At 63.4% G+C, this 57,671-nt stretch carries 42 protein-coding genes, 3 tRNA genes and 3 rRNA genes (2 of these 48 running past the window's edge); 30 read left to right on the forward strand and 18 right to left on the reverse strand.

The window, feature by feature from the left end; all coding sequences use genetic code 11:
* On the forward strand, window positions 1-316 hold the final stretch of the coding sequence (locus HTUR_RS02405; protein WP_012941703.1) for an NAD(+)/NADH kinase. The gene continues 536 nt to the left of window position 1, outside the view; 316 of the gene's 852 nt are visible here — the last part of the coding sequence; its start codon lies off the left edge, out of view; its stop codon occupies window positions 314-316.
* Between the two features lie 24 nt (window positions 317-340).
* Here the strand turns inward: HTUR_RS02405 and HTUR_RS02410 are convergent, their stop codons facing one another.
* The 3 genes from HTUR_RS02410 to HTUR_RS02420 all read right to left on the reverse strand — a co-directional run bounded on the left by HTUR_RS02410 (window position 341) and on the right by HTUR_RS02420 (window position 3,775).
* Complete coding sequence (locus HTUR_RS02410; RefSeq protein ID WP_012941704.1) at window positions 341-991, reverse strand: DsbA family oxidoreductase; 651 nt, start codon at window positions 989-991, stop codon at window positions 341-343.
* 112 nt (window positions 992-1,103) lie between these two features.
* Window positions 1,104-1,883 (reverse strand): hypothetical protein, encoded by a 780-nt coding sequence (locus HTUR_RS02415; protein ID WP_012941705.1) that lies wholly within the window; start codon window positions 1,881-1,883, stop codon window positions 1,104-1,106.
* Between the two features lie 926 nt (window positions 1,884-2,809).
* The gene (locus tag HTUR_RS02420; protein WP_012941706.1) at window positions 2,810-3,775 is read right to left on the reverse strand and encodes a nucleotidyltransferase domain-containing protein; all 966 of its coding nucleotides are present in this window, start codon (window positions 3,773-3,775) and stop codon (window positions 2,810-2,812) included.
* Window positions 3,776-3,969: 194 nt separating this feature from the next.
* Between HTUR_RS02420 and mptA the strand changes: the two genes are divergently transcribed.
* Complete coding sequence (mptA, locus tag HTUR_RS02425; protein ID WP_012941707.1) at window positions 3,970-4,902, forward strand: GTP cyclohydrolase MptA; 933 nt, start codon at window positions 3,970-3,972, stop codon at window positions 4,900-4,902.
* A 118-nt stretch (window positions 4,903-5,020) separates the two neighbouring features.
* On the forward strand, window positions 5,021-5,767 hold the full coding sequence (locus HTUR_RS02430; protein WP_012941708.1) for an MBL fold metallo-hydrolase: 747 nt from the start codon (window positions 5,021-5,023) through the stop codon (window positions 5,765-5,767).
* Between the two features lie 8 nt (window positions 5,768-5,775).
* On the opposite strand, the gene HTUR_RS02435 is transcribed toward HTUR_RS02430, so the two are convergent.
* Both HTUR_RS02435 and HTUR_RS02440 read right to left on the reverse strand, forming a co-directional pair.
* Window positions 5,776-6,579 carry a TrmB family transcriptional regulator gene (locus HTUR_RS02435; RefSeq protein ID WP_012941709.1) on the reverse strand — a complete coding sequence of 268 codons (804 nt, stop codon included), beginning with the start codon at window positions 6,577-6,579 and terminating at the stop codon, window positions 5,776-5,778.
* A gap of 86 nt (window positions 6,580-6,665) precedes the next feature.
* Window positions 6,666-8,315 carry a DUF255 domain-containing protein gene (locus HTUR_RS02440; protein ID WP_012941710.1) on the reverse strand — a complete coding sequence of 550 codons (1,650 nt, stop codon included), beginning with the start codon at window positions 8,313-8,315 and terminating at the stop codon, window positions 6,666-6,668.
* Window positions 8,316-8,483: 168 nt separating this feature from the next.
* Here HTUR_RS02440 and HTUR_RS02445 point away from each other — a divergent pair, with 168 nt between their 5' ends.
* The 6 genes from HTUR_RS02445 to rrf all read left to right on the forward strand — a co-directional run bounded on the left by HTUR_RS02445 (window position 8,484) and on the right by rrf (window position 15,522).
* Window positions 8,484-9,092: an FxsA family protein gene (locus HTUR_RS02445; RefSeq protein ID WP_012941711.1), complete on the forward strand. Its 609-nt coding sequence runs from the start codon at window positions 8,484-8,486 to the stop codon at window positions 9,090-9,092.
* Between the two features lie 69 nt (window positions 9,093-9,161).
* Window positions 9,162-9,235: transfer RNA gene (locus HTUR_RS02450), tRNA-Ile, on the forward strand.
* A gap of 1,195 nt (window positions 9,236-10,430) precedes the next feature.
* A 16S ribosomal RNA gene (locus HTUR_RS02455) occupies window positions 10,431-11,905 on the forward strand.
* A gap of 154 nt (window positions 11,906-12,059) precedes the next feature.
* A tRNA-Ala gene (locus HTUR_RS02460) sits at window positions 12,060-12,131 on the forward strand.
* 222 nt (window positions 12,132-12,353) lie between these two features.
* Window positions 12,354-15,274: ribosomal RNA gene (locus HTUR_RS02465) — 23S ribosomal RNA — on the forward strand.
* Between the two features lie 126 nt (window positions 15,275-15,400).
* Window positions 15,401-15,522: ribosomal RNA gene (gene rrf, locus HTUR_RS02470) — 5S ribosomal RNA — on the forward strand.
* Together the 16S, 23S and 5S rRNA genes with 1 tRNA gene alongside form the textbook arrangement of a ribosomal RNA operon.
* Window positions 15,523-16,398: 876 nt before the next feature.
* Here the strand turns inward: rrf and HTUR_RS02475 are convergent.
* The 5 genes from HTUR_RS02475 to HTUR_RS02490 all read right to left on the reverse strand — a co-directional run bounded on the left by HTUR_RS02475 (window position 16,399) and on the right by HTUR_RS02490 (window position 20,546).
* Entirely contained in the window at window positions 16,399-16,911 is a 513-nt protein-coding gene (locus HTUR_RS02475) for a hypothetical protein (RefSeq protein WP_012941712.1), read from the reverse strand.
* The gene (locus tag HTUR_RS02480; RefSeq protein ID WP_012941713.1) at window positions 16,912-18,600 is read right to left on the reverse strand and encodes a sodium/proline symporter; all 1,689 of its coding nucleotides are present in this window, start codon (window positions 18,598-18,600) and stop codon (window positions 16,912-16,914) included.
* On the reverse strand, window positions 18,590-18,736 hold the full coding sequence (locus tag HTUR_RS27190; RefSeq protein ID WP_012941714.1) for a hypothetical protein: 147 nt from the start codon (window positions 18,734-18,736) through the stop codon (window positions 18,590-18,592). The genes HTUR_RS02480 and HTUR_RS27190 overlap by 11 nt, the downstream gene beginning before the upstream one ends.
* Window positions 18,737-18,886: 150 nt before the next feature.
* Complete coding sequence (locus tag HTUR_RS02485) at window positions 18,887-19,726, reverse strand: proline dehydrogenase family protein (protein WP_012941715.1); 840 nt, start codon at window positions 19,724-19,726, stop codon at window positions 18,887-18,889.
* 88 nt (window positions 19,727-19,814) lie between these two features.
* Window positions 19,815-20,546 carry a helix-turn-helix domain-containing protein gene (locus tag HTUR_RS02490; protein ID WP_012941716.1) on the reverse strand — a complete coding sequence of 244 codons (732 nt, stop codon included), beginning with the start codon at window positions 20,544-20,546 and terminating at the stop codon, window positions 19,815-19,817.
* A gap of 213 nt (window positions 20,547-20,759) precedes the next feature.
* On the opposite strand from HTUR_RS02490, the gene HTUR_RS02495 reads away from it, so the two are divergent.
* Together HTUR_RS02495 and HTUR_RS02500 are read left to right on the forward strand one after the other, a co-directional pair.
* On the forward strand, window positions 20,760-22,295 hold the full coding sequence (locus HTUR_RS02495; protein WP_012941717.1) for an aldehyde dehydrogenase family protein: 1,536 nt from the start codon (window positions 20,760-20,762) through the stop codon (window positions 22,293-22,295).
* Between the two features lie 524 nt (window positions 22,296-22,819).
* Entirely contained in the window at window positions 22,820-23,596 is a 777-nt protein-coding gene (locus HTUR_RS02500) for an IclR family transcriptional regulator (RefSeq protein ID WP_012941718.1), read from the forward strand.
* A gap of 170 nt (window positions 23,597-23,766) precedes the next feature.
* Here the strand turns inward: HTUR_RS02500 and HTUR_RS02505 are convergent, their stop codons facing one another.
* The 3 genes from HTUR_RS02505 to HTUR_RS02515 all read right to left on the reverse strand — a co-directional run bounded on the left by HTUR_RS02505 (window position 23,767) and on the right by HTUR_RS02515 (window position 26,535).
* Complete coding sequence (locus tag HTUR_RS02505) at window positions 23,767-24,225, reverse strand: hypothetical protein (protein ID WP_012941719.1); 459 nt, start codon at window positions 24,223-24,225, stop codon at window positions 23,767-23,769.
* A 129-nt stretch (window positions 24,226-24,354) separates the two neighbouring features.
* Window positions 24,355-25,119: an IclR family transcriptional regulator gene (locus HTUR_RS02510; RefSeq protein WP_012941720.1), complete on the reverse strand. Its 765-nt coding sequence runs from the start codon at window positions 25,117-25,119 to the stop codon at window positions 24,355-24,357.
* A 252-nt stretch (window positions 25,120-25,371) separates the two neighbouring features.
* Complete coding sequence (locus HTUR_RS02515) at window positions 25,372-26,535, reverse strand: acyl-CoA dehydrogenase family protein (RefSeq protein ID WP_012941721.1); 1,164 nt, start codon at window positions 26,533-26,535, stop codon at window positions 25,372-25,374.
* A 301-nt stretch (window positions 26,536-26,836) separates the two neighbouring features.
* Between HTUR_RS02515 and HTUR_RS02520 the strand changes: the two genes are divergently transcribed.
* The 4 genes from HTUR_RS02520 (at window position 26,837) to HTUR_RS02540 (ending at window position 32,011) form a co-directional block, all read left to right on the forward strand.
* On the forward strand, window positions 26,837-27,976 hold the full coding sequence (locus HTUR_RS02520; RefSeq protein ID WP_012941722.1) for an acyl-CoA dehydrogenase family protein: 1,140 nt from the start codon (window positions 26,837-26,839) through the stop codon (window positions 27,974-27,976).
* 146 nt (window positions 27,977-28,122) lie between these two features.
* Entirely contained in the window at window positions 28,123-29,010 is an 888-nt protein-coding gene (locus HTUR_RS02525) for a 3-hydroxyacyl-CoA dehydrogenase family protein (protein WP_012941723.1), read from the forward strand.
* Between the two features lie 389 nt (window positions 29,011-29,399).
* Entirely contained in the window at window positions 29,400-29,525 is a 126-nt protein-coding gene (locus HTUR_RS28400) for a hypothetical protein (RefSeq protein WP_012941724.1), read from the forward strand.
* A gap of 734 nt (window positions 29,526-30,259) precedes the next feature.
* On the forward strand, window positions 30,260-32,011 hold the full coding sequence (locus tag HTUR_RS02540; RefSeq protein WP_012941725.1) for a lipopolysaccharide biosynthesis protein: 1,752 nt from the start codon (window positions 30,260-30,262) through the stop codon (window positions 32,009-32,011).
* A 68-nt stretch (window positions 32,012-32,079) separates the two neighbouring features.
* On the opposite strand, the gene HTUR_RS02545 is transcribed toward HTUR_RS02540, so the two are convergent.
* Complete coding sequence (locus tag HTUR_RS02545) at window positions 32,080-33,177, reverse strand: GNAT family N-acetyltransferase (RefSeq protein ID WP_012941726.1); 1,098 nt, start codon at window positions 33,175-33,177, stop codon at window positions 32,080-32,082.
* Between the two features lie 9 nt (window positions 33,178-33,186).
* Window positions 33,187-34,134, reverse strand: a complete 948-nt coding sequence (locus HTUR_RS28625; RefSeq protein WP_012941727.1) for a polysaccharide deacetylase family protein — start codon at window positions 34,132-34,134, stop codon at window positions 33,187-33,189.
* Between the two features lie 541 nt (window positions 34,135-34,675).
* Between HTUR_RS28625 and HTUR_RS02555 the strand changes: the two genes are divergently transcribed.
* Window positions 34,676-37,750, forward strand: a complete 3,075-nt coding sequence (locus HTUR_RS02555; RefSeq protein WP_012941728.1) for an FAD-binding and (Fe-S)-binding domain-containing protein — start codon at window positions 34,676-34,678, stop codon at window positions 37,748-37,750.
* A gap of 717 nt (window positions 37,751-38,467) precedes the next feature.
* On the forward strand, window positions 38,468-39,721 hold the full coding sequence (locus HTUR_RS02560; protein ID WP_012941729.1) for a Cdc6/Cdc18 family protein: 1,254 nt from the start codon (window positions 38,468-38,470) through the stop codon (window positions 39,719-39,721).
* A 933-nt stretch (window positions 39,722-40,654) separates the two neighbouring features.
* Here HTUR_RS02560 and ahbB read toward each other — a convergent pair.
* A complete protein-coding gene (gene ahbB / locus HTUR_RS02565) occupies window positions 40,655-41,695 on the reverse strand; it encodes a siroheme decarboxylase subunit beta (RefSeq protein ID WP_012941730.1) in 1,041 nt (346 codons plus the stop codon).
* Between the two features lie 142 nt (window positions 41,696-41,837).
* Between ahbB and HTUR_RS02570 the strand changes: the two genes are divergently transcribed.
* The 4 genes from HTUR_RS02570 (at window position 41,838) to HTUR_RS02585 (ending at window position 45,415) form a co-directional block, all read left to right on the forward strand.
* A complete protein-coding gene (locus HTUR_RS02570) occupies window positions 41,838-42,599 on the forward strand; it encodes a GNAT family N-acetyltransferase (protein WP_012941731.1) in 762 nt (253 codons plus the stop codon).
* Window positions 42,600-42,738: 139 nt separating this feature from the next.
* Window positions 42,739-43,806, forward strand: coding sequence for an anthranilate phosphoribosyltransferase (locus HTUR_RS02575; RefSeq protein ID WP_012941732.1), 1,068 nt, complete (start codon window positions 42,739-42,741; stop codon window positions 43,804-43,806).
* Between the two features lie 249 nt (window positions 43,807-44,055).
* Complete coding sequence (locus HTUR_RS02580) at window positions 44,056-44,814, forward strand: SDR family NAD(P)-dependent oxidoreductase (protein WP_012941733.1); 759 nt, start codon at window positions 44,056-44,058, stop codon at window positions 44,812-44,814.
* Between the two features lie 100 nt (window positions 44,815-44,914).
* A complete protein-coding gene (locus HTUR_RS02585) occupies window positions 44,915-45,415 on the forward strand; it encodes a small multi-drug export protein (RefSeq protein WP_012941734.1) in 501 nt (166 codons plus the stop codon).
* 21 nt (window positions 45,416-45,436) lie between these two features.
* Here the strand turns inward: HTUR_RS02585 and HTUR_RS02590 are convergent, their stop codons facing one another.
* On the reverse strand, window positions 45,437-46,420 hold the full coding sequence (locus tag HTUR_RS02590) for a succinylglutamate desuccinylase/aspartoacylase family protein (protein WP_012941735.1): 984 nt from the start codon (window positions 46,418-46,420) through the stop codon (window positions 45,437-45,439).
* Window positions 46,421-46,629: 209 nt separating this feature from the next.
* Between HTUR_RS02590 and HTUR_RS02595 the strand changes: the two genes are divergently transcribed.
* The 9 genes from HTUR_RS02595 (at window position 46,630) to HTUR_RS02635 (ending at window position 56,209) form a co-directional block, all read left to right on the forward strand.
* Complete coding sequence (locus tag HTUR_RS02595) at window positions 46,630-47,097, forward strand: response regulator (RefSeq protein ID WP_012941736.1); 468 nt, start codon at window positions 46,630-46,632, stop codon at window positions 47,095-47,097.
* A 194-nt stretch (window positions 47,098-47,291) separates the two neighbouring features.
* Window positions 47,292-47,810, forward strand: coding sequence for a peptidylprolyl isomerase (locus tag HTUR_RS02600; protein ID WP_012941737.1), 519 nt, complete (start codon window positions 47,292-47,294; stop codon window positions 47,808-47,810).
* A gap of 130 nt (window positions 47,811-47,940) precedes the next feature.
* Window positions 47,941-52,539, forward strand: a complete 4,599-nt coding sequence (locus HTUR_RS02605; protein ID WP_012941738.1) for a PAS domain S-box protein — start codon at window positions 47,941-47,943, stop codon at window positions 52,537-52,539.
* A gap of 71 nt (window positions 52,540-52,610) precedes the next feature.
* Window positions 52,611-53,564, forward strand: a complete 954-nt coding sequence (locus HTUR_RS02610) for an oxidoreductase (RefSeq protein WP_012941739.1) — start codon at window positions 52,611-52,613, stop codon at window positions 53,562-53,564.
* A 134-nt stretch (window positions 53,565-53,698) separates the two neighbouring features.
* Window positions 53,699-54,283, forward strand: coding sequence for a hypothetical protein (locus HTUR_RS02615; protein ID WP_012941740.1), 585 nt, complete (start codon window positions 53,699-53,701; stop codon window positions 54,281-54,283).
* A gap of 105 nt (window positions 54,284-54,388) precedes the next feature.
* A complete protein-coding gene (locus tag HTUR_RS02620; protein ID WP_012941741.1) occupies window positions 54,389-54,727 on the forward strand; it encodes a ferredoxin in 339 nt (112 codons plus the stop codon).
* A 104-nt stretch (window positions 54,728-54,831) separates the two neighbouring features.
* A tRNA-Leu gene (locus tag HTUR_RS02625) sits at window positions 54,832-54,915 on the forward strand.
* A 382-nt stretch (window positions 54,916-55,297) separates the two neighbouring features.
* Complete coding sequence (locus HTUR_RS02630; protein WP_012941742.1) at window positions 55,298-55,657, forward strand: DUF7344 domain-containing protein; 360 nt, start codon at window positions 55,298-55,300, stop codon at window positions 55,655-55,657.
* An 84-nt stretch (window positions 55,658-55,741) separates the two neighbouring features.
* The gene (locus HTUR_RS02635) at window positions 55,742-56,209 is read left to right on the forward strand and encodes a response regulator (RefSeq protein ID WP_012941743.1); all 468 of its coding nucleotides are present in this window, start codon (window positions 55,742-55,744) and stop codon (window positions 56,207-56,209) included.
* Between the two features lie 14 nt (window positions 56,210-56,223).
* Here HTUR_RS02635 and HTUR_RS02640 read toward each other — a convergent pair whose 3' ends face one another.
* On the reverse strand, window positions 56,224-57,671 hold the 3' portion of the coding sequence (locus tag HTUR_RS02640) for an aldehyde dehydrogenase family protein (RefSeq protein WP_012941744.1). 25 nt of this gene lie beyond the right edge of the window; the window shows 1,448 of its 1,473 coding nt (coding positions 26-1,473); its start codon lies off the right edge, out of view; the stop codon is at window positions 56,224-56,226.

The raw sequence follows: 57,671 nt of genomic DNA on the forward strand, positions 1-57,671 counted from the left end.
CGTCCTCGTGGCGACGCCGACGGGCTCGACCGCGTACAACCTGAGCGAGGGCGGGCCGCTGGTTCACCCGGCCGCCGACGCGTTGGTCGTCACGCAGATGGCCGCCGCCGATTCGATGCCGCCGCTGGTCGTCGATCCGGACACCGAGCTCTCGATTACGATCTCGGGGCCCGACATCGCCTACGCGATCAGCGACGGCCGGAACCGACAGCGACTCGAGCCCCCGGCGACGATCACCGTCTCGGTCGCGGACGAGCCGATCAGACTCGTCGGGCCTCGCGGGGACTTCGTCTCCAGCCTCGACAAACTCGACTGACGCCGAGACGGCGTCTCGCGAGCGTTATCGTTGGGCCTGCTCTGCACCCTCGACGAGTCGCTCGAGTTGGGCCGGTGGGACGGCGCCGCGGGCGGCGTGGTCCTCGTACACGAACGTCGGAACGCCGGTTATGCCCCGCCGCTGGGCCGCTTGAAACCGGTCCTCGAGTTCCGTTCGGAGCCCGTCGTCCTCGACCGCCGAGCGAATCTCGTCGATCGGGAGCCCGACGGACTCGGCGAGGTCCGCGAGGACGTCGGCGTCGCCGATGTCGCGGCCGTCCTGCCAGAGCGCCTGGTAGATCGCCTCGTCGAAGGCCGCCCACTGTTCGGGGTACTCCTGCTTGACGTACCACGAGGCCTGCTGGGCCGGCAGCGAGTCGACCTCGGTGGCCATGATCTGGTTCATCTCGACGCCGTACTCCTCCTGCAGCCGGCGGACGTTCTGTTTGGCCTGTTCGTAGTACTGGTCGTCCTTGCCGTCGTCGACCTCGTGATCGATGGAGCCATCGGGGTTCCGCTTGCCGCTGCGGAGGTCGAACGGTTGCCAGTCGATCTCGAGGGGCGCCTCGCGCTCTTCTCGGTACTGCTCGAGCGAGCGCGTCCCCAGATAACAGAAGGGGCAGACGTAGTCGGCGTAGAGTTCGAGTCGGTCGGTCGAATCGGCTGTCCCGGACATACCCGCGGTAGGGAGCGACGACGGAAAAGTCGCCGGCAACCGGAAGATCGTCTGCGAGGGTGCGTCGCCATCGACTCTCGCTCGTTGTCGGCCCCGCTCGCCGGTGGCGAACTCAGGCCCCGTTCGCGCCGTCGCCGGCGGCGACGCCTTCCTCGCTCCCGGCGTTGGCCTCGGTGACGTCCGGGAGGTTGGGATCGCGGTAGGGGTTCCGACCGTACGCCGGCAGCTCGTCCTCGAGTTGTTCCTTGAGGACCCGCCGGAGTCGGTTCAGGCTGGTCGTGTCCAACCCGTAGTCGGCCGCGAGACGCTTGAACGTCTCATCCTCGGTGATGTCGTGGGCGCGGTACTGGGCGAACAGGTCGTCCATCCGGTCGGCCGACAGCGCCTGCGCGTCGATGTCGTCGAGTCCGAAGTACTGCTGGCGGTCGACATCGACGACGTGGCGGATGACCACCAGCGCGACTTTCTCGATGGCGCGCTGGCTCCCGAACTCGGTGAGATCGATCTCGTCCATGACTCCCAGCGCGAGGTCCCGCTGCCACGGCGTCACCTCGAGGGCGTTACACAGCGCCTGGGTCGTCCGCAGCCGGTCGAGCCGATGGGCGCGCTCGCTGTAGCCCGGCGTGGCCGCGTGCTGTTCGTCGTGCAGTCGGCGGACGCTCTCCGAGAGGTCCCCGTCCGACGACTCCGCGCGGCCGATCACGGTCGCGCTCGGCGTGACGACCCCCCACTGGCGGACCGTCGAATCGCGCTGGACGTCCGCCCGCGAGAGCGACCCGGAACCGGGCCGGTTTTCGAGTCGGCGTTCGTCCTCGTACTCGAGTTGCGGGCTGTCGCCGACGGCCGCGGGTTCGTCGGGGCCTGGACCGGGTTCAGCACCGTCGTCTCTCATTACCGCTTGCTCGGACCGGCAGACGGAAAAAGGCACCTCCTAGTGAAACCGTCGCTCGAGGTAACTGAGCGTCTCAGTGATACGAACTCGGGAGAGATCGCCCGACGGCGCGACCGCTCTCGAGGTTGGGGACAGTGTTCGACGCCGCGAAAAGCTCTTCGTAGCTTCACCTTGTAACCAGAGGCACTTAAAGAGACACTGGGGCGTCGGTCCCCAGTCACCGCTCGAAGAGTACTCTCGCCACTCGCGAATTGGGACTCGAGGAGGACCGTCTCTCCCGCGTATCCCCACCTTGTGACCAGAAGCACTTAAAGAATCCTCGGCCCGCCGTCGGGTAACTACGGATACTGAATGCTCCGTCGTGGGTAACTGCTCGAGAAGGACCGCCTCTCCCGTCGTATCTCCACCTTATGACCAGAGGCACTTAAACCAGATCGGAGATCGTCTTCCCCGGTCGTTCGAGACGAACGTGTAAATTTGTAGTACAGCGGTAGAAACAAGCGAATCGATCAGTGCGACGGCTGGCTACGGGCGACACTCCGGGTGAAAGACGCCGAGGTACCTCTTGCTTCTCTGGCCCGTTTTGTACAATCTAACCCCCTCTATCTCCCGGCCACACACATCACAGGTCATTAGCGAATGCAGACGCTCACCCGAGTAAACCCTGTTGTGACCACGCGAATAGCAACAGCCGTGGTCTACTCGATGCAACAGTCTCCAGTTACGGAATGAAGCTGCCGCCGGGGCCTGTGGTCAGTCCAATACCCACGGAACGGCTGTCGGGGATCGAAACGATAGCGGCGCTGCTCTCGACAGCAGCGGCTGGTCGGTAGAACGCCACTCGAGAAGACCGGTCTCCCGTCGTATCTTCACCTTGTGACCAGAAGCACTTAAAGACCGAGCGCCGTCCGCTGGTCGGACTCGCCCTACCGAACCGCAGCGATCAGTTCGTCGACGAACTCGTCGAGTCGCTTCGGATCGGGACCGCTGTGCGCGTGACGCCCGGGATCGATTTCGTGGGGCGGATGGGCGAACTCCCGGCCGACGGCGTCGCCGATCGGCTCCGAACCGTCGCCGGCCCACTTTCGCTCGAGCAATGCGCGGGCGCGTTCGATCCGTTCGTCGTCGAAAACGGACGGCGCCTGCTCGTCCAGGAAGCGGTCGAACTCGATTACGGGCAGTTCGTGGCCGTCCCGCTCCCCGGTCGCTTTCAGGTAGCGAGCCGACATCGCCGCCCGGTAGATCGTCAGGTTTCGCTTCACCGTGGGTTTCGTCTGCGTCTCGGTGAACCGCTCGTCGTCGATTGGGATCGTCCGCGTTCCGTCGTCGACGTCGAGCTCGTCCGCCTCTTCCTCGCCCCGCGTCTCGACGACGTACTCGTCCTCGCGCGCCTCGAGGATCGGAAAGATCGCGTCGTCGGTGCGGACCAGATGGTGCGAGATGTACTTCCGGTAGTTGCTCGTCGCGATCCCCCGCCACGCGTGGTAGAGATCCATCGGATTGTACGTCCGCTCGACGTAAGCGGCGAGTTTCATGGGCTCGTAGGCGACCCGGTAGCGGATCGGGCTCCGGAGCAGATCGATCGCGCCGTCGTTGGAGTCGGCGAGCAGTCGCGCGAACGTTCGGACGTCCCAGCCCTGCAGTTCGACGTCGCCGTCGTCCGTGTCGACGGCCTCGTGGATCGTCTCCGGCGGGCCCGCGAGGTGGGCGTACCGCCGCAGATCGTCCGGAACGAAGACGAAGCCGACGTCGTAGTCGCTCTCGGGGCTCGCCGCGCCCCAGGCATGGCTCCCGCGAGCGACCGCCAGCGCGACGCGAATTCCGCGGTCGCGCTCGAGGTCGGTCAGCAGGTCGTCGACGCGCTCGAAAACGGACTCGGGGACGGCGGACATGGCTGTAGCTCGTCTCTCGAGTGGGAACGGTCCGCGAAAAGTTCTTCGTAGCTTCACCTTGTGACCAGAAGCACTTAAAGGACCGTCGAGGCTGCTGGCGATTCGAGACTCCGTTCCAGTCGGGATTTGCCGACTGTACACCGACGACTTCCCGTTCCGAAAGCTTGAATCGCTGCCTGCCCTGAATACAGACAATGAGTCATCAGCTTCCGGACGTGCAGGCAACGTCACCCGACGTCACCGTCGGTCTGAGTCAGGTCGGCGTCACCGGCGTCGACAAACTCGTCAAGATCGCCCGCGAAGGGAAACGACCGATCGTCCTCACCGCCGAGTTCGAGGTCTTCGTCGATCTCCCCGCCTGGCGCAAGGGCGCGGACATGAGCCGCAACATGGAGGTCATCGACGAGATCCTCGAAGAAGCCACCCGCGAGGAGGCCTACCGCGTCGAGGACGTCTGTGGCGACGCCGCCGAACGACTCCTCGAGAAACACGACTACACCTCCACGGCCAAGGTCTCGATGGAAGCGGAGTTCATGCGCCGCGAGCAGACGCCCGCGAGCGACCGCGAGACCCAACACACCGTCGACATCATCGCCTCCGCGACGGCCACCGAAGAGGGCACTCGCGAAGAGATCGGCGCCGAAGTCACCGGGATGACCGTCTGTCCGTGCTCACAGGGGATGTCGGCCGCGCGCGCGAAACAGACGCTCGAGGACTTGGGCGTCGAGGAGGAGACGATCACCGAGTTCCTCGAGGAAGTGCCACAGCCGGGCCACTCCCAGCGGGGCCACGCGACGCTGACGGTCGAATCGAACGGTGACCCGGCGGTCGACCTGAACGACGTCATCGACATCGCCCGGGACGCGATGAGCGCGCGGATCTACAACCTCGCGAAGCGGCCCGACGAGGACCACATGACCTACGCGGCCCACGCCGACGCGAAGTTCGTCGAGGACTGCGTGCGCGCGCTCGCTGAGGGCGTCGTCGACGAGTTCGACCACCTCGCGGACGACGCCGTGATCACGATGAAACAGTCTAACGACGAGTCGATCCACCAGCACAACGCCCACGCCGAGCGAAAGGTCGAGATGGGGACGTTGCGCGAGGAAGTCGCCGGCGACGACTGAGTTCCGCGTTTCTCCTCGAAGGGGAACTGGGTGATCGAATCGCGGACCGACCACGGCCGCGGTGCTCTCGCGACGGATCACGCTAACCGTTATCAGCGCCGCCCGATAACGATCTGCAGTGACAGTACGACACGACAACGTGACGGTCTCGTGGCTCGGCTACGCGACCGTTCGAATCGAGTCGGCCGACGGAACCGTCGTCTACGTCGATCCCGGACGATACGGGACCCTTACCGGCGAGTGGGACCGGGACGTCCCCCATCCGCCGGGCCGAGCGTACGACGAACGCGACGGTGACCTCGTGCTGGTGACCCACGACCACCACTACGACTCCGACGGCGTCCGACGGGTCGCGAGCGAGGACGCGACGGTCATCGCCTACGAGGCCGTCGACGCCGAATCGATCCGCGCGGGCGGTCGCGACGTCGAGGACCTCGAGGCCTTGCCTTACGACGTCCAGCGCGTCGAGTACGGTGAAGAGGCGACCGTCGAGGGCGTCGACCTCGAGGTTCTCCCCGCCTTCAATCATCCTGACGGCCCCAACGCTCCCGACGGCGACCCCATCCATCCGGAGGGCTTCGGCTGCGGGTACCGGTTCGCAGTCGGCGGGACGAGCGTCTGCTGGACCGGTGACTCGGACGTGCTCGACGACCACACGGACCTCGAGGTCTCGCTGTTCCTGCCGCCGATCGGGAAGAATTTCACCATGAACCGGACCGAAGCCGCGGAACTAGCGGCGGCGATCGATCCCGACCTCGTCTGTCCGATCCACTACAACACGTTTCCGGATCTCGATGCCGACTCCCGTGCCTTCGCCGCCGACGTCGCGGCCGCCGGGGTTCCGGTCGTTCTCGACGAGGAATAAGTACCGGATCAGAACTCGAGCGGTTCCGCCTCCTCCCACCGGGGGACGAACTCCTCGTGGACGTTCGCGGCGAACTCCGGGTCCTTTAGGTCGATCATGCCGAAGGCGTCGCCCGACGACAGCGGGTTCGGCACCTGAATGCAGATCTCGACGCCGTCGATGATGTTGAACGAGCCCGAGATATCGTCGTTCGTCCGGACGTCGAAGTCGTCGCGCTGCTGGAGGGTCGTTCGGTACCGTCGGCCCACGTCCGCCGAGAGCGAGGCAACCATCTCGCGGGTCATCAGGAGATCTATCGAGACGCCCCGGTCGAGCGCGTCCTCGAGTTGAGCGTTGACCGCCTCGCTGACGGTCTGGAGGTCCCACTGAGGGGCCGGATCGGCCGACACCATCACGATGTGATCGTCGGCGGCCGCGAGCCGTTCGAGCATGAGATCGACGGTCTCCTCGGGGCCGACGGCGGCGGTCCAGAACTGGTCTTCGACCGGCTCGGCCGCGTCGAGTTCGTCGGCCAGATCGTCGACGATCGACTCGTACTGGTCGGCCTTCTCCTCGAGTTCGCGTTTCTTGTCCTCGAGAAGCCGGTCTAACGCCGTCGAGGGTTCGACGGCGACGTACTTCTTGGGCCGACTCGCGGTCTGGCTCCGGACGAGATTGTACTGTTCGATGCTGTTGAGGACGTCGTAGATCCGTCCCATCGGCACGTCGCTGGCACGAGACAACTCCTTGGCCGTTGTGGGACCGGTATTGAGCAGCGACCGGTAGGCTCGAGCCTCGTACTCCGAGAGCCCGAGATCCCTGAGACTGGACATATTCTGAAAAAACTAACCGGGGAAATATAAACGCTGTGGTCGTTTGACAGACGGGTGACTGACCCGTAGGCGGCCGTCCGTCCGCGTTACTCGAGGACCGACTGGACGCGCTCGCTCAACTCGGCGGGGGTTTCGGCGGTGTCCGAGCGCTGGTCGCCGCGTTCGACCCGCGCCAGTCCCGCCTCGAGATCGGCGGCGGCGGGAACGACGACCTTCTCGTGGTCCGCCATTCGCAGGGCAGCCCGGTGGAGGTCCGTTCCGGGGTCGGCCGCGACGCGGATCACCAGCGGTCCCTCGAGCAGCCGCGAAACAGTGGTCGCGTAGCGAGCCATCTGGACGCCAAAGCGATCGCTCGCGCCCGCGAAGGCCTCGAGCGTCTCTCGAGCGACCTCGCGGTAGCGCTCCTCGTCGGCCAAGACCGCGAGCTCCAGTAGCGCGTCCGCGAGCGCGACATTCGAATCCAACGGGCGAAGCGGACGGTCGAGGAGCCCGGCCCCCGACGCCGGTCCGTCGAGGAACGACTCCTCGTCGCGGAGCCGATCGATCGTCGCGTCCGCGACCCCGGTCGCGTCCGCTAGCGCGTCCGTCTCGAGGACGCTCGCGGTCGTCGTCAGCGCCGACAGGACGCGGGCCTGGTTCGCGAGCAGCGGTATCGGCTCGCCGTCCGCGTCGCGTTCGGCGTCGCCCTCGAGCGCGTGGACGGCCACGCCGTCCTCGAGCAGGTCTTCCCGGAGGGTCTCGAGGGCGCGTTCGGCGTACCGGCGGGCGCGCTCGTCGTCGGTGTATGCGTGGTAGGTGAGCAGCCCCTCGATCGCCAGCCCGTTCGGGCCGGCGAAGACGCCATCGTCGACCGGCGGCTCGTCTGCCATCGACCGATCGGTCGCGTCGATCACGTGAGCGTCGTCTTCACCGGGTGCCTGACTGTTCGCGAAGGCGTCGGCCTCGTCGTTCCACAGCGTCGTCGTGAGGTAGTCGACGGTTCGGTCTGCGGGGTCGCGGTACTCGTCTTTGCCCGTCAGCAGGTAGGCGTTGGCGAACGCGCGCACGAGCGCGCCGTTGGAATCCAAGAGTTTCTCGTGTTGAAGTCCCGCCCAGTCGCGTTCGGCCGCGAACCGGTAGAAGCCGCCGTCGTACTCGTCCAATAGGTTCGCGCTGACCGCGTCGAACGACCGCAGAGCCATCTCCCGGTCGCGCTTGAGCGCGAACTCGAGGGCGTCGGGCAGCGGGAACTTCGGACTTCCGCCCCAGCCGCCGGCGACCTCGTCGTAGGCCTCGGTCAGCTGGCCGAGCATCGCCGACTCGACGTCGCTCGTGAGCCGACCCGCGGGCGGGTTGTTTTCGCGAAGCGGGCGCGGGACGCGACCGGCGCCGCTACCTTTCGTCTGCCACATGGTCCGGACGCTGTCCAGTACCTGTCGCATGCCGTCGGGTCCGAGATAGCCCGCGCCGGTCAGCACCGTCCCGTCGGGGGCCAGAAAGACCGTCGACGGGAACCCGCCCATGTTGTACCGATCGCGAACGCGCGGGTGGCGATCGACGTCTACCCGAACGGGAACGAAACTGTCGTTGATGTTCGCCGCGATGCGGGGCTCCGCGTAGGTCTTCGCGTCCATCTCGTGGCAGTGATCACACCACGTCGCGGTGAGCGAGAGCAAGACCGGGGCGTCCGCCTCCGCCGCCTCGTCGAAGGCATCTTCTCCCCAGTCGCGCCACTCGACGCGCGTCTGGTCGTCCATACCGGAGCCTCGGTTGTCGCGGGCGTAAGCCCTTCGACTGCGGAAACGCCGATGTGACCGACGGGATCGCGGGGCCGACGAGATTGCCCCGCTGGCGAGCGAAACGGTCGTTCCGCGGACGTGTAGTGAGAGTAAAGCGTTTTCACCTTCCGCCGGCTATGTCGACGCATGCTCCGGTGGATCTTGGCGCTGTTGCTCATCCCGTTCCTCGATGCGGTGTTGCTCGGGGTCCTCGTCACCCAGTTCGGCGCGTTTACCTGGGTCGGGATGGTGCTGCTCGTCGTCTTGACCGGACTCGTCGGCATGTTACTCGTCCGTGCCGAGGGTCGCCGAACTATCGGGAAGATGCAGCGAACGCTGGCGGAGGGGAAGCCGCCGACCAACGAACTGCTCGACGGCGGCCTCCTGATCGCCGCCGGGGCTTTCCTGCTGACCCCTGGCCTCGTCACGGACGCCATCGGCTTCCTGCTGGCCGTCCCGCTCACACGGATCCCGATCCGGGCCGCACTCAAGCGGTTCGTGATCATCCCCTACGCGGATAAGAAGACCGGCGGCTTCGCCAGCGGGAACGTCTGGACCTTCGGCTTCCCCGATGAAGGCCCGGCCCGAAGCGGGGACAGTGGTAGCGGTTCGACGGACGGCGGAACGTACGACCTCGGCGCTGGCGACTACACGGTCGATGACAGCGACGACGGGGACTCGTACACTATCGACTTCGGGGACGAACGGACATCGGACTCCGGAGACGACCTGGACGACGACCCCTCCGCCCGGTAGCGGTTCGCACGGGGCCCGAAGAAAGAAACGCTTAAACGTTCCACCCCGCAACTATTGAGTGCGAAGCGCGGGCCAATAGCTCAATTAGGTTGAGCGCCACTCTGATAAGGTGGAGGCTCTCGGTTCAAATCCGAGTTGGCCCATTTCTGCTGCGAACAACGTGAACATAGTGAGCGGTGAGCAACGGAAATACACCTGACTCGGATTTGAACTAGAGAAGCCGCAGCCCGCGTAGCCGAGCGGAGCGAGGCGAGCAGGACCGTCTTCACGTGGTTCAAATCCGAGTTGGCCCATACGTTTCCGGTGGACCTCGTTCTGACTCGCAGGAACGTGCGGCGAGGATCTGAGTTCTGAACGGCGCATTCGCGACCGAAGCGAGTGTAACTGACTCGAGACGGTTCTGATTCGACTTCTTCTCTTCTGTTGTGAACCACGCGAACGGAGTCTCCGTTAGCAACAGCAAGACAACCGATTCGGGTCGGACCAACACGAGCCGCGGTTCACGAGTGAGCAATGCGAACGAACGGGACCATCTCGAGCCGGGGCAAACACGAGTTGCCACCTGTTCTCGGCAGATCACGTCGTGAGCCGAGGAACCGTTTAGCCGTGATCTGAAGAGCGGGAGCCGATACCCACGCGGCTCGCATCACGAGCCGAGAACAGGATCGTCTTCGTGCCGTCGCCAAAGAGGTGATCTGTAACTGATCGCGGTGGCCGACTCCATATCAGATCGTTACTCTCGATATCCGGGATCGCAAGCTTCGCGCTCGAGCTGACTCGAGGCTGTACGGCTCGTCAATTTTCGGGTTCGACTCGACACTAAATGGGAACGCCGAACGCGTACGCGTGAAACGCACACCAAAGATCAGCTGGTGTGAGCGTTGTTCTATCGTCGATGAGTCGCCGCCGACCGCGGTCGTCAAGATCGTCTCGAAAACGGTCCGTTGTCGCACTCAAGGGCCGAACTAGCTCCGTGAACGAGCACCTTCGCCGAGCGACGTTCTGAACGGGATTTGTCTGAGACTGAGGTCTCGAGTTATCGGATTAGATCGGATAGGAATACAGTCATTATAAATTGAAACTTGCATGGTACTGCCTACCTTTGGAGTTCCGATTCAGAGGCCTTAAGTAGTAACCAGCGATTGTGGTATAATACGCAGAAGATGAGGACCCTTCCCCTGCGGTCCGCCGTACAGAAGGGGTCTGATGTTAGCCTTGGTAGTTCGGTGACGCCCGATCGGTCGGCGATCTGTGGTCACCGAACGTGGACCCATGTGTGAGTGTGTATCTTAACATTCACCGCCAACAAACCCTCCCCAACTGGGGAGATCATATAGCATTCCGGTTGATCCTGCCGGAGGTCATTGCTATTGGAGTCCGATTTAGCCATGCTAGTTGCACGAGTTCAGACTCGTAGCAGATAGCTCAGTAACACGTGGCCAAACTACCCTATGGATCCGAATAACCTCGGGAAACTGAGGCTAATTCGGAATACGAATCCCAGGCTGGAACTGCCGGGATTCCGAAACGTTACGGCGCCATAGGATGTGGCTGCGGCCGATTAGGTAGACGGTGGGGTAACGGCCCACCGTGCCGATAATCGGTACGGGTTGTGAGAGCAAGAGCCCGGAGACGGTATCTGAGACAAGATACCGGGCCCTACGGGGCGCAGCAGGCGCGAAACCTTTACACTGCACGCGAGTGCGATAAGGGGACTCCAAGTGCGAGGGCATATCGTCCTCGCTTTTCGCGACCGTAAGGTGGTCGCAGAATAAGTGCTGGGCAAGACCGGTGCCAGCCGCCGCGGTAATACCGGCAGCACGAGTGATGACCGCTATTATTGGGCCTAAAGCGTCCGTAGCTGGCCAACCAAGTCCATCGGGAAATCCGCGCGCTTAACGCGCGGGCGTCCGGTGGAAACTGGATGGCTTGGGACCGGAAGACCAGAGGGGTACGTCCGGGGTAGGAGTGAAATCCCGTAATCCTGGACGGACCACCGGTGGCGAAAGCGCCTCTGGAAGACGGATCCGACGGTGAGGGACGAAAGCTCGGGTCACGAACCGGATTAGATACCCGGGTAGTCCGAGCTGTAAACGATGTCTGCTAGGTGTGACACAGGCTACGAGCCTGTGTTGTGCCGTAGGGAAGCCGTGAAGCAGACCGCCTGGGAAGTACGTCCGCAAGGATGAAACTTAAAGGAATTGGCGGGGGAGCACTACAACCGGAGGAGCCTGCGGTTTAATTGGACTCAACGCCGGACATCTCACCAGCATCGACAACGTGCCGTGAAGGTCAGTGTGATGAGCTTACTGGAGCCGTTGAGAGGAGGTGCATGGCCGCCGTCAGCTCGTACCGTGAGGCGTCCTGTTAAGTCAGGCAACGAGCGAGACCCGCACTCCTAATTGCCAGCAACACCCTTGTGGTGGTTGGGTACATTAGGAGGACTGCCAGTGCCAAACTGGAGGAAGGAACGGGCAACGGTAGGTCAGTATGCCCCGAATGTGCTGGGCGACACGCGGGCTACAATGGCCAAGACAGTGGGATGCAACCCCGAAAGGGGGCGCTAATCTCCGAAACTTGGTCGTAGTTCGGATTGAGGGCTGAAACTCGCCCTCATGAAGCTGGATTCGGTAGTAATCGCGCCTCAGAAGGGCGCGGTGAATACGTCCCTGCTCCTTGCACACACCGCCCGTCAAAGCACCCGAGTGGGGTCCGGATGAGGCCTCTGTAACAGAGGTCGAATCTGGGCTCCGCAAGGGGGCTTAAGTCGTAACAAGGTAGCCGTAGGGGAATCTGCGGCTGGATCACCTCCACAGACCGAGACCAGGCCGTCGTGCCTGGCTCACCACGCGTGGCGCATTGCGCCACGCACTCCACGTTCGATCGACCATCCGTTTGGCCGATCGGGCACCTTAGAACTACCAAGGCTAACACTTTCGCGCTCTGTCCACCCTCCGGGGTGGACGTGGGCCCATAGCTCAGTGGTAGAGTGCCTCCTTTGCAAGGAGGATGCCCAGGGTTCGAATCCCTGTGGGTCCATGACTCGGAGCGGATCGAGACCGTGCCCCTTAAGTGGGACAGGCGTCTTCGATCTAATCCGAACGAAAACCGATGCACCAGCCCGTGTAAACGTGGCTGGGAAGGGTTAATGCATGCCGCGTCTACGGCGTGCAGATGAGACCGTGTGTACGTGTAGTCCAGGCGTCCACTGGACCCGTTCCCGGGTCACATACGTGGTTGCATCCGCAACCGCCGATCCGATGAACGTGGCTACTGTGCCAGCTGGTGGATCGCTCGGCTTGAGAGCTGAAGAAGGACGTGCCAAGCTGCGATAAGCCTGAGGGAGCCGCACGGAGGCGAAGAACTCAGGATCTCCGAATGGGAATCCCCACCGCAATTGCTTCGCGCAATGGGGAACGTCGAGAATTGAAACATCTTAGTATCGACAGGAAAAGAAAGCAAACGCGATGTCGTTAGTAATGGCGAATGAACGCGACACAGTCCAAACCGAAGCCTTCACGGGCAATGTGGTGTTCGGACTGACGATCACTTCCCGAAACATGACACGAAGTCTCCTGGAACGGAGCACGAAACAGGGTGACAGTCCCGTATTGTCCTGAAGTACGGAACGAGTCAGCTCCAGAGTATCGGGGGTTGGATATCCCTCGTGAAGATCGCGGGCATCGACCGCGAAGACTAAACACTCCTCAAGACCGATAGCGAACAAGTAGCGTGAGCGAACGCTGAAAAGCACCCCACGAAGGGAGGTGCAATAGGGCGTGAAATCAGTTGGCGATGGAGCGACAGAGCATACAAGGTCCCGGACACAATGAATCAGGTGCAAACCTGTAGTAAGCTGTTTGGGAAGCCGGTGTTCTGTCGTACGTTTTGAAAAACGAACCAGGGAGTGTGCCTGTTTGACGAGTCTAACTCGATTATCGAGGAAGGCGTAGGGAAACCGACATGGCCGCAGTGCTTTGCACGAGGGCCGCCGTGTTCAAGCGCGGGGAGTCAAACGGGCACGACCCGAAACCGGATGATCTAGGCGTGGGCAGGGTGAAGCGTGCCGAAAGGCACGTGGAGGCCCGATAGCGTTGGTGTCCTACAATACCCTCGCGTGACCTACGTCTAGGGGTGAAAGGCCCATCGAATCCGGAAACAGCTGGTTCCAACCGAAACATGTCGAAGCATGACCTCTGCCGAGGTAGTTCATGGGGTAGAGCGACGGATTGGGGGACCGCACTCCGAGAGGAGTGCGCCCCCCTGTCCAACTCCGAACCTATGAACGCCGTTTGACGCAGGGAGTCCGGTGCACGGGGTAAGCCTGTGTACCGTGAGGGAGACAACCCAGAGCTGGGTTAAGGTCCCCAAGTGTAGACTAAGTGCGATCGAAGGTGGTCGCAAGCCCTAGACAGCCGGGAGGTGAGCTTAGAAGCAGCTACCCTCTAAGAAAAGCGTAACAGCTTACCGGCCGAGGTTTGCGGCGCCCAAAATGATCGGGGCTCAAGTCTACCACCGAGACCTAGCGGCACTCTTGATCGAGTGATCCCGTAGGTTGGCGTTCTGTTCGGGTGGAAGCACGGCTGAGAAGTCGTGTGGACCGTTCAGTAACGAAAATCCTGGTCATAGTAGCAGCGTTAGTCGGGTGAGAACCCCGACGGCCGAACGAGTAAGGGTTCCTCAGCAATGCTAATCAGCTGAGGGTTAGCCGGTCCTAAGTCAGCCCGTAAGTCGAAGCTGACAACAGGGAAATAGGTTAATATTCCTATGCCAGTGTGCACTCAAAGCCGACGCTTTGGGGCCGCCTCTCCCGAGCTTTCGCTCGGGCGAACAGTCGAAATTCGTGGAAGCCGTAATGGCACGAAGCGAACGAATGGCTGAATAGCGCAAGAGAGGTCAACCTAGAGCCCGTGAAAAGGCAAGCACACTGTCCGTACCGAGATCCGACACAGGTACTCGTGGCGGCGAAAGCCAAGGTCTGTCGGGATCAACCGACGTTAGGGAATTCGGCAAGTTAGTCCCGTACGTTCGCAATAAGGGATGCCTGCCTCGCAACGAGGCAGGTCGCAGTGACTCGGGCGCTCCAACTGTCTAGTAACAACATAGGTGACCGCAAATCCGCAAGGACTCGTACGGTCACTGAATCCTGCCCAGTGCAGGTATCTGAACACCCCGTACAAGGGGACGAAGGACCTGTTAACGGCGGGGGTAACTATGACCCTCTTAAGGTAGCGTAGTACCTTGCCGCTTCAGTAGCGGCTTGCATGAATGGATCAATGAGAGCGCCACTGTCCCAACGTTGGGCCCGGTGAACTGTACGTTCCAGTGCGGAGTCTGGAGACCCCCAAGGGGAAGCGAAGACCCTATAGAGCTTTACTGCAGGCTGTCACTGAGACGTGGTCGCCATTGTGCAGCATAGGTAGGAGGCGCTACACAGGTACCCGCGCTAGCGGGCCACCGAGCCAGCATTGAAATACTACCCGATGGTGACTGCGACTCTCACTCCTGGCGGAGGACACTGGTAGCCGGGCAGTTTGACTGGGGCGGTACGCGCTTGAAAAGATATCGAGCGCGCCCCAAGATTTCCTCACCCGCGTCGGAGACGCGGGAAAGAGCGCAAGAGCATAAGGAAGTCTGACAGTGTCCGGCACAACGACGGACGCTGACGCGAAAGCGTGGTCTAGCGAACCAATGCGGCTGCTTGATGCGGCCCATTGCTGACAGAAAAGCTACCTTAGGGATAACAGAGTCGTCACCCGCAAGAGCACATATCGACCGGGTGGCTTGCTACCTCGATGTCGGTTCCCTCCATCCTGCCTGTGCAGAAGCAGGCAAGGGTGAGGTTGTTCGCCTATTAAAGGAGGTCGTGAGCTGGGTTTAGACCGTCGTGAGACAGGTCGGCTGCTATCTATTGGGGGTGTTACGGTATCTGACAAGAACGTTCGTATAGTACGAGAGGAACTACGAATGGGTGCCACTCGTGTACCGGCTGTCCGAGAGGGCACGTGCCGGGCAGCGACGCACCACGGGGTAAGAGCTGAACGCATCTAAGCTCGAAACCCACTTGGAAAAGAGATACCATCGAGATCACTCGTAGAAGACGAGTTCGATAGACTCGGGATGTACGCACCAAGGCAACGAGGTGTTGAGTCCGCGAGCACTAACCGATCGAGCCACACACTCATAACTACAATCGCATTGGATCCGTGACGCGGTGAACGGGTCCGGACGCAAACTGGACTACACGTATACTACGGTCAACCGCCACCGATATTGGCATGGTCACGGTTCGATTCCGTGAATCGGCGTTCGGCGGCCACAGCGGCGGGGAACCACCCGTACCCATCCCGAACACGGACGTTAAGCCCGCCTGCGTTTCGGCGAGTACTGGAGTGCGCGAGCCTCTGGGAGAGCTGATTCGCCGCCACCACTCATACTTCATCATCAGGCCCCACACAGCACCGGCTGTGTGGGGCTACTCGTATTTACCCCAGTAGCCCTCGGAAAACCGATAATAGTTAACGGCGGTTCGATCCCGCCGATTGGTGTTACAGCGGCTCGTATAACAGGACCACCCAGAGTATCCTGAATCCGAGAGCGATCTCGCGTCCGTTTTGGGAGTGTTTAGGAGGGCTAGAGGGGAGCCTCCACGAGCACAATGGATGTCCATAGTCTCCATCACGAAGCTACCAGTCCATCTTCCCCTCACTTTCAAACACTACTCACAGAGGTGAGAATTGGCATCAATCGATGATCGTCTCCGGTTCGTGAACCTGGTTCGACTCGAGTAAGTAGTCCAACCAATCGTCAGTCAGGACAGAAGCCGTAATCGGACTGCTGAGACGTCGTCTTAACTGGGCAACGCTGTTCACGAGTGCAGTGGTCGCTTCAGCTACCGATCATGGCAAGCGGGCACTACACGCACGTTCTTACAAGAGTGCAACCGGACACAGAGCGGTAACTGTGCTTCTCGAGCGGGAATACGATCGAATGGTACCTGTCCCAGCACAGTCGGTCCGAAATCGACTGCTGTGGAAGCTGCCACGCTGATAAATATATAACCAGTCCGGTACAATGGGGAACATACTGTTTCCCAAATCACTATCGCGATACGTGAGGACGAATTCCATCCGCGAGCCCTTCTCGAGTACACACGGCTGTTGATCGGAGCCCGTGATGGGAGCGGTAGCTTTGCGTCTCTGCTACGTTGACTCAGCTCACGATGTGAGTACGCGATTTGAGACGAACGAGAACAAGGATTGGAGTCCTGAATCGGCGATTCGGAAGCGCCGCGGTGCGAGGAGCTTCAGTCCGTTAGCGGCGACTCTGTTCCGCGGACACTATCGACGATGACGTCGCCGTCGGGTCGGGACGCGATCCAGAACAGTTTGTGGGCGTCGACCGACTGCTCGAACGAGATCTCCGGCGCGGAGCCGACGGCAACTTTCCGGAGCGTCCACGTGAACACCGCGTCTTCAGCCTTCTCGCGAACCAGCGCGTCGGGGAGTTCGGACGGAACGACGAGGACGTCGTCGACCGTTTTTCCGATGGTGTCCGGAAACACGTCGGCCCGAACAGCGAGTCGACGGGAGCGGTCGACGCTGACGACGTATTCGACGTCGCGGTTCGAAAGCAGCGGCCGTTCGATCGTCGCGACTGCGTCGTAGACTCGAAACGGGTATGCGACAGCGCCGACGCGTCCGGTAGAGTCGACGTTCTCGCGGGTCACCGTCGGTTCGATGACGGTGAGGTCCGCGCGCTCGCGTGGCTCGCCGGTGATCACGGCGGGCTCGGCCGACTGTCGACGCGCGTCGCTCATTTACTCGTCACCCGTTTCCCAGTAGTCGCTGGCCGTGACGTGTGCACGGATGTTGTCGGTTTCCGTGACGGCCTTCGGATCGACGTCCTGACCGCCGTCGGTCACGTAGTCAGGGGTCCCCGTCGGATCATCGCTGCTCGAGAGGGCCGACAGCGGTTTGTTGAAGGACTCAAAGTGGTCGTCGACGCCCTCCGGGGGCTCCGTGACGAGCGAGACGACGATGAGCGTGAGCGTCGAAAGGATGAACGCGGGGACGAGACCGTAGACGCCGATGAGTCCCGTGAGGAACGCCGACCCCTCGACGACACCCATGAGTCCGAGGGCTTCGAGGAGGCTCGAAAGCTGGATCCAGACGATCATCGTCAGGGTCCCGACGATCATACTCGCAACCGAGCCTTTGGCGGTGATGCGCTTCCACCAGAGCGACGCGATGAGCGTCGGGCCGATGGCCGCGCCGAGGCCGCCCCAGGCGTAGTCGAGGACGAGCGTGTAGATCGGCGTGTTCTGTGCGAGGAAGGCGAAGGCGACGCTCGCTGCTCCGAGTCCGAGCGTGACGTACTGGGAGTAGCGAACGAGCGTCTCCTGGCTCGCGTCCGGGTTGATGTAGCCGTGGTAGACGTCTTCGACGATCGCGCTCGTCGCGACGAGGAGCTGCGAGTCCGCACTGGACATCATCGCGGCGAGTGCGGCCGCCAGGATGATACCCGCGATCGCGCCGGGGAAGAACTCGAGCGTGAGCAGCGGCATGACGTTGTTCGGGTCTTCGATGCCGCCCTGGCCGAAGACGACCAGCGCGTACAGTCCGACGAAGCCGGCGCCGATGTAGGCGACGAACATGAACAGCTGGGCGACCAGCGCCGCCAGACGGATGTTCTCGACCTCGTCGATCCCCATGAACCGGACCATCACGTGGGGGTTGCCGGGGATACCGAGACCGATCGCGGCGTAGCTGATGATACCGAAGAGAGCGGCCCAACCGGTCATGCCGGCCGTGACGCTCGTGTACGAACTACCGACGGATTCGAGTTCGCTGAACGGGAGCCCGTAGTTGGTAAAGGCGATGATCGGCAGGATGATGAACGCGATCAGGATGATCGCGCCCTGCACGTAGTCGGACCACGCGACGGCGAAGTAGCCACCGAGCATGGTGTAGCCGACGACGATGACGCCACCGACGAGGATTCCGACCAGCGACGAGACGCCGGTGAGAACCTCCAAGAGCGTCCCGGCGGCGACGATCTGTGCGCCCACGTAACCGCCCTCGAAGATCATCAGGACGATGGCGGACGTGCCTTTGACGTAGCCGGTATCGTCCTGTAGACGTGTCTCGAAGAAGGTCGGTAGCGTGACCGCTTTCACGATCTCCGTGTACTTTCGGAGCCGCTTTGCGATCCCGGCCCAGGCGAACAGGTCGGCGGGAATCATCCCGAGGCCGTTGTAGAAGGCCATCACACCGGTGCCGAACGCGTCGCTGGGGACACCGAGGGTGAGCCAGCCGCTCATCTCGGAGGCACGTTCGGAGAACCCGGTGACGACTGGACCGACGCTTCGACCGCCGATGACGTAGTCGTCGACGGTGTCCATGAGCCGAGAGGAGTACAGTCCGATGCCGAGGAGGACGAGCAGATACACGGCGAACGTTCCGAGCACCCAGATGCCGGCCGAGCCGGCGAGCCCGTTACTGGCCATGTTCAGCCTCCTCGTAGCGCTGTCGGAGCTGTTCTTCCCGTTTCCCCTCCCAGACGTAGTAGACGCCGAGCATCACCAGATACACGACGAACGGTCCGAATAACCACAGCAAGTCAACTGATCCACTCTCAAGCATACTGCCGTGTGCTTACTACCCGCAGATAAATATACCGAATTTTCCTCGCAGTCATAGATTACTTCGAACGAAAAACAATTCTATCCCGATTGAATTACCGAAGGATAGATCGCTCGTTGTCGCGCAGTACTCGAGTGATTCGGGGCTCGTTCAGACGCCGACGACGGCGCGAAGCGCGAACAGCGCGTTCTCCTTGCGTTCGCGGACACGGCGGTAGAAGTACTGCATCCACTTGTCGCCGTAGGGAATGTACTGGTTGACCTCGTAGCCCTTCTCGGCGAGTTCGCGCTGGGCGTCCTCGCGGACGCCCATGAGCATCTGAATCTCGAACGGCGTACCGTACTCCTTGTGGAGGTCGACCGCGGTCTTGAGCATCTTCGTGTCGTGACTGCCGACCGCGATACCCTGATCGAACTCGCGGAACAGGAACTCGAGGTGGTCCTCGTAGGCCTCGTCGACGGCCGCCTTCGAATCGAGCGCGACCGACGACGGTTCGTCGTAGGCGCCCTTGACCAGACGGACCGCTGCGGGAACGTCGGCGAGTCGCTCGAGGTCGTCGCGCGTCCGCGTGAGGTTGGCCTGGATCGCGACCCCGACGCCGTTGGGATGGTCGCGGGCCGTGGATTCGACGGCGTCGAGCGTCGTATCGGTCGTCGTGTGGTCTTCCATGTCACACCAGACGAAGACGTCTTCGGCCGCCGCGGCCTCGACGATCCGTTCGAAGTTCGCCGTGAAGACGTCCGGGCCGACGTCGATCCCGATCTGAGAGGGTTTGACGGAGATGGTTCCGTTCAGATCGCGCTCGGCTAGTTGGGAGGCGAGATGGCAGTATTCGTCGGCGTCTTCGGCCGCGGGCTCGGGTTCGTGGTAGTGTTCGCCGAGGAGGTTCAGGATGCCGCCCATCCCGTCTTGGTTACAGTCGGAAACGTGATCCAGTGCACCGGATGCGGACGTGCCGGCGACGAACCGGCTCGCAATCGGGGGTATCATACCCGATCGCTGGCACGGAACCCCCCTAAATCGATACCCGACCAAAAGATTCTGTCGGATGGATGGGGAAATAAATGGCGAGAAACGATCAGGCGTCGTCGGGATTGAGTAACTTCGCTTCGGCCTTCCGGAGGTGCTCGAGCAGTGTCGTCTTCGAGACGCCGAGTTCGTCCGCGAGTTCGCGCGTGCTGATCTCGCGGGGCCAGGCGTAGTAGTTCTGTTCGCAGGCGAGTTCGAACGCCTCGCGCTGGCGGGGCGTGAGACGATCCGCTCGGTCGGCGGTCTCGGACGGGCCACCGTCGGGCGTGGCGACTCGGCTGATCGAGATCTCCGCGTCGGTCTCGTTCCGGATCGCCTCGAGACGGTTTCGGATCTCGTCGCGGCCGCCGGCGACGAAGACCGGCCAGTGTTCGACGCCGCCTTCGACGCGCACCGACGCGTCGTGGATGAAGCCGTGGGAGACGAGCGCGTCGCTGATACTGTGTTCGGGCTCGTACTCGACGAACAGTTCGCGGGTCGCGTTCCCCGGGTTCGGCGCCGTGCTGGTCGGTCGTTGTCCGAGTTCGACCGTCGAGTGGGTCAGCGGCGACTCGTCCGCGAAGGCGACGAACTCGTCGAGTTGGTTCGTCGTATCGGCGTAAACGGTGAAGTGGCCTTTGACCGCGTCCTCGACGGTGCGGTGGACGGTGTGGACGAGCAGACCGGCGTCGACCGCCTCGGTCGCCTGCAAGCCCCAGCAATCCGGGTGCCAGATCTCGAGTGTGAGTCGTGTGCCGTCCGGGGACCCTGTCGTAGTCGTCGTCGGACTCGTGCTGCTCATGGGTCGGCTCTACTCGCTAGTTCCGTGTGAGCACTATAAACATACTGAATAGCGATAACGCGCGCTAGTTCGCCGGTGATCACCTCAATACGCCCGCGTTGGGGCTCGAAGCGCGGGTTACGTGACGCTCCCGCACCAATCGTCGGGGGAATGCGGACATTCCCGACCATGGGAGGCCGTGGTTATTCCGCGGTGATCCGTGATCCATACCGTATGAGTCAGCAGACGACAGCTCAGCCTGACCAGCACTACATCAACGGCGAGTGGACCGACGGGGAGGGCGAGGAGACCTTCGAAAGCGAGAACCCGGCGACCGGCGAGACCCTGCGGACCTTCCGCCGCGGGACCGCAGCCGACGTCGACGCGGCCCTCGAGGCTGCGGAAGAAGCACAGGACGAGTGGCGCGAACTCTCCCACATCGACCGCGCTGAGTACCTCTGGGACATCTACCACGAGCTCCGCCAGCGGACGGACGAGCTCGGCGAGATCGTCACCAAGGAGTGCGGCAAGGAGATCTCGGAAGGAAAGGCCGACGTCGTCGAGGCCGCTCACATGGTCGAGTGGGCCGCGGGCAACGCCCGTCACCCCCACGGCGACGTCGTCCCGAGCGAGATCGGGAGCAAGGACGCCTACATGCGCCGCAAGCCCCGCGGGGTCATCGGCTGTATCACGCCGTGGAACTTCCCGGTCGCGATCCCGTTCTGGCATATGGCCGTCTCGCTGGTCGAGGGTAACACGGTCGTCTGGAAGCCCGCCGAACAGACGCCGTGGTGCGCTCAGATCGTCGCCGAGATGTTCGAGGACAGCGGCATCCCGGACGGCGTCTTCAACATGATCCAAGGCTTCGGCGACGCCGGTGAGGCTATCGTCGAAGACGAGCGCGTCGACACCGTGCTGTTCACCGGCTCGGCGGAGGTCGGCCAAGAGGTCGCCCGCAGCGTCGCCGAACAGCCCGGGAAGCTCGCGGCCTGCGAGATGGGCGGCAAGAACGCGGTCGTCATCACCGACGAGGCCGACCTCGACACGGCCGTCCACTCGGCGGTCATGTCCTCGTTCAAGACGACCGGCCAGCGCTGCGTCTCGGCCGAGCGCCTGATCGTCCACGAGGACGTCTACGACGAGTTCAAGGAACGGTTCGTCGACGTCGCCGAGAACGTCGCCGTCGGCGACCCGCTGGCCGAAGACACCTTCATGGGCCCGCTCGTCGAGGGCGAGCACAAGGAGAAGGTCCTCGAGTACAACGAACTCGCTCGCGAGGAGGACGTCGACGTGCTCGTCGACCGCGACGAACTGGGCGACGACGAGATTCCGGACGGCCACGAGGACGGTCACTGGGTCGGTCCGTTCGTCTATGAGGCCGATCACGAGGCCGACCTCCGCTGTACGCAGGAGGAGGTCTTCGGTCCCCACGTCGCACTCATGGAATACTCCGGCGACATCGAGGACGCCGTCGAGGTCCACAACGACACGGAGTACGGCCTCGCAGGAGCGATCATCTCCGAGGACTACCGCGACATCAACTACTACCGCGACAACGCCGAGGTCGGACTCGCGTACGGGAATCTGCCGTGTATCGGCGCCGAGGTTCACCTGCCCTTCGGTGGCGTCAAGAAGTCCGGTAACGGCTACCCGAGCGGTCGCGAAGTGATCGAGGCCGTCACCGAGCGCACCGCCTGGACGCTGAACAACTCGAAGGACATCGAGATGGCCCAAGGGCTGTCCGCCGACATCACGACCGACGATGACTGAGACGGGCTGTCCGCTCTGCGGCCAGTCGACTGCCGTCTCGGCGGAGTGGTGTCGACACTGCGGCTGGATGGGACGCTGCGGCGCTGATTAGTCCCGATCGGGCGGCATCCGATCGGCACTGATCACGCTACACAGACACCACCACACGAACCGAGTCAACGATTCGCTATTGTGACTCGTTCTCAGTGGTCTGTTTTGAATGTGTGAACGATCGATATCGCTACTGACCTGTGACGATTGATGATTTCCCGAACTCGATCGAAGCGGTCGATGATCGCTCTCGCCTATTCACACATTCCGAACGCAAACCTCGTTAATGGGTCTCACCATCCGATAGCTACTGAGGATCCGACAGGATATCGAGCGACTGCGCGAGTCGATACCACTATGCGGATGAAACTAAGTTATTTTCCAATATTGTTTTATGAATTAATAAGAAAACTCGATACCATCGCAGTGGCGATTCGGAGGCTACGTTCACACATTCCGAACCCTTATGCCGGAGCACTCCCACAAATCAACGTATGACGGACGAGGGTCCCCGCCCGGTCAAGACGACGAAAACGTCGCTCGCAGTCGTTCGCGCGGTTCGCGACAACGACGGCGCCACGTTGAGCGAGCTCGCCGACCGACTCAAGTTGGCGAAAAGTACCGTTCACAACCACCTGCACACGCTGGTCGAGGAAGGGTTTCTCGTCCGCGAGGGCGACACCTACCACGTCGGCCTCCAGTTTCTCCCGTTCGGCGAACACGCTCGCGATCGAAATCCGCTGTACGCGGCGGCCCGACGGCGGGTCTATTCCCTCGCGGAGAAGGCGGGCAACGAGGCCGACTTCATCGTCGAGGAAAACGGTCGCGCGTACTCTCTCGAGTACGCTATCGGCGAGTCGACTCCGCGAGGACTGTCGGAGTCGGGGCCCTTCCGCGCGGGGAACCGGTTTTACATGCACAACTGCGCCTCGGGCAAGGCGATCCTGGCGTCGATGCCCGAAGCGCGCGTTCGAGAGATTATCGATCGCTGGGGGCTCCCAGCCACGACCGAGGAAACCATCACCGACGAGACGGCGTTGTTCGACGAACTCGAGGCGACCCGGCGGCGCGGGTACGCGACCAACAACGAGGAACTGATCGAGGGGTATCGGTCCATCGGCGCGTCGATAACGAGTCCGGACGGCGAAGTCGTCGGTGCGTTCTCGATCGGTGGTCCGACGTACCGCATGGCGGTCGACGAGTCGACGACCGATGAGATCGGACACCTACTGGTCGACGAGATCGACGCGCTCGAAGCGGAACTATTCTAACAAGACATTACATCCGTATGTGTGTAATTCTGAAGCGGTAGTACTCAGAATACGGGGATACCAGCCGCCTGAGCGTCGGATACGGCCGATTCTGAATCGGAGCGGCGGCTACAGGTGGCCCTGTAAGCGCCCGAGTCGTCCCGGGCCAGACACCGCTTCGACGGCCGTCGTTACGTCGGGTTGTCGCTGGCCAGCGAGTCGAACCGCTCTTGGGGCGACGGCTCCGACGCGCTCCGTCCGGGTCGTTTCGGGAGTTGCTGTGCCACGAGCAGGTCGCCGTCCTTGAAAATGACGCTCAGGATATCTCCCTCCTCGACCGACTCGAGCGTCGATCGGGGAGCCACGTGCTGATCGACGAGTTCACCGTCCGACTCGAGCAGGAGGACGACGTGCCTCCCGTCGACGATCCGGTCGACGGTGCCGATATAGCGGTCCACGTCGGCCGATCCGCAACCGGCCGCGGCCGACTGCGATCGAGCGCCGTTCGCGGGCAGTGACGGTCCGTCGTCGCCATTGCCCTCGTCGTTGTCGGCGGCGCCGGCCGTCGCGGCAGTGGCAACCGGTGCCAGTCCCAGCGAGCCGATCGTTCGAAGTACCGTTCGTCGCGTCGAGTGCTGTCGCGTCGACATACCCCCGTTGGCCGCGCAATCACTGATAAAGGTGCGGCGGCAACCGGCATCGCTTCTCGATCCGTTCGTTCCGCATAGTGAAACGATACACCGTCGATCCGATGCCGCTCCGAACCGATAGCGGTCGAATCAGCCGTAGGCGAGGGTCACTCGAATCTCGTCGGCCTTGTCCCGGAGTAGGGTCGGCAGTTCCTCGTGGACGGCCTCGTCTTTGAATCGGCTCGTCGGTCCGAACACGCCCAGCGCGCCCAGCAGTTCGTCGTCGGGCGTGTAGACGGGGACGGCGACCCCGCGGAGGCCGTCCATGTGCTCCTGATCGTTCACGGCGTAGCCGCGCTCGCGGATCCGCTCGAGGTCGGCGCTGAGTTCGTCGAGGTCGGTGATGGTGTTGTCCGTGACCGCCTCGAGGCCCGTCTCGTCGACGAACCGGGAGACGGCGTCGTCGTCCCACTCCGCGAGGATCGCCTTCCCCGACGCCAGCGTGTGCAGCGGCCGCCGCTTGCCGATAAACGTGTTCGAGCGACTCCCGTACCGGTGGACGTAGACGGCCTCGCCGCGCTCTTCGACGGTGAAGACCGCTCGCTCGCCCGTCTCCTGTCCGAGCTCGAACACCGTCCGCTTCGCGGCCGCGTACCCCGTCTCCCGGTTGCGGGCCTGCTCGCTGATCTCGAGCAGTCGGAAACCGATGTAGTGTTCGCCGTCGCGTTCGACGACGTACCCCATGTCGGTCAGCGTCGCGAGGTGGCGGTAGACGGTGCTCTTGCTCAACCCCGTCTGACGGGTGAGTTCTGTGATCGTGAGCCCGTCCGTTTCCGTGAGCGCCTCGAGGATTGCGAACGTCTTCCGCGTGGTCGAGACGCCTGCATCCGTTCCGTCCCCCTCGGTCGTGTCCATACGCGTACATACGGCACCGACTAGTTCAATGTTCCGGATAGTGAAACGCGGTTGCAGAACTGCGGAACGCTCGTCGTCGTTATCGCGAGATCGTTCGCCGCTTTCCGGTATTTGAGATTACTATTCCGTGCTGCGGACGGTCTATTCCGAAAGATGAGACGTCCGTCGCGGATCAGACGACCGCCGCGGATCGATCCCTGCGGGTAACGGACTATAGTCTCGGACTCGGTTCGAGGCGACCGCCTCGAGACGCTACTCGTAGGCCGGGATGCCCGTGAACTCCTCGCCGAGGACGAGCGTGTGAATGTCGTGGGTACCCTCGTAGGTGTAGACCGTCTCCATGTTGGCCATGTGACGCATCGGCGAGTAGTCGGTGGTGATCCCGTTGCCGCCGAGCATCTCGCGGGCGATCCGGGCCTGATCGCGAGCCGTCCGGACGTTGTTTCGCTTGGCCATCGAGACGTGCTGCGGTCGCATCTCGCCGCGCTCCTTGAGTTCCGCCAGGCGGTAGGCGAGCAACTGGGCCAGCGTGATCTGGGTCCCCATCTCCGCGAGCTTGCGCTGCTGGAGCTGAAAGCGTCCGATCGGGCCGCCAAACTGATCGCGGTCTTTAGCGTACTGGCGGGCCTCCTCGAAGCAGTCGCGCGCGGCGCCGACGGCGCCCCAGGCGATCCCGTAACGGGCCTGCGTGAGACACGAGAGCGGTCCCTTCATCCCCGAAACGCCCGGCAGGACGTTCTCCTCGGGAACGTGGACGTCGTTGAGGCCGATCTCGCCCGTGATCGACGCGCGCAGGGAGAGCTTCTCGGTGATCTTGTTGGTCGAGACGCCGTCGCGGTCGGTCTCGACGAGGAAGCCGCGGACCGGGGTGTCGGGATCCGACTGGTCGCGCGCCCAGACGACCGCGACGTCCGAAATGGGCGAGTTCGTGATCCAGGTCTTCGAGCCGTTGAGGATGTAGCCGTCTCCGTCCCGCTCGGCGCGGGTTTCCATCGCCGACGGGTTCGAGCCGTGTTCGGGTTCCGTGAGGCCGAAACAGCCGACGGCTTCGCCCCGTCCGAGCGCGGGGAGCCACTCCTCCTTCTGCTCCTCGCTCCCGTAGGCGTGGATCGGGTACATGACGAGCGCGCCCTGCACCGACGCCATCGAGCGCAGCCCCGAGTCGCAGGCCTCGAGTTCCTGCATCAACAGGCCGTAAGCCGTCTCGGAGACGTTCGGCGAGCTGTAGCCCTCGAGGTTGGGGGCGTAGAAGCCGAGCTCGCCCATCTTCGGGATGATCTCTTTCGGGAACGTCCCGTTCTCGAAGTGTTCGCCGATGTCAGGTGTGACGTGCTCCGTAACGAACTCCCGGGCCGTATCGCGGATCATGCGCTCTTCCTGGTCCAAATCCGCCTCGAGATCGACGAAATCCAGCATACGTGATACTCTACCAATGTCCGGATAGGTATTACGGTACATTCCGTCCGACGAATACGTTTCGAGGGAGCGTCGATTCCGGGGTGTGGTCCTCGCGGACCGGAGGGCTCGAGCCAAGTGATCTCGCCGCGAACGTACTCGAGGATGGGTAGTGGCTGTCTAACAGGGAACACAGCCGTTTCGCTAGCGGGATCGACCTTTCGCGCGAACTCACTTAACAAAGTTAGAATCGCATCGAGGATACTTTGCAACTGTTGAATATATCGAAGCTATTTTGGTTCCCGCAGTCGAGCAGTAGCATATGGCATTTACGTTGTCCGACGAACACGAGGCCATTCGCGAGGCCGTCCGCGAGTTCGGTGAGAATGAGATCAAACCGGTCGCCGAGGAACACGACCAGGAAGGGAAGTACCCCGAGGACCTCCGCCGGAAGGCCGCCAAGTACGACTTCGTCGCGCCGAGCATCCCGCTCGAGTACGGCGGTGCCGGGATGGACAAGATAGCCAGTACCATCGTCACCGAGGAACTCTGGCGTGCGGATCCGGGGATCGGCTCCGCGATCGGCAGCGCCGGATTCGGCTCGAGCATGATCATGGAGTTCGGCGACGAATGGATGAAAGAGGAGTGGTTGCCCAAGATCGCCGACGGCGAGATCGCGTCGGTGTCGATGATCTCCGAGCCCGCACACGGCTCGAACGTCGCCGGGATAGAGACGGTCGCCGAGAAGGACGGCGACGAGTACGTCGCCAACGGCAACAAGATGTGGATCACCAACGGGACCGTCGCCGACATCGGCGTCCTCATGGCCAAGACGAGCCCCGGTGAGGGCCATAAGGGCATCACCGCCTTCCTCGTCGAGATGGACTGGGACGGCATCACGACCGACAAGATCGACAACAAACTCGGTATCCGCGCCTCCGACCTCGCGGAGGTCGTTATCGACGACGTCCGTATTCCCGAGGAGAACGTCATCGGCGAGGTCGACAAGGGCTTCTACCAGCTGATGGAGTTCTTCGCCGCCGGTCGTGCCAACGTCGCTGCTCAGGCCGTCGGCGCCGCCCAGGGCGCGCTCGACGCCGCCGTCGAGTACGCCAACCAGCGCGAACAGTTCGACCAGAAGATCAAGGAGTTCCAAGCCATCCAGCACAAGATCGCCGAGATGGCCACCAAGGTCGAGGCCGCCCGCTCGCTGACCTACCGCGCCGCGACCCAGGTCGAGCAGGAGAACCAGGACATCGCCGCGCAGTACTCGAGCATGGCGAAGCTGTTCGCCTCTGAAATTTCCGTCGAGGTCGCCGACGAGGGCATTCAGGTCCACGGTGGCTCGGGCTACGTCACCGACTACCCCGCCGAACGCTACTACCGCGACGCCCGCATCACAAAGATTTACGAGGGGACCAGCGAGATCCAGAAGAACATCATCGCCGACCAGATCTTCTAGGTCGTTCGCTCCCACCCGTTTTACTGGCGGTCACGTCGCTCGAGCGTAGCGGTCGGGATCTGTTCGCGTCCTCGAGCGGTCGTCCTCACCCGGAAGCGGTCGTTCGAACGGGAACGCTTTTGACAGCTTCCGCTGTGGAATAGCACATGCAGATCGCAGTCCTCGGAGCGGGCAGTATGGGGCACGGAATCGCGCAGGTCTCGGCGATGGCGGGCCACGACGTCGTCCTGCGGGATATCGAGGCGAGCCTCGTCGAGGACGGCCTCGAGGGAATCCGAACTAACCTCCAGGGCGGCGTCGATCGAGACAAACTCACCGAGTCGGAGATGGAGGAGACCCTCGAGCGCATCGACGGGACGACCGACCTCGAGGCGGCCGTCGACGATGCGGACCTCGTCGTCGAGGCGGTGCCCGAAGAGATGGACCTGAAACAGGAGGTTTTCGCAGACGTCGAGGCGGCGACCGGCGAGGAGACCGTCATCGCGTCGAACACCTCCTCGCTCTCCGTGACGGAGATGGCCAGCGCACTCGAGCACCCCGAGCGCGCGGTGGGGCTGCACTTCTTCAACCCGCCCCATATCATGGACCTCGTCGAGATCGTGATCGCCGAACAGACCGACGAACGCACCGAGGCCTTCGCCGTCGACTACGTGCAGGGCATCGAGAAGGAGGACGTCGTCGTCCGCGACACGGCCGGCTTCGCGACCTCGCGGCTGGGCGTCGCACTCGGCCTCGAGGCGATCCGGATGGTCGAGCAGGGCGTCGCCAGCCCGGCCGACATCGACGCGGGGATGGAACTCGGCTACGGCCATCCGATGGGGCCGATCGAACTGACCGACCACGTCGGGCTGGACGTCCGCCTGCACATCGCCGAACACCTCCGCGAGGAACTCGGCGAGCGGTTCAAGCCGCCACAGTCCCTGCGCCGGAAGGTCCGGGCTGGCAAGCTCGGCAAGAAGACCGGCGAGGGCTACTACGTCTGGGAAAACGGCGAGCGCGTCGGCACGAGCGGCGACTGGGGTACGGACGAATGATCGGATTCGCCGCGCTCGACGCTACTCTCGAGGCGGTCTCTTCCCGGTTGGCGGGCACCCTGAGCGGAGACGGCAGTCGCCATCGAACGCACGAACGCCCCGAGGCGTCGACTAGCGGGTCCGCACCGAACTAACGGGCCGCCGCGGCCACGGCGGCGGACGCGATTCGCGTGTCCGTCTTCACCGGCGGGTGGGCTCGCGCGCGTTCGTTACCGGCGTGGACGTGATCGAATTCCAAGACCGGGGGTGCCTCTCAGACGAACTCATCGCCGCCGCGGCGGCGAAAGAGATCAGCCTCGTCGACGGAGACGAGCTCAACGGTGTCTACGAATTCGGGAGTTCGGCGGCGGCAGCGACGAATCCGATCGTCTCGAGCCGCGAAGAGCGCTATGAAGAAGCGTTCGCGGACGGTGTTCGAGCCCGAGCCGAACCGTTCGGCCGGTTGCGATCGAAGACGACACGAGGGAATCGAGGCGTTCCTCGAGAGCCGCGAACCGGAGTTCACCGGCGAGTAGTGAGACGACATAATATTCTATATCAATTAAAAGATCTCGTTCTATCCTGTTATATTATGTTTTTAACGCTGTTCCACCGATCTCGATCGAGAGCGCCATATTTTCGCCGTTTAAGACCGTATAACGTTATTAGAACGAAAATTAAAACCCCCTATCTGACTGTTTCTGGTTGTCGACCGAATTGGACGTCAAAACCGGCTTATTCGTCCATATTTCGACGTTTCATTCGTTTTTCGGTGTTTCGACGTGTGAAAGTCGCGTTGAAAGCATCTGGGAGACATATATGACTGCTTTATGGTATTTTGGAAGATGAATGCGAGATCGACGCCAGCCGCTCGCGGGATGGTCTTCGCGACGCGACTCTCGCGGTCCGCCTCCCCGACCGGGGTGGCCATCGCCGAACTCAGGCAAATAGGTGCTTCCGACTGTTTATTTGCTGTATAATAATCCCAGAACGATTACTACGAACGGTCGATGGATCTGACCGGTCGGTCGTCACTCTCCCCGTTCCAGCGGTCGAACGTACGGACGCGTTCTACAGCGCACGCGAACGAGTTCGCCGCCGCTTCCATCGACTGCGCGCGTCCGATCATCGCCGGTCGCTTTCGTCGCACCGTCGACGCGTCCGACCCGCAAGTCGGAGTCGGCGAGCCCACGCCGGCGCTCGACACGTCGACCGAACCGATCACGCGCGGCGCGGACGCCGCCGCATCAGGACGATCGCATCACGAGGCATGAAACGAAGCATCACGAGCGGGTTTCTCTCGATCGTCAGCATCAAGTTCCTCCTCATCGGTCTCGATTTCCTCTCGTCACCGCTGTTGACCCGGTTTCTAGGAGAGGGGTACGGCGACTACGCGTTTCTGATGTCGATCTTTGCGATCTACATGATCTTCGTCAGTTCGGGTGTCGGCGACGGCGTACGAAAGTACGTCGCGGAGGAACGCGACAGGGCTCACTGGGACGAACACGTCGTCGGATTCTATCTCCGGATGGCGATCCTACTCGCGGCGATCGGGTGTTTAGGACTCGCTCTCGCGGCGCAAACGGGGATCGTAACGTCCCGGCTCGGGACGTCGTATCGGACGTACTTCTATCTCCTCTCGTTGCTCGTGCTCTCCTCCCAGTTCCGCGAGTACACGCGGCGGACGCTCATGGGATTCGGTCTCGAGCGCTACTCCGAACCGCTGCTCTTCCTCGATAAAATCCTGTTCATCGTCGTCGGCGTCGGCCTCGCATTCCGCGGCCACGGCGTTCAGGGTGTGCTGATCGGCCACATGACTGGCGCGGTCACGACCTCGATCGTCGGGCTCGCACTGATAAACCGAACGGTGTCGCTGCGAACCGCGATCGCCCGGATTCCGCCGAAAGACTTTCCGCGCCGCGAACTGTTCACTTTCAACGCGCTTAGCATCGTCTTGATCCTCTGTTTAACGTCGCTGTACCAACTCGACGTCATGATGCTCGGGGTGCTCGGGACGACGCAGGAAACCGCCTACTACAAGATTTCGCTCACGATCGCGGAGTTCCTCTGGATCGTCCCGCTGGCGTTACAGAACGTGCTCTTGCACTCGACCTCGAACATCTGGTCGAATCGCAACCACGAGCGGATCAACTCGCTCGCCGCTCGCGTCACCCGGTACACGCTGTTGTTTACGTTACTGCTCGCAATTGGTATCGGCACGCTCGCCCCGGTTGCGCTCCCGATCGTGTACCCCGCCGAGTACATAGCGAGTTACGGTCCGATTCTCCTGTTGCTTCCCGGCTGCGTCGGGTTCGCGCTGGCGCGACCGATCCTCGCGATCGGACAGGGCAAAGGCGATCTTCACGTGCTGATCGCCTCGACCGGTGCAGCGGCGGTCGGCAACATCGCGCTCAACGCGCTGTTGATCCCCCGGTACGGAATGTACGGTGCGGCCGTCGCGACGAGCATCAGCTACGGGACGATGTTCGTGTTTCACGTCTGGAGCGCCAGGGAAATCGGATTCGACCCGGTCACCGGTGCGCGGATTCCGCGGGTCATTTTCGCGGGCGGAGTCGCTGCGCTTCCAATCGGCCTACTGGTGCGATTTCTCGGGGATTCGATCTTCTCACTGGTCATCGTCCCTCCGATGGGTGCAGCGATCTTTCTCGTGGCCGCAGTCGTCGTCGGTGCGCTTGATGTCGAAGAAATTATCACCCTTCTCGAGGCCGCACCGGACCCGATTGGTTCGTTCGGCTCTACCCTCCGTGCTAAATTCGACGGTGTCGACGATGACCACGGAGCGGACGACCACGAGGTCCCAGACGATGACGCGTCACCCGTCGGAGAGAGACAGCAACCGGAAGACCGAAGCACGGCGGCAGAAAGCAACGCGGTCTCGAGTTCGGACGCTCGCGAGCGACTGAACACGATCGAAACGAGGATCGAACGACAGAACGAACGGATCGAGAGCCAGCGGCAGACGATCGAGCAGTTGATCGACGAACTCCGCCGAGGGCGGTGACGGGTTCGTTCTCGGCCTAGCGCTCGGTGATCGAGCGTACGAACGCGGTCACCGAAAACGAGGTGCCCTCACCCGCTATCGACCTCGCAGAACGCGAGTCGCCAGTTCGCGCCGTCCGCGAGCCGGGTTCCGGACCGCGTCCAGTCCAGCGGTGGTGTCCCGGCCGGTCTGACGACGTGCGTCGACGACGAGGTGCCCCACTTCAGGGGCGCTCGCTGGTCGCTGTGAAAGCCCCGCGACCGCAACACCGACCGGGGGACCACCGACCCGGGAGCGGCGATGACGTCCGCATCGCCGGTTTCTCGAAGCACCGCGTCAAGAAGTGCAGCCAGTGTCGCCTGCCGGGACGGGGACGAACTCGTCCCCGCTGCGAGCGGGAGGACGTCGAGGATTCGGACGACCGTCGGACCGCTCGTTCGATCCCGTCGACCGTAGACGACCGCTGCGACGGGCGCTCCGTCCCGCGTTGCGACGATCGTGCGGTACGTCCAGAGCGGATTCGCGAACCGCCACTCGTAGAACGTTTCGTCGCGAACGACGTGAAATTCCGGGACCGTCTCGGACGAAGCCAGCGTCGCGAGCAGCGAGGACGGCACGCGATCGTACCGCGAGAGTTCGACCGCATCGGTCGGATCGGCAAATCGATCCCGGATCGAGACGTACCCGCTCGCCAGCGACCGAACGATCGGCTCGACCGGCTCGAGTTGGGGGAGCCACGCGGTCGGATTTTGGATTCGGTAGTACGTCTCTCGCTCGCTCGCGACCCGCCAGCCGAGTTTGAGATTCCCCGGAAGCGAGCGGTGGTTCGGGAAGTTGAAGAACAGATCCGCGTCGTCGTATCTGTCGATCGCCCGCTCGGTCAGCCGCGTGAAGAGTCCCCGACGCTGGTGCTCGGGACGGACCATCGAATCGCACGGCTGGAAGGCGCTGAACTCGTCGTCGCCCGCGGCGAGGCGGAGCGGGAAGAACGCCCGCGCGCCGACGAGTTCGTCGTCCCGCTGTGCAACCAGGATAGGAACGTGGTTAACGTACGGATTCCGTTCGTACTTCCACGTGAACCAGTCGTTGCCCATTCGCCCGCCCAGTACGTCGGCGAACAGGTCGAGAAACGCGTCCCTATCGGCCGGTTCGTACTGTCGGATCTCGTACGGGTCCGAATTGGTCATCGATAGACGTTAGCTGTTCTCGAATGTAGTTTCCGGTCGACTCTCGTTTCGCACCCTGTCTGCGACCTCGGCCATGGTTTCGACGCGTAGGCCGTCCGTGCTTCGACGACGGTCGATGTATCCCGCAATCGATTGAAGCCGCCGGTAGTGCGCCGGCGTCCGGAGGTTATGGGGGTGAAGCCACATGTGCAACACGCCGTCCGTTCGGGCAACGCGGTCGATCCCGGATTTCACTTGTCTGACTACCGGATCCTCACCGAACGCGGAAAACAGTTTTCTATACTTCGCTTCGAAGTTGAACAGGTAGATCGACGCCGGCACGTTGACCAGGCCGCGGTCGTCGACGTACGGGTCGACGATCGGCGGCGCCGGTTTTCCGACCGCAGCGCTCGATAGCTTCGTCATCTGTCGCGTCAGCGTACTCTGCGAGTCGCGGAGCGGGTTCGTACCGCGATAACAGTCGAAACCGTGTGCCGCGAGTGCGTCCCGGTGTCGGATCCTGTTGACGGGGAAGATGAACGATGACAGGTCGTGGCCGCGGCGCGACGCGGCACGAACGCAGTTTTCGATCTCTCGAGTTGCGAACGCTTCGTCCATTCGATCGTGGTCGAAGTGAACGTGTGTGAACCCGTGACCGGCGATTTCGTGGTCGATATCGGCGGTCGCGATTTCGTCGACGAGTTCGGCTCCACACCAGATATCGGTCGCTGGAAGGTCTTCGATCGATTTCTGGCAGCATCGCTCGCCGGCGGGGTGGTTCCGGTGTCTGTCAGTACACGAGCGCAAGAATAGGTGCCCGGTAACCGCCCATGTCGCCGGAATTTCGAACGCGTCGAATAGCTCTCGGAGGCGACGCCAGTTCTGGCGCGTGTTGCGAAGAAACGTCTCCGACACAGATTCGTCGTGGTGAAATCCCCAGCCTACTTCTGCATCGAGGGAGATGACGACCGATCCCATCTGATTACGTGCGCGATCCGTGCGCGATCGCTGATCGAAACCGAACTTGCGTCGTCTGATTGGAGTCGGACCGGACCCGTCGTGTAATTGATACGGAATAATGGCAACTCATTCGAGTGAGTCATCGATACTATCGCTCGTATTTCCCCTGATATTAAATTCGATTGTAGCAGTTACACAGATACTTAGCGTCTAAATTGGATGCTGTAGAGAAAAGCAACTGGAAGTGATCGAACCGCGTACCGTTTGCCGAACTCATAAACGAGAATCGCGGCTACCGTTCAGACCGTATCGCTCTCGTACGGTTCGGTGGCGGTGACCGGCCGAACGACGGGCTGACGACGTGACGATCACCGTTATCGGCGCCAGTTGCTCGTGGAGCAAGTATTCGTGGCGACACCGCGGGCCGACGATTCGGTTTTGAAACAGTTACACTACCGCGGATATCGCCGCTGATCTCGGACGCTTCGGAACGAACCATTCGAGAGCGGGATCTTTCCCGAGGGATGATCACTTAAGCGCCGCCGGACAAGGGCCAACTATGTCACTGGAGTCGAGCGCCGACCCGGCCGCCGACGGACGTGCGAACTACGACTACCGAAGCGACGAGGTCGATCGGCCGGCGCTGGTCGACGACCTCGAGCGACTCGTCGGCTGTGACGTTCGCGGCGATTCCTACTCCCGCGAGCTCTATGCGACCGACGCGAGTCCCTACGAGGTGACGCCGATCGCCGTCGCCTTCCCCGAGTCGACTGCCGACGTCGTTGGGATCGTCGAGTACTGCGCCGAACGGGAGATTCCAGTGCTCCCGCGGGGCGGCGGCACCAGCCTCGCCGGCCAGACGGTCAACCGCGCCGTCGTCCTGGACTTCACGCGGCACATGAACGATATCCTCGAGATCGATCCCGACGGGCGGACGGCGACGGTCCAGCCCGGGACGATCCTCGGGACGCTGAACGAGGCTCTCGCTCCCCACGACCTCAAGTTCGCGCCCGACCCCGCTTGGGGCGACAAGAGCGCCATCGGCGGCGCGATCGGCAACAACTCGACGGGATCGCACTCGCTGAAGTACGGGAAAACGGACGCGTACATCGAGGAGTGCGAGGCGGTTCTCGCCGACGGCACCGTGACGACCTTCGGCGAGGTCACCCTCGAGGAGGTCGCCGACCGCGTCGACCCCGAAGGAGGCCTCGAGGAGCGTATTTACGCGGAAGTCGAGCGAATCATCGAGGACGAGGCGGACCTAATCGAGGAGACGTATCCCGATCTGAAGCGGAACGTCTCCGGATACAACCTCGATCGGCTCGTCGCGGAGGCTCGCGGGTCGACGCTTCCGGGCGGCGAAGAGACGGGTGAGCCCGGAACGGTCAACCTCGCGCGGCTGCTGGCCGGCAGCGAGGGGACGCTGGCGATCGTCACCGAAGCGACCGTCTCGCTCGAGTCCGTCCCCGAGACGAAGGCCGTTACCCTACTGTGCTATCCGGACCTCCACGAGGCGATGCGGGACGTCGAACCGATTCTCGCACACGACCCCGCCGCGATCGAGGTGTTAGACGACGTCCTGATCGACCTCGCGCGCGACACCGCGGAGTTCGGGCCGGTCACCGAGATGCTCCCCGAGGGGACCAACGCCGTGTTGCTGGTCGAGTTCTACGCCGAGGACGCCGACCACGGCGAGGAGCTGGTCGCGGGACTGCTCGCCGATCGCCTCCCGTCGGCGACGCCTGCCGGCAAGCCGGCTTCAGACGCTCCGCGTTCTGACGCGGAGACGCTCGCCCTCGAGGCCCTCGAGGCCTACGAGAAGGAAGAACGCGCCCAGCTCTGGAAGCTCCGCAAGTCCGGGCTCCCGATCCTCCTCTCGCGGACGACCGACGAGAAGCACATCTCGTTCATCGAGGACACCGCGATCCCGCCCGCGGAGCTGCCCGAGTTCGTCGAGCGATTCGAAGCGATCCTCGAAGAACACGATACCTACGCCAGCTTCTACGCCCACGCGGGGCCGGGCGTGCTCCACGTGCGGCCGCTCGTGAACACGAAAACCGAGCTCGGCCTCGAGCAGTTACACGGGATCGCCGACGACGTGACCGACCTCGTCGTCGAGCTGGGGGGATCGGTCTCGGGCGAACACGGTGACGGCCGCGCCCGCACCCAGTGGAATCACAAACTCTACGGCGACGAACTCTGGCAGACGTTTCAGGACCTCAAGACCGCCTTTGACCCCAACTGGCTCCTGAATCCGGGCCAGGTCGTGTTTCGGGAGGACAATCCCACGGATCTGCGCGAACACCTACGGTTCGACCCCGACTACGAGTTCGAGGCCGGCTTCGAGCCCGCCCTCGAGTGGGACACCGACAACGGCATGCAGGGAATGGTCGAACTCTGCCACGGCTGCGGGGGCTGTCGCGGCGAGCAGGAGACCACTGGCGGCGTGATGTGTCCGACCTACCGGGCGAGCCGCGAGGAGATCACCGCCACCCGCGGCCGGGCGAACGCGCTCCGGCAGGCCATGAGCGGGAACCTCGAGCCCGATGAGGCCGTCTCCGACGAGTTCGTCGAGGAGGTGATGGGACTGTGTATCGGCTGCAAGGGCTGTGCCATCGACTGTCCGAGCGAGGTCGACATGGCGAAGCTCAAGGCCGAGGTCACCCACGAGTACCACCAGCGCAACGGCGCGACGCTGCGCGATCGACTCTTCGCCAACGTCGCGACGCTCTCGAAGTGGGGCTCCCAGCTCGCACCGCTCTCGAACGCCCTGCCGAAACTGCCGGGCGCCCGGAGCGTTCTCGAGTCGACCGTCGGCATCGCGTCCGACCGCCCGCTGCCGACGTTCCGCGCGACGACGTTCCGGAACTGGTTCGATCAGCGCGGCGGCGCGCGAGTCAGCGAGCAGGCCGCCGACCGGAGCGTCGTCCTCTACCCTGACACGTACACCAACTACAGCCATCCCGACGCGGGGAAAGCAGCCGTCCGCGTCCTCGAGGCCGCGAACGTCCACGTGACGGTCCCCGACGAGCTGGGCGATACGGGCCGGCCGGCGTTCTCGAAGGGCTTCCTCGAGAAGGCCCGCGAAACCGCGCGAGAGAACGTCTCGAAGCTCGCACCGCTCGTCGAGGAGGGACGGGACGTCGTCGTCATCGAACCCTCCGACGCGGTCATGTTCCAGTTGGATTACCTCGATCTGCTCTCCGACGAGCGCGCCGAGCGGGTCGCGGCCGCGACCTACGGCGTCTGTGAGTACGTCGATTCGTTCCGGCTGGACGAGGAGATTGCGTTCGACGAGAACGCGGCCGCCGAATCGCTGACCTACCACGGCCACTGCCACCAGAAGGCCGTCGCCAAGGACCACCACGCCGTCGGCGTCCTGCGCCGGGCGGGCTACGCCGTCGACCCGCTCGACTCCGGCTGCTGCGGGATGGCTGGAAGTTTCGGTTACGAGGCCGAACATGCCTCGATGAGCGACGGAATCGGCGAAATCCTCTACGAGCAGGTCGACGCGAGTGAGGGCGACCGCGTCGTCGCCCCCGGCGCGTCGTGTCGCACGCAACTCGAGCATCGGCCCGGCACCGACGAGAGCCCGCCGACGCCGATCGAACTGGTTGCGAACGCGCTCGAGTGACCACGTTTCAGTTAAACTATATAACCTATGTGTTTCTCCGCGTATTCCCACCCACGAGTGTCCGATCACTGACTATACTCCCACACCCCGGGTGTCGAGTGTAGACGCTCGAAAGCGGAGAGAAGAGCTCGTTTCTGGGCGTGATGGGAATGGGTGATGGTTCTAGGTCTGGTTTGATAGCAAATATCGTATGATAGGATGGAAGGTTTTATTACCTACTACTGGAAACCGGAACCGTACTGGACTATTCGAAGTTCGAACGATGGTTCGAACGAACGGAGCCTTCGATCTCCGTCTCCCTGTCAATTCTCCGTCCGCTCACCGGTAGTTCTCACACGTCTCTCACTGGTTTCAGCTATCTATAGTCCCTACTTCCATTTCCAACAGCGCTCCTTAGGTCATCTGTCGGAGGTTTTCGGCGATCTACACTCGACACCTGGGGTGTGGGGCTACTCGAGTACGGCGGTCCGTTACACCGCATTCGCACTCGAATTTCGATCGCGATTTCGGTCGGCACTCCTCCGATTTGATGGCTAGCACAGCGGGCGTGTGCCGTCGACCGCGCGCGTTCCGGATTCACTCGACGCGAGGATAGACGCAGTATGACGAACGCGCTCGATAGACCCCTTCTTGCTGCTTATTTCCGGCACCTACATCCGACAGTCGGTGACTGCCAATCACTAGTCTATATGTGACCGTCCTCGATACGTGGTGTGTATGGACGACGGCTCCGGTCACGAAGACGGATCTCTGGAGGATTTCTGGGCGACGGAGGACCCGATCTTTAGCCGCAAGGAACTTCTCGATATCGACCTCGTTCCGAACGAGGACCGGATCATCGGCAGGGACAGCGAAATTCAGAACGTCGCCTCGAGTATTCATCCCGCGGTGAAGGGCCAATCGCCGCGAAACACGCTTATCTACGGGAAAACGGGGACGGGAAAGTCGCTCGTCGCGAAACACGTCACCAGGAGCGCCCAGCAGTATTCGGTCGAAAACGGGACGGAGATGGGTCGAGCGTACATCGATTGCACCCAGACGAAGACCGAGACCCGCGTCGTGATCAATCTGGCACAAGAACTGAACGACCCGGAGGAGACCGGTATCAGCATCCCGGTCACTGGCCTCTCGACCGACGTCTACTACGAACGCTTCTGGTCGATTCTGGATCAGCTCTACGACGTCGCGATCATCATTCTCGACGAGATCGACAAACTCCAGGACAACGAGATCCTCATGCAGCTGTCGCGGGCGGGGGAAGCCGGGAAGCTGGACGCCTGTAAGGTGGGGATCATCGCGATCAGCAACAAGATCTCCTTTAAGGAATCGCTCGACGAGCGGATCCTCAGCAGCCTCCAGGACCGCGAGTTCGTCTTCCCGCCGTACGACGCGAACCAACTCCGCGAAATCATGTACAATCGGGAGGACGCGTTCAGGGAGGGCGTCCTCTCCGACGACGTCATCCCGCTTTCCGCCGCCTTCGCCGCACAGGAACACGGCGACGCGAGGAAGGCGCTGGACATCCTCCGAAACGCCGGCGAACTGGCGAAAGACGAGGACGCCGACGAGGTGACCGAGATCCACGTCCGCAACGCTCGAGAGAAGGCCGATATCGACCGCTTCTCGCAACTCCTCGAGGGGCAGCCGACCCAGATCAAGGCGTCAGTGTACGCGCTGTCGATACTCGCGGACCGACACAGCGATCGAGAGGAGTTCGCGACCCGCGAAATCTACGAGATGTACAAGTCCATCACTTCGGACAGCGCCCTCGGGATCGAGACGCTCTCGCAGCGCCGGATGAGCGATAAACTCGATGAGCAGGTCTTTCTGGATATCCTCGGGCGGACCGAACGAGTCGGCCGCGGATACAGCAGCGGCGTGACGAATTACTACTACCTGTTGGAGGATCCGTCCGTCGTCCAGGCCGTTATTCACGACGACGATCGCTTCTCGGAACTCGAACGCCAGTGACTGGAGTCGTAATGTAGTCGATTCCGGAGCGACTGAAGCGTCGGCATCATCGGTAGGAATTCATTCGACACCCGGGGTGACACGGTCCCGATGACGCTCGGTGTGGTACAGTCTTGACGGCGCCCGGTATGGTGCAGGCTCGATTGTTTCACTCACGCCCTCTCGAGTCCCGACGCTCGATTTCATTCGACACCCGGGGTGAGAGACGAGTCGTTCGACACCGAACCACGGCTTTCTCATTCGACGCCTGCGACGGCCGTGTGATTCTCTCGCATTTCACTCGACACCTGGGGTGGTATCGTTCGCATACCCGCTCAGATGGCCGCTACCCCGTGATATGTCGAACCTACATTCGACGCATGGGGTAGTGACTCTCGGCGTTTCACTCGAGTTCACGAAACGACGATTCCGCCGGTTTCATTCGACACTTGGGGTAGCAGTGCCAGTAGCTCTACTCGATTCCTCGGACTGACTCTGCTGGCTGCTTTCACTCGATACTGGGGTACCATCCCACAGTCGATTTCATTCGACACCCGGGGTGACACTTTTAAGCGATTTCACTCGACGCCCGGGGTATCGGACGCACCCCTCCGACGCTACCGGTAGCGACTGCTTTTGGCGCTCGAGACGCGAACTCCCGAAATGAATTTCACTCGACACCCGGGGTGTCAGATTCCTAAGTGTGTGAAAGAGGTCCGTTCCGGGGCGAAATCGCATCCATTTCACTCGACACCTGGGGTGGTGGTATCTCGCAGATTTCACTCGACACCCGGGGTAACCGGTCGCGACGGATTTTCATTCGACACCTGGGGTGAAACGCGACGAGACGAGCGCGCTCCGGCGGAGCGTCCGTTGTGACCCAAATTCGACAGAGCCGGAACCGCCAGGGGTCGGGTTGGTTCGGGTCGGATTGGGTCGGGAAACGCGGCGGCCTCAGCGCCCGACGAGTTCCTCGTAGCGCGCGCCGGTCTGTTTCAGCGTCTCGGTCGAGTAGAGACGTTCGTGTTCGACGGGGAGATATTCCGTTGCCAGGTCGTCGATCTTCGCGTCGACGGCGTCCGAATCGCGGCCGTGGATCATCGTGAACAGGTTGTACGACCACTCTCGGTCGGGCCGACGGGGCCGGTGATAGCAGAGCGTGACGTACGGCAGCCCGCCCGCGCGTTCGCCCCACTCGTCGAGCCGGTCGTCCGGGACGTCCCAGACGACCATGCAGTTCGCGTCGAACCCCGTGACGACGTGGTTGACCACGCAGCCGATCCGCTTGATACAACCCGACGCGACGAGCCGCTCGACGCCCTCGAGAACGTCTCCGACGGCGTATCCGATCTCGCCGGCGATGTCGCGATACGGCGTCGCCGACAGCGGAAACCCGTCCTGGATCGCGAGCAGCAGTTCGGCCTCGAGCGCGGAGAGGTCGCCCGTCGCTTCCTCGCTGATCCGCGTCGCGGAGGAGTCCAGTCGCTCCTCGAGCGATTCGCGCGCGAAGCGATCGGCATTGACGACGGGGAACTCGAGGTCGATATAGTAGTCGGTCAACATCGGCAGATTGAGCACGGGACAGCCCGTTCGCGCCTCGATCTCCGCGAGGATCTCGTCGCGCCGGGCTCGCGAGCCGGCGGTGACGACGAACCACATGTTCCACTCGTGGTCGCGGGCGTAGTTGTGGTTGACCTGCCGGTACTCGTTGATGACGGCCGCGATCTCGTCGAACCGGTCCGCGGGCGCCTGCACGGCCGCGAGGGTCGACGAGCCGATCACCGGTGGATTGAGAACGGCGCCGAACCGTCGGACGATTCCCGACTCGTGGAGGCGCGTCACGCGTTCGAGCGCCTCGTCCTCGCCGATCCCCAGCGCGGCACCGATCGATCGGAAGGGCCGCTCCTCGACGGGGACGCCGCTCTGGTAGCCGTCGATGATGGCCGCGTCGACGTCGTCGATCCCCTCGCGCCAGTCCCCCGAGAGGGTACTCATTGTCAGCCCTAGGGAGAACGGCACCGTATTGCTTTCGGGTCCCTGCGGCGAACGGGAATCAGTCCTCGTATTCGCGCAGATGACTGTCTCTCATGTGTGACTATTGAAACGATTATAGCAGTGGTGGACGTTATCATTATACATGGCACTCACCGAACCGATCGCGATCGAAGGCGACGAGCGAGAACAGATCTACGCGTACGTCGAGACCCACGGCGCGGTCGATCGAGATCGAGCCAGGGAGGCGCTCTTCCCTGAGGATCCGCCGGGAGATCCCCAGTATACGCGAGCGTTCCGCCACAACGTCGCGATCCTGAAACGAGACGGGTATCTCGAGGAGGACGACGACGGAACGTTGCGTATCGCCATCGACGTCGAGGACGAGCGCGAGGAGTTCTTGACCGAGGACGTCGACGTCACGATTCGGCCCGCCAGACAGGAGGACCTCTCGGGCATCGTCGGCGCGATGCGACGGCTCGTCGAGGGGATGACCTACATCGAGGCCGAGACCGTCGCCGACGAACTTGACCACGAGAACGTCCTGCTCCGGCACAACGAGTTCGAATCGCGGATGTTCTTCGTCGCGACCGTCGACGAAGAGGTCGTCGGCTGGGCCCACCTGCACGTCCCCAACTTAGAGAAGCTTTCTCACACTGCCGAACTCACGGTCGGCGTCTTGGAGGAGTATCGCGGGATGGGGATCGGGAACGAACTGCTCGATCGCGCCCTCGAGTGGGTGCGCTCGCAGGGCCACGAAAAGGTCTATCAGAGCGTCCCCTCGACCAACGAGGCGGCCATCGAGTTCTTCGAGGATCGAGGGTGGGTCGTCGAGGCCGTCCGGGAGGACCACTACAAACTCGAGGACGAGTACATCGACGAGGTGATGATGGCGATCGAACTGTGATCGCCTGACGGCCGCGGACCGTCGATCCCGCGTCGAACCCGTCCTCGACGGTCCGAGATAGCTTGGAATCGAGACGATTTCGCGGGGGAGCACTACCGGAAACGGGACCCTTTTGCGGGGGCCGTCCGAACGAACGCACATGGCGCAGGCATCCCAGGAGTTCGGTGAGTGGCCGCTGAAACGCCTGATGACGGAAGTCGTCGGCTCCGGTCCCAAGTCCGCCGACGACATGAGTCGCGAGCAAGCCCGCGAGGCCTTCCAGCGGATTCTGGCGGGCAAGCCCGACGCGACGACGCTGGGGGCGTTCTGGCTGGCCAATCGCTGGAAGCGCAACAACCCCGAGGAGCTGGCCGGCTACACCGACGTCATGCGCGAGGAGTCGGTCGTCACCGCCGAACCCGAGGCCGATCCGGTCGACTGCGGCGCGAACTACGACGGGAAGCACAGTTCGGCCGTCCTCGGCGTCGGCGCCGGCCTCGTGGCCGCCGCCGCGGGCACGCCGGTCGTCGTTCACTCCGGCGACCGCGTCCCGACCCAGAAGGCCACGGCGTACAAACACGTCCTCGACGAACTCGGGATTCGAACCGACCTCGAGCCCGAAGAGAGCGCCGACATGGTCGACGAGACCGGCTTCGGCTTCTACTACCAGCCCGCGTTCAACCCCGGTGTCCACGACCTCTACGACCGTCGCGACCAGATGGGCGTGCGGACGTTCGTCAACACGATCGAGACCGTCGGCAACCCCGCGAACGCCGACGTCCACCTCGGCTCGTTCTACCACCTCGCGTTCGCGAAGAAGCTGACCGATCTCATCCGGGAGAGCGACCACCTCGACTACTCGCGGGCCATCTTCTTCCAGGGAATGGAGGGCTACGACGACATCCGCCCCGGCTACACGAAGGTCGCCGAGTGGAACGAGGGCGAGGAACTCGAGGACTACGAGATCGAGACCGCCGAGTACGGCATGGAGATGGAAAACGAGGACCTTGAGGTCGACGACGTCACCGCCGATTCGGCGTCGATCACCGAGGCGGTGCTCGCCGGCGAGCGCGACGACCACTTCGCCGACGCCATCGCCCTCAACGGCGCGTTCCGGATGTACGCCCGCGAGGACGTCGATACGCTCGAGGCGGGACTCGAACAGGCCCGCGACGTTATCGCCGACGGCAGCGCCGAAGCGGTGCTCGAGGACCTGCGAGCGTTCTGAGACGCGCCGTCGATTTTGCGACTGACGAGCGCGCGGTCGTCACTGCGTCGGTTGTCAGAGACGCGCTCGTCCGCGAACGAAGCGCCGATTTCCTCGAGTCTCGTTTCCATCAGCGACGCCACCGACCGTTCGATGTCCATATTCTGCAATTACCACTGTTTCAGCTTCGACACATTCTATCAAACACTGAATCTCTAATCTGCTAAAATAATGAACGAATTTATATTCCTAGCGTCCGATTCCGCGAGTATGCGACTCGAAGACAAAACCGTCGTTATCACAGGTGCGGGCGCGGGGATCGGTCGGGAGACGGCACTGCGATGCGCCGACGAAGGCGCGCGGGTCATCGTCACCGACGTCGACGTCGAGGGCGGCGAGGAAACCGTCGAACTGATCGCCGAGGCCGGCGGCGAGGCCGAGTTCGCCGAACTCGACGTCACCGACAGCGATCGGTTCCACGACGTCGTCGACACCGTCGCCGAGGACTACGGCCTCGACGTGATGATCAACAACGCCGGCACCGGCCATCCCGGCGGTCCGCTCGAGGACCTCGACGAGGAGGTTCGGGACTTCGTGGTCGATATCAACATCAACGGCGTCTGGAACGGCTGTTCCGCGGCCTTGCCCCACATGAAAGACCAGGGCCACGGCGCGATCGTCAACGTCGGCTCGCTGGCGAGCATCCTCGGACTCCCACATCAGGCCGCCTACGCGACGACCAAGGCCGCCGTGTTGAACCTGACCCGGACCGTCGCGGCGGAGGCCGGCCCCTACGGCGTCCGCGCCAACGCCGTCTGTCCCGGTTTCACGGAGACCCAACTGCTCGACGAGTATCTGGATCAGCAGAGCGATCCGGAGCGGGCCCGCGAGGCGATGGTCGAGGAGTACCCGCTCAAGCGGCTCGGCGAACCCGAGGAGATCGCCGACGCGATCCTGTTTCTCGCCAGCGACGAGGCCTCGTTCGTCACCGGCCACGGACTGGTCGTCGACGGCGGCTATTCGGCCTGAGAGCCGCTTTCGGATCACCAATCGGTACCGAACCGAAACGGCTTTTTCCACTGCCTTCGTTTCGTTCCAGTAACACGTCCGCCATCGGACGACGGTCCCCATGACGCTCGCTCCAGCACTCGTCGACGTCGGCAGCGCGCTCGAGGAGGCGACCGGCGCCGGTCGATACCTCCTCGTGTTCGTCCTCGCGATGATTCCGGCGGTCGAACCGTTCATCGTCATCCCGGTCGCGATCGGACTCGGCTTCGATCCGACCGCCACCGGCGCCGCCGCCTTCGCCGGCAGCGCCACTGCGGTTGGCGCCATCGTGATTGCCCACGAACGACTCACGGCGTGGTGGACCCGCCGACGGGGCGGTGACGACCTCGACTCGAGTGACCGGTACGGTCGCGCGCGGCGGCTCTGGAAGCGCTACGGAATCGTCGGGCTTTCGTTCGCCGGCCCGATACTCGCCGGGATCCACCTCACGGCGCTGCTGGCAGTGGTCGTCGGCGAGGACACGCGGTTGACCGTCGGCTGGCTCACGGCCGGACTCGCGGCCTGGACGGTCGCTCTCGTCGGCGGTTCGATCGCCGGCATCTCGCTGCTCGGGCTCCGCTGAACGCTCATTCCGTGGGCTCCGCTACCCGGTCTCCCCGCGGACCAGCGCGACGCTCGCGAGCTGGTCGCCCGCGGTCACGGTCGCCTCACGGGTCAGCGCGTAGAGGATTCCGTCGCGGTCCGCGACCGCCTCGTGGCGCGGTTCGTACGTCCGCGGATCGTAGACGGTTCCGAGTGGCGTCCCTTCGGCGATATCCTGGCCGACCTCGAGCCCCGGTTCCGGGCGGAAGAGGCCGGAGCCGTCGGCGGTGACCTGTCCGAGGTGGTTGCGCGCGACCGTCTGGTTTCGCTCCGGAACGTCGCCGGGGAGCAACCCCATATACCGGCAGACGCCGAGCAGTCCCTCGACGCCCTCCTCGACGGCGTCCTCGAGGATCTGCTTGTTGTGGGCGAGTTCGGGCGTGATCGAGGGGATCCCCTCCCCGGCGGCAACGACGCGGAGCTTCCCCGCGAAGCCGCGCCGGTGCCACTCCTCGTTGGCGTCCTCGTCGGCCTCTTCGGAGAGCAGCAGGTCGGTGCCGAAGGCTTCGGCGAGCGCGCGCGACCGTTCGTCGCCCTCACGGTAGACGACGTGGGGGTACATGTCGGGGCTCCCCGTGTGGAGGTCGACGATGGCGTCGGCGCGGCTCACCTCCGTCCAGAGTCGCGCGGCCATCTGCTGGTGGAGGCTCCCGTTCACGTCGCCCGGCCAGATCCGGTTCATGTTCGGGTTGACGCTGTCGAACTCCTCGGGTGTGATGTAGGAGACCAGATCGAAGGTCAGCGGGTTCGCGACGGGGACGGCGACGATCGTTCCCGACAGCTCCTCGAGGGGCAGCCGCTCGTGGAACCGCCGGAGCGTCTCAGTCCCGTTGATCTCGCGGCCGTGCTGGGCGGCTTGCACGTACAGTGTCGGCCCATCCTCGGCGCCGCGATACGTGTGGAACGTCGTCGTGAGTTCGACGCCGGAGGGCAGTCTCGCGAGCGTCACCTCCTCGACCGTGTGGGTTCCGGTGTGCTGACTCATACGCCGTCGTTCCATGTCCGGCGGTATGTAGCTGCGGCCGGCCTGTTGCCGGTATCGCTCGAGATTACGAACGCAACCGCTCTGAGTGAAGTATACTAAATCATCTTCACATCTTCAGCGATGAGTACAGGGGAACGACTGTCCGGCCTCTACCCATTCACCCGATTACTCACACAACGATTATACAGATGGCAGCATTTGAACCGACAATGACCGATAGCTGTGCGACGCCGCATAGTGGCTACTCCCAGACACTTTTGCTGGTAGAGGATAATCCGGGTGACGCACGGCTGATCAAGGAAGCATTCAGTCCAGCACTTGCGGACCGACTCCGCGTCGTTTCGACGGGAGATGAGGCGCTCGATTTCGTTAATCAACGTGGAGAATACGTAGATGCCCAGCGGCCGGACCTCATCCTCCTCGATTGGCATCTCCCCGGCATAGATGGCGGGAACGTATTAGCCGAACTGAACTCCGATTCGAATCACCGTCGTATCCCCGTTATCGTATTGACGGGATCACAGTCTGCACAGGAGGTCCGCGATGCGTATACAAAGAATGCGAACGCCTGTATCAGCAAGACAGCGGAACCGGACGAACTCGAAGAGACACTTCGTGTGCTCGAGAACTTCTGGTTGACTGCCGTGCGGCTCCCTTCTCCTGCCAACGAGGTGTGACCCTCTCTCGCGCTACGATACGTTGCAGGTGGTCGTCCTGTTCGCATGTATGGGGAGGCAGTATGTTTCCTGAAACTGGTGTGTACGTGCCGTGAACGGATCGAGGGCGATGAGAGCAGATATCGACGGCTCGAAGCGAGGGAGCAGCGGTCGAGACCACTACCGTTTTCCGTAGCCCTGCCGTCTCGCCGGACATGGGAGACGTTACTGCCACCCTGCACACGAACCGCGGCGATATCGAAGTCGAACTCTACGACGAGCGCGCGCCGCGGACCGTCGACAACTTCGTCGGTCTCGCGACCGGCGGCAAGACCTGGGAAGACCCCGAGACGGGCGAGGAGGTCGAGGGCGAGCCGCTGTACGACGACGTCGCCTTCCACCGCGTCATCGAGGACTTCATGATTCAGGGCGGCGACCCGACCGAGACCGGTCGCGGCGGCCCCGGCTACCAGTTCGACGATGAGTTCCACGACGAACTGCGCCACGACGACGAGGGCATCCTGAGCATGGCCAACTCCGGGCCCGACACCAACGGCTCGCAGTTCTTCATCACGCTCGACGCTCAGCCTCACCTCGACGACCGCCACTCCGTCTTCGGCAAGGTCATCGACGGCATGGACGTCGTCCACGAGATCGGGAACGTCGACACGGACCCGAACGACCAGCCGCGTGAGGAGGTCGTCCTCGAGTCGGTCTCCGTCGACTACGAGTAACGACCGAACTTCGGGGGCCGTCACTGACGGCGACGGCGTCCGAATCGCCGTCACTGCCCCTCGAGTGACGAGATATTCGACAGCGGCCGGACAAAGACGTTTTACCGCCGCCGCCACTGTATTCCGGTGAATGGGATCGTCGTCCACTGACGCGGATCACCGCGCGCAGCTTCACCGGCAGGAGGTCGTCGCCGACCTCAGCCAGCAGGCCCTCGAGACGGGGGATCTCGACGGGGTACTGGCCGATGCGGCGCTCGCTATCACGGAGACGCTCGATATCGAGTACTGTTCCGTGTTCGAACTCCGACCCGATCGAACGGCCGCCGTGTTGCGCGCCGGCGCCGGCTGGCCGACCGATCGACTCGGGTCGACCACCGTGTCCGTGGAGCGGACCTCGTGGACGGGCGACGCGGTTCGCGAGGCGGAGCCGGTCGTTGCCGACGATCTCGACGCTGAGTCGCGGTTTTCCATCCCAGAGGCGCTCACCGATCGCGACGTCGCAAGCGGCGTCGCCGTCCGCATCGGCCCGGCGGAGCAGCCGTGGGGCGTCCTCGGCGCGTACGCGACCGAGAGCCACGCGTTTTTGGAGGCCGACGTCGACTTCCTCGAGCGCGTCGCGGACGTCCTCGGATCGGCGGTCGAACACGCCCGCACACGGCGTGACCTCGAGCGAACGGAGCGCCGGTTCGAAGCGATCTTCGAGGATCCGAACATCCTCGTGGGACTGCTCGATCCGGACGGTACGGTCCGGGACATCAACGGGACGGCGATGGAGTACATCGACGCTGACCTCGAGGACGTGACCGGCGAGTTGTTCTGGGAGACGCCGTGGTGGGGCGAGGGCAGCGACGCGCGGGACGACGTCAAGCGGTGGACCGAGCGGGCGGCGGCCGGCGAGTACGTCGAGTTCGAGGCCGATCTCACGCGACCGGACGGCGAGTGGTACACCCTGAACGGCGCCTTCCGGCCGGTCACGAACGAGGAGGGGGAGGTCGTCTCGGTGATCGTCTCCGACCGCGACGTGACCGAGCGCAAGGCCCGCGAGCGGGAACTCGAGGAGTCCGAACAGCGCTACCGGACGCTGGTCGACCACTTCCCCAACGGCGCCGTCGCCCTCGTCGACGAGGACCTGACCTACCGGACCGTCGGCGGGAGCCCGACGGACACGGCCGACGCCACGGCCGATGAAATCGAGGGCGAACCGGTCGCCGAGGCCGTTCCGCCGTCGCTGGCCGACGAACTCGTCCCGCGCTACGAAGCCGCCCTCGAGGGCGAGTCGACCGCGTTCGAGACGACCGTGAACGGACGCGTCTACGACTTTCAGCTCGTCCCGGTCCGGGACGACGACGGCGAGGTGTTCGCCGCGCTCGGCATGTCACAGGACGTCACAGAGCGTAGGAAGCGCGAACGTCAACTCGAGGAGTCCGAGCAGCGCTACCGGACGTTGATGGAGTACTTCCCGAACGGGATCGTGACGCTGTTCGACCTCGATCTCCGGTACGAACTGGCGGCCGGGCGCGGATTCGACCGCATTCCCGTCGACCCCGCGGACTTCGAGGGAAGCCACGTCAGGGAGGTCTGGGACGACGAGGCCGCCGACACCCTGCAACCGGTGTTCGAGGCCGCCCTGGACGGCGAGGAGCAGTCGGTCGAACTCGAGTACAACGACCGCGTGTGGATCGTGCGGGTGGTCCCGATTACCGACGAACGCGGCGATGTCTTCGCGGGCATGACCATGGCCCAGGATATCACCGAGCGCAAGCGACACGAGCAGTACCTCCGGGAGACGACGGCGCAACTCGAGGCCGCGACCGAAGCGGGCGCGGTCGGCACGTGGGAGTGGCGCGTTCCGGAGGACGAGATCGTCGCCGGCGAGACGTTCGCCGAGACGTTCGACGTCGATCCGCAGGCGGCCCGCGAGGGCGTCTCGAGCGAGCGGTTCCTCGAGTCGATCCACGAGGACGACCGCGCCCGCGTCGAGGCGAAGATCGAGGCAGCCTTCGAGTCCTGCGGGGAGTACGAGGCGGAGTACCGCGTCAGAACTGCCGACGGCGACCTCCGATGGGTCGTCGCCCGCGGTCACGTCGAATGCGACGAGGACGGGGACCCTGTCAGGTTCCCCGGCGCGCTCACTGACATCACCGAGCGGAAACACGCCGAGTTGGAACTGCAACGGAACAACGAGCAACTCGAGACGCTGTTCGACGTCCTTCCGGTCGGCGTCGTGGTCGCAGACGCCGACGGTCGGATCCGCCAGGCCAACGATACCGCCAGGGAAATCTGGGGCGGCGACGTGTTCAACACCGACACCGTCGCGGAGTACGAGCGGTATCCGGTGTGGTCGGCCGATTCCGGCGAGCGGATCTCGCCGGAGGAGATGACGCTCGCGCGCGTCCTCGACGGCGAGGAAGTGACGGAACCCGACATCTACGAGATCGAAGCCGACGACGGCGAGCGCCGGATCGTCCGCGTCGAGGGAATGCCGGTCCGGAACGAGCGCGGCGAGGTGGCCCGCGGCGTCGTCACCCTCACGGACATCACCGACCGCCGGGAGTCCCAGCGTCGCCTCGAGGAGTCCGAGCAGCGCTACCGGACGCTGATCGACCACTTCCCCAACGGCGGGGTCGGACTGTTCGACGAGAACCTCGAGTACCAGATCACCGGCGGCGAGGCGTTCGACGAGATCGGCGCCTCCGCGGACGATATCGTCGGTCAGACGCTCTGGGAGCGGTATCCGTCCGAGATGGCGGAGCGCCTCGAGCCGAAGTTCAGGGCCGCGCTCGAGGGCGAGGTCAGTTCCTTCGAGATGGCGTTTCACGACCGGGATTGGATGGCGTACACGGTTCCCGTCATGGACGACGACGACGAGATCTTCGGCGGGATGGTCATGGTCCAGGAGATCACCGAGCGAAAGGAGCGCGAGCGGAAACTCCGCGAGCGCGAGCGTCGCCTCGAGCAGTACAAGGAGTACATCGACGAGATCCTCGACGCCATCGACGACGTGTTCTACGTCATCGGCGAGGACGGCTCGCTACAGCGGTGGAACCGGAGCGTGACCGACGTAACCGGCTACTCAGACGAGGAGATCGCTGCGATGGAGCCGACGGACCTCTTTATCGACGACGATGTCGAGGACGCCCTCGCAGCCATCAGAGCGGGATTCGAAACGGGGTCGGTCAACGTGGAACTGACGGTTCGGACCAACGACGGCGACGCCGTCCCCTTCGAGTTCAACGCCTCGCGGCTCGAGGATCCCTGGGGGAACACGGTGCTGGCCGGAATCGGACGCGACATCACCGATCGGCTCGAGCGCGAGAAACACCTCGAGCGGTACGAAACGATCGTCGAGACGGTCAATGACGGCGTCTACGTCGTCGACGAGGACGGGCGCTTCACGATGGTCAACGAGACGTACGCGTCGATGGTCGGCTACGAACCGGACGAACTCGTCGGCGAGCACGTCTCGATGGTCGTCGACGACGACGTCTCGGCGCAGGTCCCGAAGCTAATGGCCGAACAGACCGATCGGCCGACGCTGGAGGCGACGGTCCGAACGGCCGACGGCGACCGAATTCCCGCCGAGGCGACGTTCGCGATGTTACCCGAGGACGACAGCCGGTGGCACCGCGTCGGCGTCGTCCGGGACATTAGCGAGCGCAAGGAACGCGAACGCCGACTCGAGGAGTCGGAGCGCCGATACCGGACGCTCGTCGAGAACTTCCCCGGCGGTGCGGTGGGGCTGTACGACGAGGACCTCGAGTACATCGTCGTCGGTGGCGAGGCGTTCGACGACCTCGGCATTGAGGAAGACGAGGTCGCCGGGGCGACGGTCGACGAACGGTTTTCGGACGAGCTCGTCGCGGAGATCAGACCGTACTTCCGGGCCGTGTTCGAGGGCGAGTCGAACACGTTCGAGTATCAGGCCCACGGACGGGACGTCTGGGCCCACACCCTCCCCCTTCGAAACGAGGACGACGAGATCTTCGCGGGCATGGTCATGGCCCAGGACGTCACCGAACGCAAGGAGTACCAGCGCAAACTCGAGGAGTCCAACGAGCGCTTAGAGCGGTTCGCCTACGCGGCCTCCCACGACCTCCAGGAACCGCTCCGGATGGTGACGAGCTACCTCACGCTGCTCGAGAACCGGTACGCCGACGCCTTCGACGAGGACGGGCGGGAGTTCCTCGAGTTCGCGGTCGACGGCGCCGATCGGATGCGCGAGATGATCGACGGCCTGCTCGAGTATTCCCGCGTCGAGACGCGGGGCGACCCGTTCGAACCGATGGATCTCGACGATATCGTCGACGACGTCCTCGAGGACCTCCAGTTCCGGATCGAGGAGACGGACGCCGAGCTCACCGTTGAGGACCTCCCGCGCGTCGAGGGCGACGCCAGCCAGTTGCGGCAGGTGTTCCAGAACCTGCTGTCGAACGCGCTCACCTACAGCGGTGACGAGCCGCCCCGGATTCACGTCGGCGCCGAGCGCCGGGATGACGAGTGGGTGATCTCGGTCGCGGACGAGGGGATCGGCATCGATCCCGAGGATCAGGATCGCGTGTTCACAATCTTCGACCGCCTCCACAGTCGCAGCGAGTACGATGGGACCGGTATCGGGCTGGCGCTCTGTGAGCGGATCGTCGAGCGCCACGGCGGGGAGATCTGGGTCGACTCCGAACCCGGCGAGGGCTCGACGTTCTCCGTCGCCCTCCCCGCCTCCCGCGACTCGTAGCCGTCGCGACCGAAACCGGCGAACGCGAGGGGTACCCGACCCGTTTACCCGCAATATCTCGTAGCGAGCCCATGAGCTGGACTGCCGCCGATATCCCCGATCAGCAGGGTCGAACGGTCGTCATCACGGGTGCCAACAGCGGTATCGGTCTCGAGGCGACGCGCGAACTCGCGCGCAACGGTGCGACGGTGATCATGGCCTGCCGGAGCGCGGCGCGGGGCGCGGAGGCCGTCAGCGATATCCGCTCGGACGTTCCCGACGCCGACCTCCGCGTCGAGGAGTGCGACCTCGCGGACCTCGAGTCGGTCCGGTCGTTCGCCGACCGCCTCGACGGCGAGGACCTCGACGTGTTGATCAACAACGCCGGCGTCATGGCGATCCCCCGCTCGGAGACCGAAGACGGGTTCGAGACCCAGTTCGGCGTCAACCATCTCGGTCACTTCGCGCTGACGGGACTGCTGCTCGAGAACCTGGGACTGAACGAGGACGGCGACTCCCGGATCGTCACCGTCTCGAGCGGCGTCCACGAGAGCGGCGCGATCGACTTCGACGACCTCCAGGGCGAGGCGTCCTACGACGAGTGGGACGCTTACGCCCAGTCGAAACTGGCCAACGTGCTGTTCGCCTACGAACTCGAGCGCCGGCTGCTGACGGCGGACGCGAACGTGAAGAGCAACGCGGTCCACCCGGGCTACGCGAACACGCGCTTGCAGTTCCGCGGCCCCGAACAGCGCGGTAGCCGGATCCGGAAGGCGGCGATGAAGGTGATGAACACCGTCCTCGCGCAGTCGGCCGAGATGGGCGCGCTGCCGACGCTGTACGCCGCGACCGCGCCCGAGGCCGAGGGCGGCGCCTACTACGGTCCCGGCGGACTCATGAACATGCGCGGCACGCCCGAGCGCCAGGCCTCCTCGGAGCGCTCCTACGACGAGGAGACGGCGCGCCGACTGTGGGACGTCTCGAGCGACCTGACCGGCGTGACCTACGACCGGCTGCCCGAACCGGCGCAGCCGGTGGAACGGTAGCCCGCGTCTACCTCGGCTACCGACACGCGCCGATCGCCCGTAACGGACCCGACCCGTTCGGAACGTGTTCGGCGGACAGTGCCAGCAGCACTCTTAGATACGCCTGATTCGAACCCCGAATGTGAGTAACACTCATGAGAAACGATAACGACAGGTCACTCGTTTCGCGTACCATCGAGGGGGTGGAGACGCTAGTCAGCACGGAATCCGGTGAGATCTTCGTCGACGTCCCCGCGGCGAACGCCCGCTACGTCCGCGTCGAGGAGGGCGATACGATTCAGGAAGGCGATATCCGCTCGCGGTCGGCGGACGAACTCGCGTCCGAATCGCTGCGGAAGTGGAGGGTAGAGTCGATCGGACCGGAGACGATCATCGGAACGGATCGGGAAACGGACGAGCGACGCGAATGGGATCGCGAGGAACTCGAACAAAAGCTCGCGATCGGGTCGCTCAGCACGAGCCTCAGCGGGTTCGAGCGAGCGACGGTTAGCGGAACGGCGGACGCATCGAACGGGGAACCCGTCACCGTGACCGTGTACGGAAACGATAGTCGAAAGTTCACACAGACGTACCGCCCCGTCGATGATACCGACCGCGACGAGCGCCGTCTCGAACTGGCGACCGCTGACGAGCGTGTCGAGGCCTTCGACGACGACCTCCGCGAGCGGTTCGATAGCACGGTCGCGCTCGCACTGCGAAACGAAGGGTACGCGGTCTGACCGACGAACGGCCGGTTCCGCGGCGTTCGAATCGCCGCGCGGTCTCGTCGCGTCCCGGTCGCGGTAACCGTAACGCGAAAGGTCGCACGGACTAACTCCTACCTAATGAGCGACGACGGTATCCAGCGCGCGAGCGACGTCGGCTCGTCGGACGCCCCGCCGGTCGAGGAAAAGCCCTACAAGATCGTTTTCGAGGCCAACAAGTGCTTCGGCGCGGGCAAGTGCGCCGAGGTCAGCGACAACTGGGAGATGTCCCTCGCCTCGGGGATGGCCCAACCGAACGAGTACTTCTTCGGCGAGGAGGACCTCGAGCACAACGTCCGCGCGGCGGAGATCTGTCCGGCCAAGAAGGACGACGGCTGCATCCACGTCGTCGACCGCCGGACCGACGAGGAGATCGCGCCGGACCCCCACGGCGACGGGACGCTGAGCGTCGACTGGTAGCGACTCGAGCGGGACTTCCTCGGTCCGCTCGCTCACTCCGTTCGCTCGCGGTACACATCGAAACGCACATCCCACCGCGCGGACAACGATCGATTGCTTTCTGTGCGAGGGTAGCCAAGCAGGCCAACGGCGGTGGGCTTAAGACCCGCTCCCGTAGGGGTCCTTGGGTTCAAATCCCAACCCTCGCATGTCGCCGCGAACACCCCGTGAGCGGCGACTGCGTTCTTGGATTTGAATTACGCAAGACGCAGCGCGAACGGAGTGAGCGATCGTCTTGCGGTGGTTCGAATCCCAACCCTCGCATACCGACTCGAGCGACAGTGAGAGTCGTGTCTGCGAACGCGGGATTCGAACGAGACGAGTCGAAGCGTCCGAGCGAACCCTCGCCTTTCTGTCGGACTGTACCGCGATCGCCAGCGGTCGGACGGGGGCAGTAATCAATCTCTCCACATGTAGTGTTCGATACCGACAGCGCAGTAGCGTAATGGCAACCGCAGTATACGCAAGTGCCAATTGCTTTAGGAAGAGGTGCTTTCCGGGTCGGTGTTCTTGCTCAAGGTAGGCATCGTTATGAAACAAACAGAGGCATTCCGCGTTCTCGCGAGCGCCGACCGTCAGCTCGTCCTCCACGAGCTACTGGAACACGACGGGGCGGCCGATATCGACGAAATCTCTCAGCAGGTGGCCGCTCGGCGACACCGCCTCTCGTCCGGTAAGATCGACGACGGGATGATCGAGCGCGCACACGTCCGGCTCGTCCACGCTCACTTCCCGCATCTCCAGGCGCGAAATCTGATCGATATCGACTGGGACGACGAAGCAGTCGTGTTGACCGACGACGAGTGCGTCGACCAGCTCCTCAAGGCCGCCGAAGAGTTAGAGAGCTGGCCGCCGACGGATCTGCTCGAACGGCCGTCGCGCAGCCGTTGAGAGGGTTTCGAGACAGCCAGGAATAGCGGACCGTACTGGTTCCCTGAGAGTTGCAATTTTATCCTTGCAGCCGCATGCTCAGGTATGGCGTCTGTAGACGAGGCGGACGAAACCGATCTGGGGGAGGCGATCGATATTCTGTTAGTCGAGCCGAACCCCGGCGACACCCGTCTCTTCGAGGAAAACTTTCGCGACGCGAAGCTCATGAACGCCGTCCACGCCGTCACCGACGGTAAGGAGGCGCTCGACTTTCTCCATCAGCGGGGCGCGTACGGCGACGCGCCGCAACCGGATCTGATCCTGCTCGAGCCCCAGCTCCCGGGAACCAGCGGGATGGAGGTGCTCTCCGAACTGAAAAACGAGCCACCGCTGGACGAGATCCGCGTCATCGTGCTCACGAGTTCGGAGATGGGCGAGGAGATCGTCCGCTCCCACGGCCTCGAAGCCGACGAGTACATCCGCAAGCCCGTCGAGACCGAGGAGTTCATCGACTTCGTCCGGGAGGTCGAGGACTTCTGGTTCGCGATCGTCAAAAACGAGTCCGACGACTGAGCGGACCGGGCCGCTTAGAAGGGGTACTCCCGCCGTTCGCGCTGGACGGAGACAACTTTCGTCGTCGTCAGTTCCTCGAGGATCGCCTCGCCGTTGTACCGGCCCATGCCGGACTGTTTCATTCCGCCGAAGGGGACGTGGGGTTCGTCGTTGATCGGCTGATCGTTGATGTGGATCATGCCGGTGTCGATCCCGTCGGCGATCGTCCGCGCCTGCTCGAGATCCTCGCTGTGGACCGACCCCGACAGGCCGTGGATCGTGTCGTTGGCCAGTTCGATCGCCTCCTCGTCGCTCGAGTAAGGGATCACGGGCGCGACGGGGCCGAAGTGTTCGTTCGCCGCGGCGGCCATGTCGTTGTCTGCGTCGGAGAGGACCGTGGGTTCGACGACCAGCCCGTCGGCCTCGCCGCCGGTCTCGAGGGTCGCGCCCTCGTCGACCGACGTCTCGACGTACTCGAGGATCTGATCGCGCTGGCTCTCGTCGATGATCGGGCCGATGATCGTGTCGTCGTCGCGCGGATCGCCGGTCGGGAGGTTCGATGCGCGATCGGTGAGCATCCCGACGTAGTCGTCGTAGACGCTCTCGTGGACGAGGTGGCGGTTGATCGAGATACACGCCTGTCCCTGGTGGAGGAACGAGCCGAAGACACCGCCGTCGACCGCGCGCTCGACGTCGGCCCCGTCGGTGACGACGTGGACGTTGTTGCCGCCCAGTTCCAGCGCCGGGAGCGCGCAGTTTTGCGCCGCGTTCGCGGCGACGCGCTGGCCGATTTCCGTCGATCCGGTGAAAGCGAGCACGCGGGGCGTTTCGTGGTCGGAGATCGCGTCGCCGATCTCGGAGCCTCGTCCCGGGACGACGCTTAGCAGTCCCTCCGGGACGCCGGCGGCCTCGAAGATCCGCGCGAGCAGCAGTCCGCCGGTGATCGGCGTGCTCGAGGCGGGCTTGAGCACGACGCCGTTGCCGGCGGCGAGCGCCGGCGCGACCGCCCGCATCGAGAGGTGCAGCGGGAAGTTCCACGGCGAGATGACGCCGACGACGCCGACGGGTCGGCGCTCGGCGACGTTCTCCTTGCCCGGCGTGATCGAGTCCATCTGCTGGCCCGACATCCGGAAGGGGTAGCTCGCGGCCTGTTGCATCATGCCGCGGGCGGTCTGGATCTCGGCCTCGCACTTGACCCGCGTGCTGCCGGACTCGACGGCCAGCAGGTCGGCGATCTCCTCGCGGTTGTCGCCGACGAACTGGATGGCCGCCTCGATCACGCCCGCCCGCGCCTGCGGCGGTTGCTGGGCCCACGACTCCTGGGCCGCCGCCGCGGCCTCGTAGGCCCGATCGACGTCGTCTTCGGTGCCCGCCGGGACAGTCCCAATCTCCTCGCGCGTATAGGGGTTCTCGACCGACATCGCGTTCCGATCGCCGCCGTCGGTCCACTCGCCGGCAAGGTAGAGCGCGTTCCAGCCGTCAT

The sequence above is a fragment of the Haloterrigena turkmenica DSM 5511 genome (assembly GCF_000025325.1).
In the GTDB taxonomy this organism is placed as follows: Archaea; Halobacteriota; Halobacteria; order Halobacteriales; family Natrialbaceae; genus Haloterrigena; species Haloterrigena turkmenica.

Coding starts and splice junctions, on each gene's coding strand:
- HTUR_RS02410 (WP_012941704.1), bottom strand. CDS start 991: ATGTCCGGGACAGCCGATTCGACCGACCGACTCGAACTCTACGCCGAC.
- HTUR_RS02415 (WP_012941705.1), bottom strand. CDS start 1,883: ATGAGAGACGACGGTGCTGAACCCGGTCCAGGCCCCGACGAACCCGCG.
- HTUR_RS02420 (WP_012941706.1), bottom strand. CDS start 3,775: ATGTCCGCCGTCCCCGAGTCCGTTTTCGAGCGCGTCGACGACCTGCTG.
- mptA (WP_012941707.1), top strand. CDS start 3,970: ATGAGTCATCAGCTTCCGGACGTGCAGGCAACGTCACCCGACGTCACC.
- HTUR_RS02435 (WP_012941709.1), bottom strand. CDS start 6,579: ATGTCCAGTCTCAGGGATCTCGGGCTCTCGGAGTACGAGGCTCGAGCC.
- HTUR_RS02440 (WP_012941710.1), bottom strand. CDS start 8,315: ATGGACGACCAGACGCGCGTCGAGTGGCGCGACTGGGGAGAAGATGCC.
- HTUR_RS02445 (WP_012941711.1), top strand. CDS start 8,484: ATGCTCCGGTGGATCTTGGCGCTGTTGCTCATCCCGTTCCTCGATGCG.
- HTUR_RS02475 (WP_012941712.1), bottom strand. CDS start 16,911: ATGAGCGACGCGCGTCGACAGTCGGCCGAGCCCGCCGTGATCACCGGC.
- HTUR_RS02480 (WP_012941713.1), bottom strand. CDS start 18,600: ATGGCCAGTAACGGGCTCGCCGGCTCGGCCGGCATCTGGGTGCTCGGA.
- HTUR_RS27190 (WP_012941714.1), bottom strand. CDS start 18,736: ATGCTTGAGAGTGGATCAGTTGACTTGCTGTGGTTATTCGGACCGTTC.
- HTUR_RS02485 (WP_012941715.1), bottom strand. CDS start 19,726: ATGATACCCCCGATTGCGAGCCGGTTCGTCGCCGGCACGTCCGCATCC.
- HTUR_RS02490 (WP_012941716.1), bottom strand. CDS start 20,546: ATGAGCAGCACGAGTCCGACGACGACTACGACAGGGTCCCCGGACGGC.
- HTUR_RS02495 (WP_012941717.1), top strand. CDS start 20,760: ATGAGTCAGCAGACGACAGCTCAGCCTGACCAGCACTACATCAACGGC.
- HTUR_RS02500 (WP_012941718.1), top strand. CDS start 22,820: ATGACGGACGAGGGTCCCCGCCCGGTCAAGACGACGAAAACGTCGCTC.
- HTUR_RS02505 (WP_012941719.1), bottom strand. CDS start 24,225: ATGTCGACGCGACAGCACTCGACGCGACGAACGGTACTTCGAACGATC.
- HTUR_RS02510 (WP_012941720.1), bottom strand. CDS start 25,119: ATGGACACGACCGAGGGGGACGGAACGGATGCAGGCGTCTCGACCACG.
- HTUR_RS02515 (WP_012941721.1), bottom strand. CDS start 26,535: ATGCTGGATTTCGTCGATCTCGAGGCGGATTTGGACCAGGAAGAGCGC.
- HTUR_RS02520 (WP_012941722.1), top strand. CDS start 26,837: ATGGCATTTACGTTGTCCGACGAACACGAGGCCATTCGCGAGGCCGTC.
- HTUR_RS02525 (WP_012941723.1), top strand. CDS start 28,123: ATGCAGATCGCAGTCCTCGGAGCGGGCAGTATGGGGCACGGAATCGCG.
- HTUR_RS28400 (WP_012941724.1), top strand. CDS start 29,400: ATGAAGAAGCGTTCGCGGACGGTGTTCGAGCCCGAGCCGAACCGTTCG.
- HTUR_RS02540 (WP_012941725.1), top strand. CDS start 30,260: ATGAAACGAAGCATCACGAGCGGGTTTCTCTCGATCGTCAGCATCAAG.
- HTUR_RS02545 (WP_012941726.1), bottom strand. CDS start 33,177: ATGACCAATTCGGACCCGTACGAGATCCGACAGTACGAACCGGCCGAT.
- HTUR_RS28625 (WP_012941727.1), bottom strand. CDS start 34,134: ATGGGATCGGTCGTCATCTCCCTCGATGCAGAAGTAGGCTGGGGATTT.
- HTUR_RS02555 (WP_012941728.1), top strand. CDS start 34,676: ATGTCACTGGAGTCGAGCGCCGACCCGGCCGCCGACGGACGTGCGAAC.
- HTUR_RS02560 (WP_012941729.1), top strand. CDS start 38,468: ATGGACGACGGCTCCGGTCACGAAGACGGATCTCTGGAGGATTTCTGG.
- ahbB (WP_012941730.1), bottom strand. CDS start 41,695: ATGAGTACCCTCTCGGGGGACTGGCGCGAGGGGATCGACGACGTCGAC.
- HTUR_RS02570 (WP_012941731.1), top strand. CDS start 41,838: ATGGCACTCACCGAACCGATCGCGATCGAAGGCGACGAGCGAGAACAG.
- HTUR_RS02575 (WP_012941732.1), top strand. CDS start 42,739: ATGGCGCAGGCATCCCAGGAGTTCGGTGAGTGGCCGCTGAAACGCCTG.
- HTUR_RS02580 (WP_012941733.1), top strand. CDS start 44,056: ATGCGACTCGAAGACAAAACCGTCGTTATCACAGGTGCGGGCGCGGGG.
- HTUR_RS02585 (WP_012941734.1), top strand. CDS start 44,915: ATGACGCTCGCTCCAGCACTCGTCGACGTCGGCAGCGCGCTCGAGGAG.
- HTUR_RS02590 (WP_012941735.1), bottom strand. CDS start 46,420: ATGAGTCAGCACACCGGAACCCACACGGTCGAGGAGGTGACGCTCGCG.
- HTUR_RS02595 (WP_012941736.1), top strand. CDS start 46,630: ATGACCGATAGCTGTGCGACGCCGCATAGTGGCTACTCCCAGACACTT.
- HTUR_RS02600 (WP_012941737.1), top strand. CDS start 47,292: ATGGGAGACGTTACTGCCACCCTGCACACGAACCGCGGCGATATCGAA.
- HTUR_RS02605 (WP_012941738.1), top strand. CDS start 47,941: ATGGGATCGTCGTCCACTGACGCGGATCACCGCGCGCAGCTTCACCGG.
- HTUR_RS02610 (WP_012941739.1), top strand. CDS start 52,611: ATGAGCTGGACTGCCGCCGATATCCCCGATCAGCAGGGTCGAACGGTC.
- HTUR_RS02615 (WP_012941740.1), top strand. CDS start 53,699: ATGAGAAACGATAACGACAGGTCACTCGTTTCGCGTACCATCGAGGGG.
- HTUR_RS02620 (WP_012941741.1), top strand. CDS start 54,389: ATGAGCGACGACGGTATCCAGCGCGCGAGCGACGTCGGCTCGTCGGAC.
- HTUR_RS02630 (WP_012941742.1), top strand. CDS start 55,298: ATGAAACAAACAGAGGCATTCCGCGTTCTCGCGAGCGCCGACCGTCAG.
- HTUR_RS02635 (WP_012941743.1), top strand. CDS start 55,742: ATGGCGTCTGTAGACGAGGCGGACGAAACCGATCTGGGGGAGGCGATC.